Source organism: Pseudomonas sp. YQ_6, assembly GCF_043103245.1.
Lineage (GTDB): Bacteria > Pseudomonadota > Gammaproteobacteria > Pseudomonadales > Pseudomonadaceae > Aquipseudomonas > Aquipseudomonas alloputida.
On sequence record NZ_JBICJR010000066.1, the window covers coordinates 1 to 45336 of the forward strand.

General features: G+C 62.5%; 38 protein-coding genes, 4 tRNA genes and 1 pseudogene. 25 read left to right on the top strand and 18 right to left on the bottom strand.

Going from position 1 to position 45336, the window contains the following annotated elements:
• The first annotated feature begins 478 nt into the window (after positions 1-478).
• From ACF8FG_RS22700 to ACF8FG_RS22775, 16 genes are all read left to right on the top strand, one after another.
• On the top strand, positions 479-1483 hold the full coding sequence (locus ACF8FG_RS22700) for an aspartate-semialdehyde dehydrogenase (RefSeq protein ID WP_014591908.1): 1005 nt from the start codon (positions 479-481) through the stop codon (positions 1481-1483).
• A 71-nt stretch (positions 1484-1554) separates the two neighbouring features.
• Positions 1555-4290, top strand: coding sequence for a FimV/HubP family polar landmark protein (locus tag ACF8FG_RS22705; RefSeq protein ID WP_318080003.1), 2736 nt, complete (start codon positions 1555-1557; stop codon positions 4288-4290).
• Between the two features lie 194 nt (positions 4291-4484).
• Entirely contained in the window at positions 4485-5345 is an 861-nt protein-coding gene (gene truA, locus ACF8FG_RS22710) for a tRNA pseudouridine(38-40) synthase TruA (RefSeq protein WP_019437491.1), read from the top strand.
• 61 nt (positions 5346-5406) lie between these two features.
• A complete protein-coding gene (locus ACF8FG_RS22715) occupies positions 5407-6027 on the top strand; it encodes a phosphoribosylanthranilate isomerase (protein WP_010953008.1) in 621 nt (206 codons plus the stop codon).
• A 221-nt stretch (positions 6028-6248) separates the two neighbouring features.
• A complete protein-coding gene (gene accD / locus ACF8FG_RS22720; protein WP_004574892.1) occupies positions 6249-7142 on the top strand; it encodes an acetyl-CoA carboxylase, carboxyltransferase subunit beta in 894 nt (297 codons plus the stop codon).
• Complete coding sequence (gene folC / locus ACF8FG_RS22725; RefSeq protein ID WP_318080005.1) at positions 7142-8449, top strand: bifunctional tetrahydrofolate synthase/dihydrofolate synthase; 1308 nt, start codon at positions 7142-7144, stop codon at positions 8447-8449. Before accD ends, folC begins: the two co-directional genes overlap by 1 nt.
• Complete coding sequence (locus ACF8FG_RS22730; RefSeq protein WP_014591903.1) at positions 8433-9077, top strand: SPOR domain-containing protein; 645 nt, start codon at positions 8433-8435, stop codon at positions 9075-9077. Before folC ends, ACF8FG_RS22730 begins: the two co-directional genes overlap by 17 nt.
• 196 nt (positions 9078-9273) lie before the next feature.
• Complete coding sequence (locus ACF8FG_RS22735; protein WP_010953011.1) at positions 9274-9831, top strand: CvpA family protein; 558 nt, start codon at positions 9274-9276, stop codon at positions 9829-9831.
• A 42-nt stretch (positions 9832-9873) separates the two neighbouring features.
• Positions 9874-11379, top strand: a complete 1506-nt coding sequence (purF, locus tag ACF8FG_RS22740; protein WP_003247207.1) for an amidophosphoribosyltransferase — start codon at positions 9874-9876, stop codon at positions 11377-11379.
• A 16-nt stretch (positions 11380-11395) separates the two neighbouring features.
• Positions 11396-12607 (top strand): O-succinylhomoserine sulfhydrylase, encoded by a 1212-nt coding sequence (locus ACF8FG_RS22745; RefSeq protein ID WP_012053270.1) that lies wholly within the window; start codon positions 11396-11398, stop codon positions 12605-12607.
• Positions 12604-13377: an SDR family oxidoreductase gene (locus ACF8FG_RS22750; protein WP_010953013.1), complete on the top strand. Its 774-nt coding sequence runs from the start codon at positions 12604-12606 to the stop codon at positions 13375-13377. Before ACF8FG_RS22745 ends, ACF8FG_RS22750 begins: the two co-directional genes overlap by 4 nt.
• A gap of 148 nt (positions 13378-13525) precedes the next feature.
• Positions 13526-13601: transfer RNA gene (locus ACF8FG_RS22755), tRNA-Val, on the top strand.
• A 65-nt stretch (positions 13602-13666) separates the two neighbouring features.
• Positions 13667-13743: transfer RNA gene (locus tag ACF8FG_RS22760), tRNA-Asp, on the top strand.
• Positions 13744-13842: 99 nt separating this feature from the next.
• A tRNA-Asp gene (locus ACF8FG_RS22765) sits at positions 13843-13919 on the top strand.
• 141 nt (positions 13920-14060) lie between these two features.
• Positions 14061-14137, top strand: a tRNA-Asp gene (locus tag ACF8FG_RS22770).
• A 200-nt stretch (positions 14138-14337) separates the two neighbouring features.
• A complete protein-coding gene (locus tag ACF8FG_RS22775; protein ID WP_081384739.1) occupies positions 14338-15222 on the top strand; it encodes a DUF2242 domain-containing protein in 885 nt (294 codons plus the stop codon).
• 308 nt (positions 15223-15530) lie between these two features.
• Here ACF8FG_RS22775 and ACF8FG_RS22780 read toward each other — a convergent pair whose 3' ends face one another.
• The 11 genes from ACF8FG_RS22780 to ACF8FG_RS22830 all read right to left on the bottom strand — a co-directional run bounded on the left by ACF8FG_RS22780 (position 15531) and on the right by ACF8FG_RS22830 (position 31842).
• Positions 15531-16571: an AraC family transcriptional regulator gene (locus ACF8FG_RS22780; protein WP_135199047.1), complete on the bottom strand. Its 1041-nt coding sequence runs from the start codon at positions 16569-16571 to the stop codon at positions 15531-15533.
• Positions 16572-16575: 4 nt separating this feature from the next.
• Complete coding sequence (locus ACF8FG_RS22785; RefSeq protein ID WP_318080021.1) at positions 16576-17694, bottom strand: nitrilase-related carbon-nitrogen hydrolase; 1119 nt, start codon at positions 17692-17694, stop codon at positions 16576-16578.
• A gap of 172 nt (positions 17695-17866) precedes the next feature.
• Positions 17867-20422: a fimbria/pilus outer membrane usher protein gene (locus ACF8FG_RS22790; protein ID WP_318080012.1), complete on the bottom strand. Its 2556-nt coding sequence runs from the start codon at positions 20420-20422 to the stop codon at positions 17867-17869.
• An 83-nt stretch (positions 20423-20505) separates the two neighbouring features.
• Entirely contained in the window at positions 20506-21252 is a 747-nt protein-coding gene (locus ACF8FG_RS22795) for a molecular chaperone (protein WP_014591898.1), read from the bottom strand.
• A 72-nt stretch (positions 21253-21324) separates the two neighbouring features.
• On the bottom strand, positions 21325-21924 hold the full coding sequence (locus tag ACF8FG_RS22800; RefSeq protein WP_012053263.1) for a fimbrial protein: 600 nt from the start codon (positions 21922-21924) through the stop codon (positions 21325-21327).
• Between the two features lie 117 nt (positions 21925-22041).
• Entirely contained in the window at positions 22042-22689 is a 648-nt protein-coding gene (locus tag ACF8FG_RS22805; RefSeq protein WP_012053262.1) for a response regulator, read from the bottom strand.
• A gap of 69 nt (positions 22690-22758) precedes the next feature.
• The gene (locus ACF8FG_RS22810; protein ID WP_318078525.1) at positions 22759-25971 is read right to left on the bottom strand and encodes a response regulator; all 3213 of its coding nucleotides are present in this window, start codon (positions 25969-25971) and stop codon (positions 22759-22761) included.
• 84 nt (positions 25972-26055) lie between these two features.
• Positions 26056-27249 carry an EAL domain-containing protein gene (locus ACF8FG_RS22815; protein ID WP_014591896.1) on the bottom strand — a complete coding sequence of 398 codons (1194 nt, stop codon included), beginning with the start codon at positions 27247-27249 and terminating at the stop codon, positions 26056-26058.
• Positions 27246-30053, bottom strand: a complete 2808-nt coding sequence (locus ACF8FG_RS22820) for an ATP-binding protein (protein ID WP_318078522.1) — start codon at positions 30051-30053, stop codon at positions 27246-27248. The genes ACF8FG_RS22815 and ACF8FG_RS22820 overlap by 4 nt, the downstream gene beginning before the upstream one ends.
• A 69-nt stretch (positions 30054-30122) precedes the next feature.
• Positions 30123-31112: a fimbrial protein gene (locus tag ACF8FG_RS22825; protein WP_014591894.1), complete on the bottom strand. Its 990-nt coding sequence runs from the start codon at positions 31110-31112 to the stop codon at positions 30123-30125.
• A gap of 25 nt (positions 31113-31137) precedes the next feature.
• Positions 31138-31842, bottom strand: a complete 705-nt coding sequence (locus ACF8FG_RS22830) for a molecular chaperone (protein ID WP_014859530.1) — start codon at positions 31840-31842, stop codon at positions 31138-31140.
• A 197-nt stretch (positions 31843-32039) separates the two neighbouring features.
• On the opposite strand from ACF8FG_RS22830, the gene ACF8FG_RS22835 reads away from it, so the two are divergent.
• The gene (locus tag ACF8FG_RS22835; RefSeq protein ID WP_119713417.1) at positions 32040-32384 is read left to right on the top strand and encodes a hypothetical protein; all 345 of its coding nucleotides are present in this window, start codon (positions 32040-32042) and stop codon (positions 32382-32384) included.
• A 129-nt stretch (positions 32385-32513) separates the two neighbouring features.
• On the opposite strand, the gene ACF8FG_RS22840 is transcribed toward ACF8FG_RS22835, so the two are convergent.
• The 3 genes from ACF8FG_RS22840 to ACF8FG_RS22850 are packed head-to-tail and all read right to left on the bottom strand — an operon-like array spanning position 32514 to position 34480.
• Positions 32514-33353, bottom strand: a complete 840-nt coding sequence (locus ACF8FG_RS22840) for an oxidoreductase (RefSeq protein ID WP_070384179.1) — start codon at positions 33351-33353, stop codon at positions 32514-32516.
• Between the two features lie 43 nt (positions 33354-33396).
• Positions 33397-33684 (bottom strand): putative quinol monooxygenase, encoded by a 288-nt coding sequence (locus ACF8FG_RS22845; RefSeq protein ID WP_318078517.1) that lies wholly within the window; start codon positions 33682-33684, stop codon positions 33397-33399.
• A 31-nt stretch (positions 33685-33715) separates the two neighbouring features.
• Positions 33716-34480 (bottom strand): SDR family NAD(P)-dependent oxidoreductase, encoded by a 765-nt coding sequence (locus ACF8FG_RS22850; RefSeq protein WP_014591889.1) that lies wholly within the window; start codon positions 34478-34480, stop codon positions 33716-33718.
• A 297-nt stretch (positions 34481-34777) separates the two neighbouring features.
• Between ACF8FG_RS22850 and ACF8FG_RS22855 the strand changes: the two genes are divergently transcribed.
• Both ACF8FG_RS22855 and ACF8FG_RS22860 read left to right on the top strand, forming a co-directional pair.
• Complete coding sequence (locus ACF8FG_RS22855; RefSeq protein ID WP_014591888.1) at positions 34778-35683, top strand: LysR family transcriptional regulator; 906 nt, start codon at positions 34778-34780, stop codon at positions 35681-35683.
• Between the two features lie 53 nt (positions 35684-35736).
• Positions 35737-36003, top strand: coding sequence for a nuclear transport factor 2 family protein (locus ACF8FG_RS22860; protein ID WP_014591887.1), 267 nt, complete (start codon positions 35737-35739; stop codon positions 36001-36003).
• A 149-nt stretch (positions 36004-36152) separates the two neighbouring features.
• On the opposite strand, the gene ACF8FG_RS22865 is transcribed toward ACF8FG_RS22860, so the two are convergent.
• The 3 genes from ACF8FG_RS22865 to ACF8FG_RS22875 all read right to left on the bottom strand — a co-directional run bounded on the left by ACF8FG_RS22865 (position 36153) and on the right by ACF8FG_RS22875 (position 38293).
• Positions 36153-37058 (bottom strand): AraC family transcriptional regulator, encoded by a 906-nt coding sequence (locus ACF8FG_RS22865; protein ID WP_019437478.1) that lies wholly within the window; start codon positions 37056-37058, stop codon positions 36153-36155.
• A 213-nt stretch (positions 37059-37271) separates the two neighbouring features.
• Positions 37272-37526, bottom strand: a complete 255-nt coding sequence (locus ACF8FG_RS22870; RefSeq protein ID WP_014591885.1) for an Atu4866 domain-containing protein — start codon at positions 37524-37526, stop codon at positions 37272-37274.
• Positions 37527-37555: 29 nt separating this feature from the next.
• Positions 37556-38293 carry an SDR family oxidoreductase gene (locus tag ACF8FG_RS22875; protein ID WP_014591884.1) on the bottom strand — a complete coding sequence of 246 codons (738 nt, stop codon included), beginning with the start codon at positions 38291-38293 and terminating at the stop codon, positions 37556-37558.
• Between the two features lie 268 nt (positions 38294-38561).
• On the opposite strand from ACF8FG_RS22875, the pseudogene ACF8FG_RS22880 reads away from it, so the two are divergent.
• The 6 genes and pseudogenes from ACF8FG_RS22880 to ACF8FG_RS22905 form a co-directional block, all read left to right on the top strand.
• Positions 38562-38744, top strand: a pseudogene (locus ACF8FG_RS22880) (LysR family transcriptional regulator); the annotation flags it as partial.
• A gap of 58 nt (positions 38745-38802) precedes the next feature.
• A complete protein-coding gene (locus tag ACF8FG_RS22885) occupies positions 38803-39726 on the top strand; it encodes an NADP-dependent oxidoreductase (RefSeq protein ID WP_014591882.1) in 924 nt (307 codons plus the stop codon).
• Positions 39727-40012: 286 nt separating this feature from the next.
• Positions 40013-40258, top strand: coding sequence for a hypothetical protein (locus ACF8FG_RS22890; protein WP_039612260.1), 246 nt, complete (start codon positions 40013-40015; stop codon positions 40256-40258).
• A 136-nt stretch (positions 40259-40394) separates the two neighbouring features.
• Entirely contained in the window at positions 40395-41303 is a 909-nt protein-coding gene (locus tag ACF8FG_RS22895; protein WP_019437475.1) for an AraC family transcriptional regulator, read from the top strand.
• Positions 41304-41567: 264 nt separating this feature from the next.
• A complete protein-coding gene (locus ACF8FG_RS22900; protein ID WP_318078507.1) occupies positions 41568-43604 on the top strand; it encodes an NADPH-dependent 2,4-dienoyl-CoA reductase in 2037 nt (678 codons plus the stop codon).
• A gap of 161 nt (positions 43605-43765) precedes the next feature.
• The gene (locus tag ACF8FG_RS22905; protein WP_014591879.1) at positions 43766-44659 is read left to right on the top strand and encodes a 1-aminocyclopropane-1-carboxylate deaminase/D-cysteine desulfhydrase; all 894 of its coding nucleotides are present in this window, start codon (positions 43766-43768) and stop codon (positions 44657-44659) included.
• On the opposite strand, the gene ACF8FG_RS22910 is transcribed toward ACF8FG_RS22905, so the two are convergent.
• Positions 44650-45195, bottom strand: coding sequence for a cytochrome b (locus ACF8FG_RS22910; protein ID WP_014591878.1), 546 nt, complete (start codon positions 45193-45195; stop codon positions 44650-44652). The genes ACF8FG_RS22905 and ACF8FG_RS22910 overlap by 10 nt on opposite strands.
• Positions 45196-45336: the final 141 nt, after the last annotated feature.

The following is a 45336-nucleotide window of genomic DNA, read 5'->3' on the forward strand; positions in this document are numbered from 1 at the left end:
GGTTCCTTTTTGCCACGACAAAAAGTGACTCGCCGTAAGGGCGGAAAGGTGACTATGCTCCACCTGCGTGAATGAATACCTACTCGGTGTGAATGCCCACATCCAAGATAGCGATGTAAGTATCGCTTCTTGGCGTCCGCTGTCACGGGGCAGGCCCACCAAAAAACGCTGCGCTCCCATCATCCGGCCCCTGCGCTGCGCTCCGGGGTCCCCTCACTCCGGCCTTGCTCCCGGCAGGACCGCGCCGAAGGCCCCATCCTGGGGCCCAGCGCTTGACGGGCATCCATGCCCGTCACCTGCCTCCGCAAGGCCTGCGTTCGGCCTCCTGAAGTCGCGAAGATCAAGATCAAGAGCAACAGCAACAGCAACAGCAACAGCAACAGCAACAGCAATAGGCAACGCTGGGGGAGGCACAGACAAAACCCTTCAATCCGAGTAAAGTGCCGCCCCCGCCGTTTACAGCAAAAGGATCCCTTCCATGACACACCCTTTGGATATCGCCGTCGTCGGCGCCACCGGCAGCGTCGGTGAAGCCTTGGTGCAGATCCTCGAGGAACTGGCATTCCCGGTTGCCACCCTGCACCTGCTGGCCAGCATGGAATCGGCGGGCAGCAGCGTGATGTTCGCTGGCAAGAAACTGAAGGTGCGCGAAGTCGACAGCTTCGACTTCGCCCAGGTCAAGCTGGCCTTCTTCGCCACCGGCGCCGCCGTCAGCCGCAGCTTTGCCGGCAAGGCGCTGCAGGCGGGCTGCACGGTGATCGACCTGTCCGGGGGCCTGGACGACGCCCTGGCCCTGGTGCCGGAAGCCAACGCCGAACGCCTGGCCAGCCTGTCGTTGCCAGCGCGTATCGTCAGCCCATGCTCGGCCGCAGTAGCCCTGGCCGTCGCGCTGGCGCCGCTCAAAGGCCTACTGGACATCGAGCGGGTGCAAGTGATGGCCGCGCTGGCGGTTTCGGCGCAAGGCCGTGAAGCGGTCAGCGAGCTCGCCCGGCAAACCGCCGAACTGCTCAATGCCCGCCCGCTGGAGCCGCGCTTCTTCGACCGCCAGGTGGCATTCAACCTGCTGGCCCAGGTTGGTGCCGCCGACGAGCAGGGCCATACCGCGCTGGAGCGCCGCCTGGTCAGCGAACTGCGCGTGCTGCTCGGCCTGCCTGAACTGAAGATTTCCGTGAGCTGTGTTCAAGTACCGGTGTTTTTCGGCGATAGCTTCAGTGTGGCTGTGCAAAGCCGTCGCCCGGTAGACCTGGCAGCGGTCAACCAGGCCCTGGAGGCAGCCGACAGCATCGAGCGGGTGGAAAACGATGATTATCCGACCCCGGTAGGTGACGCAGTGGGCCAAGACGTGGTCTATGTTGGACGTGTACGTCACGGTGTTGATGAAGACCGGCAACTCAACCTCTGGCTAACCACCGACAACGTGCGCAAAGGCGCCGCGCTCAATGCCGTGCAAGTGGCGCAATTGTTGATTAAACACATGCCGTAAAAGATACTGGCGAGCACTTTTGTCCTGCTCCGCATGCAGGTTCCGGGACGATTCATATAAGGGAAGAGGTCATGCTTCGAATTCGCAAACTGGTTCTGGCCATGGCTGCAGCATCCGCGCTGTCGTCTGGCATGGCGAATGCGCTGGGCCTGGGGGAGCTGACCCTGAAGTCGGCACAGAATCAGCCGCTGGACGCCGAGATCGAATTGCTCGACGTGCGCGACCTCAAAGCCGCCGAAGTGGCGCCGAGCCTGGCGCCACCGGAAGAGTTCAGCAAGGCCGGGGTGGCGTTTCCGACCTACCTTGAAGACCTGACCTTCACACCGGTGATCAACCCCAACGGCAAAAGTGTGCTGCGCGTGACCTCCAGTCAGCCGCTGCCAGGTCCGGTGGTCAAGTTCCTGGTTCAGGTGATGTGGCCGCAGGGCCGCCTGCTGCGTGACTATAGCGTGCTGCTCGACCAGGCCAAGGCGCAGGGCGACAAGCCGGCGGCAGGCAATGTCACACCGGCCATCACCGGTGCCAGCAGCTACACCACCCAGCGTCGCGACACCTTGTGGCAGATTGCCGCGCGTAACACCCAGGGTGGATCGATCCAGCAGACCATGATCGCGATCCAGGCTTTGAACCCAGACGCCTTCATCGGCAACAACATCAACCAGCTGAAGGTTGGCCAGGTACTGCGCCTGCCCGACCAGCAGCAGATCCAGAGCATCACCCAGGGCGAGGCGAACCGTGAGGTGGCCGAGCAGTATGCGGCCTGGCGTGAAGGCCGTCGCCTGGGGCCGCGTGCCCGCCAGCTGGATGCCACCCGCCGTGGCGCCGCCGAGGCTGCACCGTCGCGTATCGCCCAGGGCGACAACCTGCGCCTGGTCAGCCCGGGCAAGCAGGCCGGTGCAGGCCAGGCCAAGGCGTTGAATGACGAGCTGGCCATGGCCCAGGAAAGCCTGGACACCAGCCGTCGCGACAACGAAGAACTGAAAAGCCGCATGGCCGACCTGCAGAGCCAGCTGGACAAGCTGCAGCGTCTGATCGAACTGAAGAACAACCAGTTGGCACGCCTGGAAGGCCAGGGCGCAGCCGGGTCGGCAGCGGCTGCCGCTACCCCGGAGCAGCCCGTGGTCAATCCGGCGCCTGCTGCTGCAGATACCGCACCCAAGCCTGTGCCGGACGTCCAGCCAGCACCCGCCAGCCAGCCGAAGGGTTCACTCGACTCGGTCCTGGGCAACCCGTGGCTTCTGGGGGTGATTGCCGGTTCCAGCATTCTGGTGCTGGCACTGCTGCTGTGGCTTCTGGCGCGTAAGCGCAAAGCCCAGCAAGAAGCCGAGAAGCACCTGCGCATGGCGCGGGCGCTGGAAGAAGAGCAGGGCGCAGGTTTCGACAGCGATACCGAGAGCTTCGACGGCGTAGAAACCCGGGAGCCTGGCGTAACCCTGTCGCCGGCTGTGGTTGCCGCTTCGGCTGCAGCTGCCGTCGCTGCGGAAAAAGTGGCAGAACCGGTCGCTGATGCAGAACCCGAGCCTGAACCGCAAGCAGACCCGCACGCCGCGCTGCTGGCGCAAGTCGACCAATGCCTGGCCGAAGGCCGCCTTAATCGTGCCACCGAGCTGCTGGAGCCCGCCGTGGCCGCCGCGCCGGAGCGTGACGACCTGCGCCTGAAACTGATGGACGTGTACGCCCGTCAGGGTGACCAGAGCGCGTTCGCCGAACAGGAGCGTCAGCTGCCGGCCAGCGAGCAGAATGTTGCCCAAGTCGCCGGCCTGAAAGAGCGTTACCCCGCCATGCTCGGCCTGGCCGCTGCCGGCCTGGGTGCGGCGGCGCTGGCTGCCGAAATGGATGAGCAGTACGTGCAAGAGTTGCTGCACGATGAGCCCGAAGCGCCGTTGGTTGCCGACGTGGTTCCTGGCGAGTTGTCCGGGTTCGAGCCGCAGGAGCAGGCTGAGCAAGAGGCTGTGGCGCAAGCAGGGCCGGACGCTGAGCTGGACGCCTTCGATGAAGTGCCAACGCTCGATGCAACGGACCTGGCCGAGCAGGATCTGGACAGCGCCTTCGACCTGAGCCTGGGTGAAGACCTGGCCGATCAAGACCCGCTGGCCGCGTCCGTGCTGGACGAGCCGATGGCACAGGTGGACGTACCCGACGAGCTGGTAATCGCTGAGCCTGTGCTGGATGAGCCCGTACAGGAAGAAGCTCAGCCAGAAGAACAGCCCTTTGCCGTGGATGCCGAGCTGCAAGCCGACGCCGACGCTGATTTCGAGGCCATGCTGGCTCAGGCCGAGCCTCAGCCTGCCGTGGACCTGTCTGATTTCGACCTCGACGTCAGCGAGCCGGTTGCCCCGGCTGCCCCGCAGGCGCTGGAGCAAGATCCGCTGGATGTCGCGTCCGAACTGGCTGCCTTCGACAGCGAGCCGGAGTTCGACCCGGTCTCCGAGTTCGACCTGCCATCGGACTTCGACTTGTCCCTGTCGCTGGAAGACGATTCGCCGGCCGCCAAGAGCTTTGCCTCCGAGCTCAATGACGTCAATGCCGAGCTGGACAAGCTGTCGCAGAGCCTCGAAACGCCATCGCTGGAGCCGCATTTCACCAGTGAAGACGCGGTTGCGCAGCCAGAGCTCGAGCCTTTGGATGACTTGGACTTCGACTTCTTCTCCGGCAGTGACGAAGTCGCCACCAAGCTCGACCTGGCCCGTGCCTATATCGACATGGGTGACAGCCAAGGCGCGCGCGACATCCTCGATGAAGTGGTCAAGGATGGCGACGACAGCCAGCGCCAGGAAGCCGAGGACATGCTCTCCCGGTTGGTCTGATGCAAGCAGGGCAGGCCTCTTCGCGGGCTTGCCCGCGCCCACGGGATCCCCACAGGTTGTCGACCTTGTGAGTGACCTGTGGGGGCGAGCCCGCCCACGAAGAGGCCCGCACATGCAGTGCGCATCCACCGGCAGCCCTACGAGGCTGCCGTTGTCGTTATAATCCCCGCCATTCCGTACACCCCACAGGTTTCATGCTCTTGGACATCATCGATACCGCTACCGCCGAATCCGCGGCCGAAGGCTACTCCCGCATCGCCCTGGGCGTGGAATACAAAGGCGCGCGCTACCGCGGCTGGCAACGTCAGGCCAGCGGCGTGCCGAGTGTCCAGCAAGCCTTGGAACAAGCGCTGTCCAAGGTCGCCAACGAGCCAATTTCGGTGATCTGCGCCGGGCGCACCGACGCCGGCGTTCACGGCTGCGGGCAGGTCGTGCACTTCGATACCCGTGCCGTGCGTGACGAGCGCGCCTGGACCATGGGTACCAACTTCAACCTGCCGCACGACATCAGTGTGGTCTGGTCGCGGCCAATGCCGGCCGACTTTCATGCCCGCTTCAAGGCCTGCGCCCGGCGCTACCGCTACGTCATCTACAACGACCCGATTCGCCCGGCGCACCTGGCCGAAGAAGTGACCTGGAACCACCGTCCGCTGGACGTCGATCGCATGGCCGAGGCGGCGCAGTTCCTGCTGGGTACCCACGACTTCAGCGCCTTCCGTGCCAGCCAGTGTCAGGCCAAGTCACCGATCAAGCACATCTACCACCTGCGTGTTACCCGCCATGGTCAGATGATCGTGCTGGACGTGCGTGCCACCGCCTTCCTGCACCACATGGTGCGTAACATTGCCGGTGTGCTGATGGCCATCGGCGCCGGCGAGCGTCCGGTTGCCTGGGCACGCGAGGTGCTGGAAGGGCGCAACCGCCGTGAAGGTGGGGTAACGGCCCACCCATACGGGCTTTACCTGGTGCAGGTGGAGTACCCCGAAGCGTTTGCGTTGCCCAAGCGTTACATCGGCCCACACTTTTTGAGTGGTTACGAGGCGTTGGCAGACTGACGAGCGAAAAGCCATTTGCTAACATCCGCCCTTTCGCCGCAACAATCAGGGTTCTTGTTCCATGAGCAATGTTCGCAGCAAGATCTGCGGGATTACCCGCATCGAAGACGCACTGGCCGCTGCCGAAGCGGGGGCCGATGCCATCGGCTTCGTCTTCTATGCCAAGAGCCCGCGGGCGGTGGACGTGCGCCAGGCGCGGGCGATCATTGCCGAGCTGCCGCCGTTCGTGACCACGGTCGGGCTGTTCGTCAATGCCTCGCGCTGTGAGCTGAACGAGATCCTCGAAGTGGTTCCGCTGGACCTGCTACAGTTTCACGGCGATGAAACCCCGCAGGACTGTGAAGGCTACCACCGCCCCTGGATCAAGGCCCTGCGTGTGCGCCCTGGCGATGACCTGGAGGCGGCCTGTCGGCTTTACGCGGGTGCCCGCGGCATTTTGCTCGACACCTATGTGCCGGGCGTGCCAGGGGGAACCGGCGAGGCGTTCGACTGGTCATTGGTACCGGCGCGTCTTGGCAAGCCGATCATCCTCGCGGGCGGGCTGTCGGCCGATAACGTTGGCCAGGCCATTGCCCAGGTAAAGCCTTATGCGGTGGATGTCAGCGGTGGCGTCGAACAGGCCAAGGGCATCAAGGATGCGGCGAAGATCGAGGCCTTCATGCGTGCGGTGAAACAGGCGTGATGGCAGATGTGACGGCTGGCTGCGCGCCATCGTCCATAGCTTTCGCAGCCCTGCGGGCCGCATGCCAGCACCTGTGGCGGCAAAAAACACATTAGCGGTGGAGTGGCGCGCTGGAAGCCCCGGCGGCCGGTCCACCATCGTTTCATAAAAGATTTTGAGCTCAAGGGCAGGGCAGGGCCGGTGACACCGTCCCCCGCCTGCCAATACTGGAGAAAGAAAGCATGAGCAACTGGTTAGTCGACAAACTGATCCCTTCGATCATGCGTTCCGAGGTGAAAAAGAGCTCGGTGCCTGAGGGCCTGTGGCACAAGTGCCCGTCCTGCGAGGCCGTGCTGTATCGTCCGGAGCTGGAAAAGACCCTGGATGTCTGCCCCAAGTGCAACCACCACATGCGCATCGGCGCACGTGCGCGTATCGACATCTTCCTTGACGCCGAAGGCCGTGCCGAACTGGGCGCTGACCTGGAACCGGTCGACCGCCTGAAGTTCCGTGATGGCAAGAAGTACAAGGACCGCCTGACCGCTGCGCAGAAGCAGACTGGCGAAAAGGACGCGCTGATCTCCATGAGCGGCACCCTGATGGGCATGCCGATCGTGGTTAGCGCCTTCGAGTTCTCGTTCATGGGCGGTTCCATGGGTGCCATCGTCGGCGAGCGCTTCGTCCGCGCGGCCAACTATGCCCTGGAAAACCGCTGCCCAATGGTTTGCTTCTCCGCTTCGGGCGGTGCGCGCATGCAGGAAGCGCTGATCTCGCTGATGCAGATGGCCAAGACCTCTGCCGTGCTGGCGCGCCTGCGCGAAGAAGGCATTCCGTTCATCTCGGTCCTGACCGACCCGGTGTATGGCGGTGTTTCCGCCAGCCTGGCGATGCTCGGCGACGTCATCGTCGGTGAGCCGAAGGCCCTGATCGGTTTCGCCGGCCCACGCGTGATCGAGCAGACCGTACGCGAGAAGCTGCCTGAAGGCTTCCAGCGCAGCGAGTTCCTGCTGGAGCACGGTGCCATCGACCTGATCATCTCCCGTGGCGAATTGCGCCCGCGTCTGGCCCGCCTGCTGGCGCAGATGACCGGTCAGCAAACGCCGGAAGAAGCGCGTGAGGCGGCTGCCGTCGCGTGATGAAACAACGATCCCTGGGCGAATGGCTCGCCTACCTCGAGCAGTTGCACCCCTCGGCCATCGACATGGGCCTGGAGCGGTCGCAGAAGGTGCTTGCCCGCTTGGCGCTGGGCAAGCTGGCGCCGCGCGTGGTGACAGTAACCGGCACCAACGGCAAGGGTTCGACCTGCGCCTTCGTGGCGTCGTTGCTGCGTGCTCAGGGGCTCAAGGTCGGTGTGTACAGTTCGCCGCACCTGCTACGTTACAACGAGCGGGTGGTGATCAATGGTCAAGAGGCCAGCGATGAGCGCCTGTGCGAAGCCTTCGCCGCCGTCGAGGCTGCGCGAGGCGATATTTCCCTGACCTACTTCGAGATGGGGACGTTGGCCGCGTTCTGGTTGTTCTACCAGTCGCAGCTGGATGCGGTGGTGCTGGAGGTGGGCCTGGGTGGCCGCCTGGATACCGTCAACGTAGTGGATGCCGACTTCGCCCTGGTGACCAGCATCGGTGTCGACCATGTTGATTACCTGGGTGATACCCGCGAGCTGGTGGCCTTCGAGAAGGCGGGTATCTTCCGCCCGGGCAAGCCGGCCCTGTGCGGTGATCTGGATCCGCCCGGGCCGTTGCTGGACAAGGCCGCTGAACTGGCCGCGCCACTGTTCCTGCGCGGTCGGGAATTCGACCTGGCCAGCGCCGATGGCTGCTGGAGCTGGCGTGGTACTGCCGCCGATGGCGCGCAGGTCGAGCTGCGTGACCTGCCTTTGCTTGACCTGCCCATGGAAAACGCCACGCTGGCCTTGCAGGCTTACCTGCTGATGGGGCTGCCGTGGGACGCGGAGCAAGTTCGCCAGGCGCTGCTGGATACCCGTATCACTGGGCGTCTCGACCTCCGTAACTTGAACTGGCAGGGCAAACCGGTAGCGTTGCTGCTGGATGTCGGGCACAACCCGCATGCGGCGCAGTACCTGGCCATGCGCCTGGCGGCCCGACCGCTGAAGGGGCGCCGCCTCGCGGTCTTTGGCCTGCTCGCCGACAAGGATCTGGAGGGCGTTATCGCGCCGCTGCAGGGCCTCATCGACGACTGGGCGGTGGCGCCGCTGGATACCCCGCGCAGTCGCCCGGCCGCAGAACTGGCCTCGTCCTTGGCGAACCTCGGTGCCACGGTGAAGTCTTATGCCAGCGTCGACGCCGCCCTTGAAGGGCAATGTGCGCAGGCGACGGGGGATGATCAGATCCTGCTGTTCGGTTCGTTTTTCTGTGTCGCCCAGGCGCTGGAATGGCTGGAGCGGCACGCCCAGGAGGGTGGAATAGATGGCTGTGCTGGATAAAGGGATGAAACAGCGCATGGTGGGTGCGCTGGTGCTGGTGGCGCTGGCGGTTATCTTCCTGCCGATGCTGTTTACCCGCCAGGACGAGATGCGCCAGGTGCACGTCGAAGCTCCGCAGGCACCGGCCATGCCCAGCCTGCCGGAAGTGAAGGTGGAGCCGGTTGCCGTGCCGGAGCCACAGGTTATTGCGCAGGAGGCGCAGCAGGCGCCGGTGGTGATCGACGAGGCCACTGCGCCGGCGAGTACACCCAGCCAGCCAATCACCCCGTCGCCACAGACCCAGGCGCAGGTTCAGCCACCCAAGCCGCAGGCGCCCGCGCCCAAGGTGGAGGCCAAAGCTGCTGCAACACCAGCGCCTCCCGCGCCATCGAAGATCGACGCCAATGGCCTGCCCGTCAGTTGGTCGATCCAGCTGGCCAGTCTGTCCAACCGCGCCGGAGCCGAAAAGCTGCAGCAAACCCTGCGTAGCCAGGGTTACAACGCCTATATTCGTACGGCGGGCGGCATGAACCGCGTGTACGTGGGGCCGTTGATCGAGCGCGCCGAGGCCGAGCGCGTGCGTGACGCCATCAATCGTCAGAACAGCCTCAAGGGCTTTGTGGTGCGTTTCCAGCCTGAGCGCAGCTGATTCCCCGGGGCGGCTAGGCCGCCCATTCGCGGGTGGGCCCGCGCCGGCAGGTACTGTGCCGCTGCAAGGCTTACCCAGAACCTGTCGGGGCGGGTTTGCCTGCCAATGGCCCAACACCAATCCAGCTGACATTCCGCTTACTCCCGGCCCGCCGCTCTGGTAAAATGCGCCGCCTCAAACGTCTGCAGGCAACACCGTGGCATTTACCTTGGTTGATTGGGCGATCATCGCGATCATCGCCGTCTCCACACTGATCAGTCTCAAGCGCGGCTTCGTCAAGGAGGCCTTGTCCTTGCTCATCTGGATCATTGCCGGTGCGGTTGCCTGGATGTTCGGCGGTTCGCTCTCGGTGTATCTTGAGAGCTATATCCAGACGCCATCGATGCGCATCATCGCTGGCTGCGCCATTCTTTTCGTCGCCACCTTGCTGGTGGGGGCCATGGTCAACTTCCTTGTCGGTGAGCTGATCCGCGTGACCGGGCTGTCCGGCACCGATCGTTTCCTGGGCATGGCCTTCGGTGCTGCGCGCGGGGCCTTGCTGGTAGTGGTGGCCATTGGCCTGATCAGCCTGGGGCCGGTTCAACAAGACACCTGGTGGCAGGAATCACGCCTGATACCACAATTTCTCTTGGTCGCCGACTGGTCGAAAAACCTGATTCTGGGTTTCACCGACCAATGGACGCCCAGTGGGCTGATCAGCACTCCGGCTGATCTTCCGTTCAAGGAACAGTTGCTCGGGCCGTCCAAGCCCTGAGCACTATTCACTCAAGTTTCATCAAAGTAGGGGTTGCGTCGCATGTGTGGCATCGTCGGTATCGTCGGTAAGTCGAACGTCAATCAGGCGCTGTATGACGCGCTTACGGTCCTCCAGCACCGCGGCCAGGACGCTGCCGGTATCGTGACCAGCCATGACGGCCGGTTGTTCCTGCGCAAGGATAATGGCCTGGTGCGCGACGTGTTCCAGCAGCGCCACATGCAGCGCCTGGTTGGCAACATCGGTATCGGCCACGTGCGCTACCCGACTGCGGGCAGCTCGACCTCGGCCGAGGCCCAGCCGTTCTACGTCAACTCGCCTTACGGCATCACCCTGGCTCACAACGGCAACCTGACCAACGTCGAGCAGTTGGCCAAGGAGATCTACGAGTCCGATCTGCGCCACGTCAACACCAACTCCGACTCGGAAGTGCTGCTGAACGTGTTCGCCCATGAACTGGCGGTGCGCGGCAAGTTGCAGCCGACCGAAGAAGACGTGTTCGCTGCGGTCTCCCATGTGCACAGCCGCTGCGTTGGCGGTTACGCCGTGGTGGCCATGATCACCGGCTACGGCATCGTCGGTTTCCGCGACCCCCATGGCATTCGCCCGGTGGTGTTCGGTCAGCGTCACACCGACGAAGGCGTGGAATACATGATCGCGTCGGAAAGCGTCGCCCTGGACGTGCTCGGCTTCACCCTGATCCGCGACCTGGCACCGGGCGAAGCGGTTTACATCACCGAAGAAGGCCAGTTGTTCACCAAGCAGTGCGCCGAATCGCCAAAGTTGCAGCCGTGCATCTTCGAGCACGTCTACCTGGCGCGCCCGGACTCGATCATCGATGGGGTCTCGGTGTACAAGGCGCGTCTGCGCATGGGTGAAAAGCTGGCCGACAAGATCATGCGCGAGCGCCCCGATCATGATATCGACGTGGTCATCCCGATCCCGGATACCAGTCGCACTGCCGCGCTGGAACTGGCCAACCGGCTGGGCGTCAAGTTCCGCGAAGGTTTCGTCAAGAACCGTTACATCGGCCGTACCTTCATCATGCCCGGTCAGGCCGCGCGCAAGAAGTCGGTGCGTCAGAAGCTCAACGCCATCGAGCTGGAGTTCCGCGGCAAGAATGTGATGCTGGTGGACGATTCGATCGTGCGCGGCACCACCTGCAAGCAGATCATCCAGATGGCCCGCGAAGCCGGCGCCAAGAATGTCTACTTCTGCTCCGCGGCCCCTGCAGTACGCTACCCCAACGTCTACGGCATCGACATGCCGAGTGTTCACGAACTGATCGCCCACAACCGCACCACCGAACAGGTGGGTGAGTTGATTGGCGCCGATTGGCTGGTCTATCAGGACCTGCCAGACCTGATCGACTCGGTCGGCGGCGGCAAGATCAAGATCGAGCAGTTCGATTGCGCGGTGTTCAACGGTGAGTACGTCACTGGCGATATCGACGAAGCCTACCTCGACCGCATCGAGCAGGCCCGTAATGACCTGGCCAAGGTCAAGAACCAGGCCGTCAGCGCGATCATCGACCTTTACAACAACTGATTTTGGGAGCGACGGCATGACGGATCAATGGGATGCCGGGCGACTGGACAGTGACCTCGAGGGTGTCGGTTTCGACACCCTGGCGGTTCGCGCTGGTCAAAACCGTACCCCGGAAGGCGAGCACAGCGAAGCGCTGTTCCTGACCTCCAGCTATGTGTTCCGCACGGCAGCCGATGCTGCTGCGCGCTTTGCCGGCGAAACGCCGGGCAACGTCTATTCGCGCTACACCAACCCATCGGTGCGTGCCTTCGAGGAGCGCCTGGCGGCCATGGAAGGTGCCGAACAGGCCGTGGGTACGTCCACCGGCATGGCGGCGATCCTGGCCGTGGTCATGTCGCTGTGCAGCGCCGGTGACCATGTGCTGGTGTCGCAGAGCGTATTCGGCTCTACCATCAGCCTGTTCGAGAAGTACTTCAAGCGCTTTGGCGTACAAGTGGACTACGTGCCACTGGTCGACCTCACCGGTTGGGAAAAGGCCATCAAGGCCAACACCAAGCTGCTGATCGTCGAATCGCCCTCCAACCCACTGGCCGAGTTGGTCGATATCACTGCGCTCAGCGAAATCGCCCATGCTCAGGGTGCCATGCTGGTGGTGGACAACTGTTTCAGTACCCCGGCGTTGCAGCAGCCGCTGAAGCTGGGTGCCGACATTGTGTTCCACTCGGCCACCAAGTTCATCGACGGCCAGGGCCGCTGCATGGGCGGTGTGGTTGCCGGCCGTACCGAGCAAATGAAAGAAGTGGTGGGTTTCCTGCGAACCGCAGGTCCAACCCTCAGTCCGTTCAACGCCTGGATCTTCACCAAGGGCCTGGAAACGCTGCGCCTGCGTATGCGTGCACACTGCGAAAGCGCTCAGGCCCTGGCCGAATGGCTTGAGCAGCAGGACGGCGTGGAAAAGGTGCATTACGCCGGCCTGCCCAGTCACCCGCAGCACGAACTGGCCAAGCGCCAGATGAGCGGTTTTGGTGCAGTGGTCAGCTTCGAGGTCAAGGGTGGCAAAGAGGGCGCGTGGCGTTTCATCGACGCTACCCGTGTGATTTCCATCACTACCAACCTGGGTGACAGCAAAACCACCATCGCTCATCCGGCGACCACCTCACACGGTCGCCTGTCGCCGCAGGAGCGTGAAGCGGCTGGTATCCGCGACAGCCTGATCCGCGTTGCCGTGGGCCTGGAAGACGTGGCCGACCTGCAGGCTGACCTGGCGCGCGGGCTGGCGGCGTTGTGATCGAAATCAGCGGCAGCACCCCGGGCCACAATGGCCGGGTAGCCTTGGTCACGGGCGCGGCCCGCGGCATTGGTCTGGGCATTGCCGCATGGCTGATCTGCGAAGGCTGGCAAGTGGTGCTGAGTGATCTGGACCGCCAGCGTGGTACCAAAGTGGCCAAGGCGTTGGGCGACAACGCCTGGTTCATCACCATGGACGTTGCCGACGAGGCCCAGGTCAGTGCCGGAGTGTCCGAAGTGCTCGGGCAGTTCGGCCGGCTGGACGCGCTGGTGTGCAATGCGGCCATTGCCAACCCGCACAACCAGACGCTGGAAAGCCTGAGCCTGGCCCAATGGAACCGGGTGCTGGGGGTAAACCTCAGCGGCCCCATGCTGCTGGCCAAGCATTGTGCGCCGTACCTGCGCGCGCACAATGGGGCGATCGTCAACCTGACCTCTACCCGTGCTCGGCAGTCCGAACCCGACACCGAGGCTTACGCGGCAAGCAAGGGCGGCCTGGTGGCTTTGACACATGCCCTGGCCATGAGCCTGGGCCCGGAGATTCGCGTCAATGCGGTGAGCCCGGGCTGGATCGATGCCCGTGATCCGTCACAGCGCCGTGCCGAGCCGTTGAGCGAAGCTGACCATGCCCAGCATCCAACGGGCAGGGTAGGGACTGTGGAAGATGTCGCGGCCATGGTTGCCTGGTTGCTGTCACGCCAGGCGGCATTTGTCACCGGCCAGGAGTTTGTGGTCGATGGCGGCATGACCCGCAAGATGATCTATACCTGAGCACCTTGTTTAAACTGCGCCGGCTCTTCGCGGGCTATAACCTCACATTGCCTTTTTGAAAAAAATTCAATGGGGCTATTGACTTAGCTTCGCCACCTGCGTAAATTTCGCGGCCTCAGCGAAGCAAACGCAACAAGCAACATCGCGAGGGTGATTAGCTCAGCCGGGAGAGCATCTGCCTTACAAGCAGAGGGTCGGCGGTTCGATCCCGTCATCACCCACCACTTCCTGAGATGTTCCTGGAGCATCGGGTTCGCAAGAAGCCGATAGCCAGAGAGGAACGCACTGCGCAGCGGTAGTTCAGTCGGTTAGAATACCGGCCTGTCACGCCGGGGGTCGCGGGTTCGAGTCCCGTCCGCTGCGCCATTTTTCAGTAACAGACGGGTGCCTGGCACCGGTCTGAAGCCACAAGGCACACGCCTTGGGCTGATCCCAGTTTCAATCGGGCGCAAGCCTGAACGATACGCAGCGGTAGTTCAGTCGGTTAGAATACCGGCCTGTCACGCCGGGGGTCGCGGGTTCGAGTCCCGTCCGCTGCGCCATCTTCGCTTCAAGGTCCCTAGAACACCTTGAAGCAAACACAAGAGAAGCGATCGTGTTATCGCTTTTTTTGTGCCTGCCCTGAGGCCATCGCGCCGGAAGGGTAGACCCAGGTTTCAATCGGGCGCAAGCCTGAATGATACGCAGCGGTAGTTCAGTCGGTTAGAATACCGGCCTGTCACGCCGGGGGTCGCGGGTTCGAGTCCCGTCCGCTGCGCCATCTTCGCTTCAAGGCCCCATGAACGCCTTGAAGCAACGTTAAAGCGACCTTCGGGTCGCTTTTTTCGTTGGTGCGCCTGGCAAGTGCCTGCCTTTACCCAGATTTACACCAGCCTGACAGATTCTTCACCGACCAGCGGTTCCTGTGCCTGCCTGCTGTGTTGCACAATAGGCACTTTCCCGACATACCCGGAATTCGCAATGACCAGATCTTCCGTCTTTGGTGCGCTCGGGCTGGCCCTGGTGCTGGCGGGCGTGACCGGTTGTTCCTCGAAAAAAGCGGCCGTCTACGAGCATGAGAATTTCGATGACTCGGGTACCTTCTCGCGCAGCTTTCCGGTGAGCGATGCCGGCTCTTGCGAGGCCGCCCGGCGTGCTTTGCTTAGCCAGGGGTACATCATCACCAGCAGCGGCGCCAACCAGGTGGCGGGTAACAAGAGCTTTCAGCAAAACAGCGAGAACCACCTGCAGATCAGCTTCAATGTCACCTGTGCACCAGACGTGAGCGACGACCAGCACTCGACCATGTTCGCCAACGCCCTGCAGGACCGCTATGCACTGAAAAAGTCCAACACCTCCGCCAGCCTGGGCGTGGGGGTGCTGGGTTCGGTGTCGATGCCTATCGGCTCCAGTGACGACTCGCTGGTCAAGGTCGCCAGCGAGACGGTGACCGCGGCGCAGTTCTATGACCGCTATTTCGCCCTGGTGGAGAGCTACCTGCCCAAGCCGAAAAAAGTGGCCAAGGCCAAGGTGGAAGAGCCAGTGCCGAAGGTTGAAAAACCGGCGGTTGATCTTGGGCTTCCGGAGCAGGCTGCGGCGAACCCGGTGGCGCCGGCCCCGGCAGCTGCACCTTTGGTTGAAGCGACGCCTGCACCTGCACCGTTGGTTGAAGCGACACCTGCACCTGCACCTTTGGTTGAAGCAACGCCTGCACCTGCAGGGGTGGCCCCGGCCAGCGAGGCGGCAGCGGCGCCGGTGGTGGATGACAGCCAGGGTTCGCAGCCGGTGGCTCCACCGGTGGAGGCTGCGCCGATTCAAGTGCAGCAGGATGCGCAGCCGGCCGAGCCTGCGTCTCCCGCCCTTTGATTGCTAGCCTGTAACGCGAACCCTGTGGCGATCGCCTGAGCAGCCTTGTGCTTGCCTTGCGGTCGTCGCCCGCCGTCCACACCCCTTGTTACAGACGCCCCGCGATAACTTTCTGAACACCTGCTACGTTTACCACTCATAAGCTTGTCATTATCCCTTCATCCCACCTGCTTAGGCTGAAGGCGATATCTACAAAGGCAAAATGAGCAAAGAGGACGCAGGGCAATGGATGAATACCAGGAAGAACTTCTCGAAACCCAGGCTTACGAACTGGACACCCCGGAACCGGCCGACGACGCCACCGAACTCTAGCTCGGCTGCCGCTGGCTGCGGCGGAACTCCCCCGGCGTGAGGCCCGTCCAGCGCTTGAATGCGCGCTGGAAGGCCTCGGCCGAAGCAAACCCCAACAAATAGGCAATCTCGCCAAAGGCCAGCGCCGTGTCACGGATGTAGGTTTCGGCCAGGTCGCGTCGGGTTTCGTTGAGCAGGTCGCGAAAGCGCGTGCCTTCCTCGGCGAGCTTGCGGCGCAAGGTCCAGCTTGGTAGTTGCAAGTGCAGCGCCACTTCTTCCAGGTCCGGTTCACGGCCGCCATTGAGCAGCGGGCCCAGCAGGTGGGTGATGCGCTCACCCAGGCTGCGCACCCGCGTGCGCTGCAGCAGCTCTGCTTCGCACAACTGCAACAGGTGCTGCCAGGTACTCGGGCAATGCCCGGGGTTGGCCAGTTGCAAGGTAGCGCGGCTCAGACGCAGCTGATTGCCGTCGGCGGCGAACTGCACAGGCGTGCTGCAGAGCGTTTGGTAGCGGGCGGCATAGGAGGGGGCGGCAAACTCGATCTCCAGGCGTTCGGCTTGCACCGGGGTGCCGGCAAGGTCGGCCAACTGGGCCAGCCAGCCGGCCAGCAGTGAGTCGACCACAAAGCGGTTGTAGTCGTTATACGGGCTGATGGAGTAGAAGCGCAGCCAGGCGCCTTGGGCATCTTCCTCAAAGCTGGAATGGCCGCGGTAGTTGGCCGCATAAAGCGGCTCGAAACGCAGCAGGGTACGCGCGGCCTCACCCAGGGTGGGGGCCTGGGCCGCAGTGACCCCGGCCAGGCCCGTATGCGCCAGCCGGCTCAGGCGCCCCATACGCAGACCTAAAGCGGCCTCACCGCTCATTTCGATGGCTGCGTGGCCCAGGTGCATGTAGCGGGGTATGGACAGGCGTGCGCCGGCTTCGCCCAGGCGTGTCGCGTCCAGGCCGTAGCGGCGCAGCAATGGCTCAGGGTCGTGGCCCAGCTCGCGTAGAGCTTCGCTCAAAGGCTGGACAAAACCAACCGACAGTTCGCCCAGGCGCACGCGGGGGCGGGCCACGTGCTTACAACCACACATTCAACAGGCGGGCGCCTGGGCTGGGGGGGCCGGCGAGCAAAGCTCCCGACTGGCGGGCAAAGCCCTGGCCATCGCTGCCCTGTTCCCAGAACTGCCCGCGCATGAACACGCTCATGCTGCTGATGCCGGTTCCGGCCACTTCGGTCAGGCGTTGCCAAGCCATCTGTTCACTGACTTCGCCGCGCTGCAAGGCAAGCCCGGCGCTGGCATCCTGATGGCGATTTCCCCGCCAGGGTGCTTGCCAGCTGCCCTTGCCACTGAGAAACGCCGGGTTGGCGACCAGTTGTACGGCTTGTTCAGTCAGTTGCTGGTGGTTTTCCGGGTACCAGCTGTCACTGCCCACCAGTATCCCCAGGCGCCCGGCCGGGGTCTGCACGACCTGCAGCGGGTGCTGGCGGCCGTGATGGACGAAGCGGCGCATTTCACTGTCGGGATATTGCTGGCGCTGGGGCTGCCCCAGTAGCGAGCCGTCTCCGGCAAACACCACACTGCTGTTGAACAGCGGGCCACGGCCGGTATGCAGTACGCCTTGTTTCACATAAGGTTCGGGCAGCACGATCGAACCGGCCACCAAGGTGACGCCAAATTCCTTGGCCAGGCCGCCGAACAGCTGCTGGTAATCTGCGGCCATCTGCTCGGCCTTCATGCGCAAGTGCGCATCGGCGCGCCAGTCGTCGCCGTCAGCGCCAAGAACCGCGAGGCCATAACGCAGCGGGTTGCTCAGTTCCAGCCATTGTTGGGCTTCGTGGCTCTGGGTGACTTGATACAGCTCGTTCTTCTCTCCGCGCGCCCACAGCCAGGTACCGATGTGTTCCGGCAGCACCACCACCGTGCGCGGGTTCACCAGGCCTTGGGCGCGGGCTTGCTCCAGATAGGCTGCGAGCTTGCGGTGCAGGCGTTGCAGGTTCTGATAGTCGCCCGGGTACAGCAGTGGTTCGACACCGAGCAGGTTGCCGTGCTCGCCCGGCACGCCATGGTTAAGCGCCAGCTCGATGCGCAGGTCGGACAGGTAGTGGCCTTCCGGGCGCTGTTGGGTCCAGAAGCCATAGCCGCAGAGGGCGGCGATCATCACCAGCGCCAGGGCGCTTGCCAGGAGTTTTCGCATCAAGCGTGGGTATTCGCTAAAAATGGAGTGGCCATGCAGGAAATCAAGGACATGGTGCGGCCTTATTCATCAGCATCGGAATCCTTGTTGCGCTGCCTTCTTGCAGAGTCGCGTTTGATCATACCAAAGCTACCGGGCGCTTATGAGCATTCTCTGCAGACAAGAGCGGGTGTCACGGCCGGCAAGCCAGGCGCTGACGTTCATAGTTAACTGCCTTGTCCCGTTCCGGAAGGTTGTAAGGTGCCGCACACTGGCGCTCACCCCACTTGATGGTCAGGCTGCCCTGGTCCTGTTCCAGGAGTAACAATGCCTTGCCGCTGGGGTCGGAAATTGCCAGTTGCTGGCCCGCGGCGTCCTCGACCGAGGCCCCGAACGGTATAAGTTGACCGCGCTCGTCGAACAGCTCGAACTGCACCCGACGCCCGCTCTTGCCGGTATAGCGGGCAAGCACAACGGCGCCGCGGCGAGGCACCAGTTGCTGGGTGGCGTTGTCGATCTCGATGTCGCCCCCCAGGTCACTGGTGTCCAGGCTGATCCAGTTGACCCGATAGGGCTGGGCGTTGGGGATCACCGCATAGCCATTGCGCCCGGTCTCCACACCGCTATAGCTGCTGATCTTTGCGCCCTTCACACCCGGTACTTCGGCCAGGGCGAAGGTCTCGCTGAGCGACTGGCCGAGGTTGATGCCGCCCTGGTGGGCGACCACGGCGCCGGCAATGTTCAGGTTCTGCGAGTCGTAGCCGCGCCCCTGGCTATAGCCCAGGCTGATGTCGGCGACCGAAGTGCGGGTGTTCAGGTTGGCCGATGCCGAGCTGCCGCTGGTGCGGCTGTGGCCGCCCTGGATCGAGTAGAAGGTGTCGCTGGTTTCCGACAGGTAGCCGTTGATGCCGGCCTGGGTGGTGTCGTTGCCTTTCTGTGTGCTGGTGGTGACGAACGCCCGCGGTGCGCGGGCCCGGCTGCCGAGTGGGAACGATACCGACAGGTTGAGCTGGGTATCTTGCCCCGAAGGGCCTGAGTTCCCCAGCTCCTTGGTGCGGCTGACGTCCAGGTTGTAGGAGATCTCGCCCCAGTTGTTGCTGTATCCGGCGGTCAGGCTCTGCGAACCGCCGCGGTTCCAGTAGCGCTGGTCGGTGGCCGTCAGGTACAGGCTGCCGAACGCGCGGTTGCGGCCCAGGCTCTGGTTGATGGTCAGGTCGGTGCGGGTCTTGGAGTTGCCACTGCGCTTGATCGCGTTGGCGCTCAGGTCCTCGACATGCTGGGTGAGGGTACGGAAGCCCTCGGTGGAATAGCGGTAGGCCGCGAGGGTAAAGTTGGTGTCGGTGCCGGTGAACGTCTTGGCGTATAGCGCCCGCAAGCTGTTGCCGTGGGTGGTCTGGCCCTGGGCCTTGCTCGAGGAGTGGGTGACATCGAGCGAGAAGGCGCCCAGCAGTGTGTTCAGGCCGCTGCCCACGGCCATTGCCTTATAGTCTTGCGTGGCTTGCAGGCCAACGACGCCGGTCACGTTGTTGGTCAGACCGTAAGCCAGCGTCGTACTGAGCATCTGCGGCGTGGCCAGGCCCTCCGTGTTGCTGTTGTAGCGTCCAGCGGACAGGCTGTACTTGACCTGACCGCCACGGACCATGAGCGGCAGGCTGGAGAAGGCCTGCACGGTGACCCGCCGACGGCCGTCGGCCTCGATGATGGTGACTTCCAGGTCGCCATTGGAGCCGCTGGGGTAGATGTCGCTGATCTCGAACGGGCCGGGCGGCACGTTGGCGGTGTAGAGCACGTAGTTGTTCTGGCGAATCTCGACCCTGGCGCTGGTCTGCGCCACGCCACGCACCACAGGTGCGTAGCCGCGCTCGCTGTCGGCGCGCATGCCTTCGTCCGAAGCCAGCTTCAGGCCCCGGTAGCGCACGCTGTCGAACAGGTCGGTGTCGCTGAAAATGTCACCGGCGCTGAACTGGCCTTTGAGCGCGGTCACGTCGTGCTGCATATAGCTGCGGTTGCTTTTGAAAGTGTCCGGCTGCCCGGTGCCGCTGCTGAAGTTCGACTCGTTGCGCAAGCGCCAGCTGCCCAGGTTGATGCCGTTGCGCAGGCTCAGGTTGTTGGCGATGCGGGTCTCGGCATCGCCGGCGCTGCGGCTGGTGTTGAACTGATAGTTCACGAACGCAGCAGACACCCCGGCGTCCCACAGTTGCGGGTCGACGTAGCCGCGCAGGCCGCGTTTCATGGCGACCTGCGGGATGCTGGCGGACAGGCGCAGGTGACCCGAGTCGTAGCTCAGGCTGGCCTGGTCGATCAGTGCGGCCAGGTCGTGGCAGGCCAGGGCGGTATCCAGGCGCCCCTGTGCCTTGAGCTTGTCCATGTCGATACCCAGTTGCTCGAGCAGTTGCAGGGTCAGGCAGGGTTCCACCCGCCCAGTCTGTGGGTGGCGGTTGAATTCGATGTCACGCCGGCCTACCAGCACGTCGTTGCTGTACAGGTCTACCCGGTAGTTGCCCGGCAGCACGCTGTTGGCCGACAGCAGCAGTTGCAGGTCGACCGCCGATTGCGCGCCCTGCAGAAAGGTGGTGTTGAAGCCCTGCAGGTGGGCGGCGTCCTGCGCCGTTGCAAGGCCGGGCAGTGCGGTGCAGATGACCAATGACAGGGCGTTGAGCTTCCAGGCCGGACGAAGCGTGCCGCCACTGAACGCGTGCGCGCCTGCATCGGCTCCCTCGACAGGGTGGGGGGCGATGGACAGAGACATACCAGAAACCTATTTCATATCGCGGCACGGGCGGGGCACGGGGAGGCCGCACGCGACCTGGGCACAAGGTGGGGGCTACGATTTCACAAGGTGATGGCGGGTTCGGCAGGCTTGGCGCTACCCGGCTGGGCAGTGTTCAAACGCAAGAAATATCCATGTTGGGCGCCATAGTCGTTGATGCTCTTGAACGTCAGCGTCAACGGTCCGTCTACCTGGGAAAATACCGAGGTGAATGTTTTTTGTTCGCCAGGGGCGATCATGGTCGAATCGGCGCTGAGCACGGTTTGTTTCCCGCTCTTAAGTTCGATATCGGCCATCGACACGTGATACAGGCTGGGATTGTTCACGGTCAGTTGTGGATTCCCGGCGCGCCGGGTCAATTGCCAGACCAGTTGTTCGGGCGCCAGCAGGGCGTTGCCGGGCAAGTTGGCCGGGCGGAAGAAAATCTTGATACGTTGGCGCACCGCCAACTGCAAGGTATTGGCCTTGGTACTGGCTTGCGGAATTTCCTGGACATTGAGCCAGACCACCGACTCGCGATCGGTCGGCAGGCCCTGGCCTTCATAGAGAATGCGCAGCAGTTGTTCCTGCTTGGGCAATACCCTGGCCAACGGTGGAGTAATGGCGAACGGCGCCTGCGCGCTGTCGCCGGCATCCACCCAGGACTGCACCAGGACTTCCTGGTTGCCATTGCGCACGATGACATTGGCTTCTTTGTGCGCACCGTCGAACACGACGCGCGTAGCGCTCAGGGAGATGCTGGCAGTTGCCTGGGCGGCGACGAGCATGCCCAGCAACCCGAGAACGGGATACAGAGAACGACGCAACATGGTTGGGTACCTTGCGGGGGCGAAGAAGTGGCGAGGCTGTTCAGCCTCGCGCAGGGAGCAGCGCCGAAGTGATTACTCGTACTGCAGGATGAACGGCAGGGTGGCGTCACCACGACCGGCGGTGGCAGTGCCGGCGGCGCCAGTGGTCACGTACGCCGCAGAGAAGCTCAGGGTAGCGTCGCCGCCCTCGGCGCCAGTGCCGTGTACATCGCTCTGGATCTTGGCGGTGGCGGCCGAGCTCAGGTCGATCAGGTTGCCATTAGGGTCGAGCAGGGCAATGCCAACGTTGGCAGCAGTGCCGGTGCCTTTGGTCAGGGCCAGGACCTTCTTGCCGGTCACCAGGCCCGAGCCGCCGCTGTTGGCATCGAAGATCATCGCCACCTTGGTGCCGAGGTTGCAGTTGACGTTGAGGTTGAAGTCCTTGCCGGTCACGCGGCCAGCCGTCGGGTTTTCGGCGGTGCCCATGTCCTTGATCGAGACGCTGCCCATGTCCACGGCGATCACGCGGTCGGCGTTGGCGCCATCGACCGAGCAGGCGTCATTGTTGATCACGCCAGTGAAGGAAATCTTGCCGCTGCCGCCGTTGACTGGCCCGGTGGCCTCGACGGCCAGTGCGCCTGCCGAAGCGGTCAGGAGCGAGAGGGTCAGGGCGGCCAGGGAGAATTTATTCATATTGATGTCCACATGAGAGTGAGTAAGTGCTGCAACTTAATGCACGCTCACAATAAGTCAGGTGGTTTCTCTGGCCCATCAGACGAATCTTAATGGTGGAACAATGACGCTCGCTAGTTAATTAAAGATATGACTCGCCAGGCAATAGGCCAACAATTCCTGATCGCTGTTCACTTCAAGTTTGCGCATCGCGGAAACTTTCTGTGCACTAATGGTCTTGGTACTTCGATGTTGGCTGCGGGCGATCTCACTGACACTTTGTCCGGCAACAAACAGGCGCAGTATTTCGAATTCCTTGGGTGACAGGTTTTCCACCCTTTGATCGATGGCGGTGTTACAGGCGATCACCGATTGCCTTGCCGGTGCCGGCGCCCGGTAGGTGCTGTTGCGGGCGACGGCATTGAGGGCCTTTTCGATTTCGCCATGCAACTGGCTCTTCTGGATCACGCCGTCCACGCCCAGTTCCTGCAGCCGTGTCAGGATCAGCGGGTTGGAAATCATCGTCAGCACGAGGATGCGGACGGCGGGATAGTGACGTTTGAGGTAGTCGATCAGTTTCAGGCCGTCACCGTAGGGTGAGTCTGCCGGCATGTTGTAGTCGGAGATGACCATGTCCACGGGTTGGCGTTCGAGCAGTTCGATCAGCCCTTGCGAACAGACGGCTTCGCCGACCACGCTAAAGCGTGGGTCGCGTTCGACCAGTTCCCGGACGCCGAGCAGCACGATGGGGTGATCGTCGGCGATGATGACCTTGAGTTTTTCCATAAAAGACGACCCGTTAGCCGGTGCGGATGGGAGGGTTGTTTCCATGCGCTATCAGCGCTGAAGTTGATTCTATGCGAGGGCATCGAGTATTGCTGACAGCCTGTCCAGCACCCCCCCCAGCTTATCGGCCAGGGCCGCGTCGAGCGGCGACTCGGCCAGCGCGGACTCCAGTGCACAGCACTGCTCGGCCAGGGACCGGGCCTGTACCGCGCCCAGGGCGCCGGCGATGCTGTGCAGGCGCTCGCCAAGGCGCCGCTGGTCGCCTTGCTCAAGGGCCAGGCGCAACTGCTGCATATCCTCGCGCAGGGTGGTGATGAACAGCGCGCGCATGGCGTCGGACACTTGCACGGTATCGGTGGCTGCAGGGGAGGGGGAGGCGTTGAGGCTGTCCGCTTGCGCACGGCTGGGCGCTTCGGCCAGTGCTGGCCGACACAGACGGACCAAATGGCTGCGCAACGCCTGCAGGCTCAACGGTTTTACCATCCAGGCATTCATGCCCACCTCGAGGCAGCGCTGGCCTTCTTCTCGCAGTGCATTGGCGGTGACGCCGATGATCGGCAACCGGGCGTCGTGCTGGCGCAGGGTCCTGGCCAGTTCGTAGCCATTCATCAACGGCATGTTTACGTCGGTCAGGACCAGGTCGAACAGGCCTGGCTGCCAGCGTTGCATGGCCTGTTCGCCGTTGGCCGCGACCACCGTGGTACAGCCCAGCGCCTCGAGTTGCTCCTGCAGGATCGCCTGGTTGATCGGATTGTCCTCGGCCACCAGGATATGCAGGCGCAGAGCGGCGCGTTGCTGTTGCGCGGTGTTTTGGTCATCGGGCGACCCGCCCTGGCGCACGACCGCGATGAGCTGGGCGATGGCCCGCACGTCATGCAGATCCACCCGCCAGCAGCCGTCGATGAACGCGCCGGGGGCAGGGCCGTCGCTGCTGGCGCAGATCCGCTGGCCATGCCAGGTGGCAGCGTCCGGGCAGTCGAGCAGGTCTACCAGCAGGGCCTGGTGGTTGTCCTTCTCCAGGGGGGGAATCGTCAGGGTCGCGGCGATACCCAGACGCTGCAGCCAGTCAACGCCATGCTGGGCAAGCTCCGGTATCGGCGCACGCACATACACCGGGGTCGGGTCGGGCACTACGCTTGGGCAGTCGCTCAGCTCCCCCTGGGCCAGTGGCAGGCTGATGTTGAGGGAAAAGCTGCTGCCCAGGCCCGGCTCACTGACCACCTTGATCTGGCCACCCATCATGTCGGCCAGCCAGCCGCAGATCGGCAGGCCGAGGCCCGCACCGCCCTCGCTGGAGGCGTCGGCGACCTGGTAGAACAGCTCGAAGAGCCTGGCCTGCTGCGCCTGGGAAATGCCAATGCCGCTATCGGCAACCTGCCATTGCAGGCGCACGTGGGTGTCGTCGAGCGCCAGCACGCGGGTGCGCAGTACCACCCGGCCGGTGTCCGTGAACTTGATGGCGTTGCTCAGCAGGTTGTTGAGGATCTGGCGGATGCGTATCGGATCGCCCACCACCTGCGCCGGCAGGCGGGCGTCATGGCAAGCATAGAGCAACAGGCCCTTGCGCTCGGCGAAGGCGCGATAGGTGCGCACGGTGTCTTCGAGCATGTCCAGCGGGCAGAACGGCACGGGTTCGAGCGCCATCTGCCCGGATTCGATCTTGGTCACGTCGAGCACGTCACTGATCAGCTGGAACAGGGTTGCCGAGGAGCGCTGGATAGTGTGCAGGTAGCCTTGCTGGCGTGCATCCAGGTGCGTCAGGCCGAGCAGCTCGAGGGTGCCCAGCACGCCGTACAGTGGGGTGCGGATCTCGTGGCTCATGGTGGCCAGGAACAGGGTCTTGGCGGTGTTGGCGGCGTCGGCGGCGCGCCGGGCTTCGTCGAGCGCCTGGGCGTCCTCGACATGGCGGGTGACGTCGTTGAATGCGTAAAGGCGCACGTCTTCGCCGTGGTAGCGGGTGGATACGAAACCGACCTGCAGGTGGCGGCCTTCGACCTGCAGATAGTGCTCGCCACTGCGGGTGCTGCCCACTGCCGAGGCGAGGGTGCTGACCAGCTCGCGGGTGCCCTGCCATTGCTGCGCCCGCTGGTTCTCCAGCAGCACCTCGTTGTCGGCGCTGCGGACCACGCACAGGCCGGTCGGGGCGGTGTCGATGACCACCCGGCTGAAGGCCTCGCTCTCGGTGATGATCTCGTGAGCCGCGCGCGCAGGCAGGATGACCTGGCGCTGATACCAACGGATGACCACCCGGCCCAGCCCGATGAGGACCAGGAACGTGGCGGCGATGCCGGCCAGCGACCAGAACGCGTAACGGAAGAAGTGCCGGTAGGTCACGGTGTAGATCGCACTCCAGCCACCGTTGGCCTGTTCGTGGAGTCGGAACACCAGGCCTTCGGGCTTGATGTTGAGACCTTCATGCACCCCCTTCAGGGACGCGGGCGCGCCGATCAGCACCTCGCCGGATGGGGTGATGAGGTTAAAGTGGTCATACACGGTCCAGTCCATGATGCGTTCGAAATCATCGATCTGGGCCAGGTCCACCAGCGATGCAACTTGCGTGGCTTGGCCCTCTGCCTTGCCCGAGCGCAGGGGGACGTTGGCGTAGGCCAGCACGCGTGGCGGGGAGGCCTGGTCCGGCTGCTCGACATAGCTGCGCCAGACGATCCTGCTGCCTGGGCCCCAGTCCTTGTCCTGAGGCTGGCGCGCAATGACCTGCCTGATCACATCGATGAACGGTTCATTCTCCAGCTTGCCCCGCCCGCGTCCTGCGGCGGGAACCGTGATGTCGTAACGGGCATCCGGCGAGAACAGGAACACCTGTGGCGAACGGTACGGAGAGGCCGACCAGAACATGCTGTAGAAGCTGGCCAGGTTCGCCCCCAGGGTGAAGATGTCCGATACTTCGCGGTCAGCCAGGTTGCGTGGGTCGAATTTGAGGCTGAACGGCATGGAAAATGGAAAGATCTGGCCCTTGTAGATGTCCGGCCCTTCCTCGGGCATGGGTGCCAGCGCCGGCTCGAGCGCACGTGGGTAGTCGAGCAGCTCCCCCTTGGCGCTGCGTTGCACGAGGGCCTCGAGGAAGGTTTCCTGCTCTTGGACATTCTCCATCAGCCGGGCGAAATGGATGCTGACCGTGTCGCTGTGTTCGTCGATCAGGCGCTCGAGCGACCAGAGACTGAAGCCGGCCAGCAGCAGCGCCAGGCCCAGCAGGACGGTCATGCCTTTGTTCAGGCGCAGAGAGCTGCGGGCCAGGTTTTCCAGCAGGGCGTTGTACTGTTTCATGCAAGGGTCCGCAAGGGCGTGGGGGCATCGATACCCAACGAATATTACCTTTGATGCCCGGCCGGCGCTGTGAGTTACAGCCGGTCAGTAGGCTGACGGGGGACCGTCGTTGTGCAGCAGGCGCTGGAACTGTTCCGCCGACACGGCATGGGAGATCAAAAAGCCCTGCACCTGGTTGCAGTCGACCTTGCGCAGCATTTCGAGCTCCTGAGGCGTCTCGACCCCTTCGGCGACCACGGTGAGCCCGAGCTTGCGACCCAGGGCAACGATGCTGGCCAAGGCCGAGGCCAGGCTCTCGCTTTCATCGCAACGCTGCACCAGCGCCCGGTCTATCTTCAGTTCGGTGAAGGGCGTCGAGACCAGGCTCATGTACGAGCTGTAGCCTTTGCCGAAGTCGTCCTGGGACAGGCCGAAACCTTTCATGCGCAAGCGGCAGGCGCCTGCATAGAAGTTGCTCAGCTCTTCGGGAATGGAGCATTCCATCAGCTCGAAGCACAGCTTGCCGGGCACGCCTTGGTGGTGCAGGACGAATTCCAGCAGCCGGTCGGCCAGGTCATGGCTATTCAGCAGGTGAGTCGGCAGGTTGATCGAGACCGGGATGTCATAGCCCCGTTCGCGCCAGCGCGCCTGGGCATCCATGGCTTGCTTGAGCATCACCCACAGCAGCCTTTCCTCCAGGCCGAAGGCATTGATCGTTGGCAGGAAGGTGCCTGGCAGCAACACCCCTTGCTCCGGGTGCATCCAGCGCACCAAGGCCTCTGCCGCGACGATGCGACCATTGTGCAAGGACTTCTTGGGTTGGAACCAGGCCTGAAAAGCTCGGTTGTTCAAGGCATCGACCAAGGTCTGGCGATCGAACTCGGGCGTGGACGGTACCGCCTGGGCCGGTGCCTGATGGTGCAACTGCAATTGGTCGATCAGGCTGCGCAGCGCGGCGGGTTCGACCGGCTTGGAGATCAGCCCGAGCACGTCCACGCCGAGGTTCTTGGCCACCAGGCTCGCCGCCATGAGCATGCGCCGCGAGGCCACGCTCATGATCGCCAGGCCTGGCTTGTGGCGCAGGCCGGCAAGGTGCTGGATGAATTGCACACCGTCCATGCCGGGCATCAGCAGGTCGGTCAGCACCAGGTCGAAGTCACGCTGGCGCAGGCGCTCCAGCGCTTCCTGGCCATCCCGGGCTGCTTCCAGGTTGAAGCTGCCAAGCTCGCTGAACAAGTGTTGCAGGTACATATGCTGGAAGGGGTGGTCTTCGACGATCAGGATGTTAAAGGTCTTCAAGGGCTACCTCGATACGGGGCCAGGCAGTTGAACAGGACTTGCAGGTTGAAGGGCTTGATCAGGCAGCGATCCATGCCGGCGGCCAGGCACAGTTCTTCCTCGCCGCGCAGAGCATTGGCAGTGGCGCCGACGATGGGGCGGGTGCAGCCCAACCGGCGCAGGGCCCGGGTCAGTTCGTAGCCATTCGTGCCGGGCATGTTGACGTCGGTCAGCAGCAGGTCGAAATGCTCGCGCTGCCAGGTTTGCAAGGCCTGCTCGCCATCGCTGACCAAGGTCACGCTGCAGCCGAGCTCCTCGAGCTGGTCGCGCAGGATCAACTGGTTGATGACGTTGTCCTCGGCAACCAGCACGTGCAGCCCGAGCGGCTCGGTCAAGGGGGCCGGCGCGGCGGGGTCCCTGGGACGGCGCAGGCCCTGGGCCTGGCCGACAGCATGGTGCAGGGCGCCCAGGTCGTTGAGGTTGACCTGCCAGTGACCGGCCTCGTGCCGCGCCTCCCAGCAGTCCTGGGCGCTGGCCAGGATTCGCGGGCCGGGCCATTCGGCGACCAGCCAGCGTTCGACATTGCCGGGATGCAGCTCGACCAGCAGTTCGCCGGGCAGGGCGCTGCCTGGCGCCGGCGCGCCGACCTGCGCGCGCGCACCCCAGCGACAAAGCCAACCACTGATGGCTTCAGCCAGTTCGTGTACGGGCGATACCACGTGAATGCGTTCGCCTAGCAGGTTGAACGGGGCGCTGGCGCGGCCTGACGCCACTTCCAGGGGTAGGGTCAGGCTGAAGCTGCTGCCCAGGCCCAGCTCGCTGACCAGGCGCAGCTGGCCGTTCATCAATTGCGTCAGGCGCTGGCAGATCGGCAGGCCGAGCCCGGTGCCGGGAATGACCTGGCTATGGCCTTCGGTCTGGTAGAACGGGTCGAAGATGAACGGCTGGTCCTGTTCAGCGATGCCCTTCCCCGTGTCCGAGACCTGCCACAACAGGCAGGAGCGTTCGCCGTCGCGGTTGAGCAGCCTGGCCCGCAGCACCACGCGGCCGCAATCGGTGAACTTGACCGCATTGCTCAGCAGGTTGTTGAGGATCTGGCGGATCCGGTTGACGTCGCCGATCAGGTGTTCCGGCAGGCGTGGGTCCAGGCAGCTGTAGAGCTGCAGCCCCTTGCTCCTGGCTGCCGCGCTGTAGCCCTGGACCACCTCGCGGACCAGGTCCGGGGCACTGAACTCGCTGAGTTCGAGGGCCAGCTGACCGGCCTCGATCTTGGACACGTCCAGCACGTCGCAGATCAACTGCAGCAAGGTTGACGAGGAGCCTTCGATTGCCCGCAGGTAATCGCGCTGCTGGGCGTCGAGCACGGTGCGCGACAGCAGCTCCAGGGTACCCAACACGCCGTACAACGGTGTGCGGATTTCGTGGCTCATGGTCGCCAGGAACTGGGTCTTTGCTTCGTTGGCGGTGTCGGCCGCGCGCCGGGCGTCCTCCAGCGCGGCCTCGATCTGCTTGCGTGCGCTGATGTCGCTGAACGCGCAAAGCAGCACCGGCTCGCCCTTGTAGCGGGTTGGCGAGCAGCTCAGGTACAGGTGGCGCCCTTCGGCGCTCTCGAAATAGTCGCTGCACTGGCCTTCGTGTCGCTCGAAAGCCTGCTCGATCCATTGCGCGCTGCGCGCGCCGCGTGCCGGGTCCTGGCCCAGCCACTGCTGGGCCAGGTGGTTCTCCAGCACCACCTGGCCATCGCTACGGCGCAACACGCACAGGGCGACGGGGGCGGTTTCGATGACGTCACGGCTGAATATCTCGCTTTCCACCAGTGCACGGATGCGTTCGACCGTGGGGGTGAACAAGCGTTGGTCGAACCGCTGGATCAACACCCGTATCAAGGTGATGCTGAGCACGCAGAACAGCAGGGCACCGAGCAGTTGCTGCCACAGACCGGCAAGGATCGCGGACAGGTCGATCGCGTAGACCAGTTGCCAGTCCGAAGACATCAAAGGTTTGCTGATGACCAGGTACTCTGGCAAGAGCCCCTGGCCGGCGAAGCCGAAGAAGTTGTTACCCACGGGATGGTGCAGCGAACGGTCCAGCGTCGGGCCTGGGGTGTTGGTGAACACCAGCATGCCGTCGGCATTGAACATCATGAATTTACCCGCGCTGGCATCCTCGAGCGACGGCGACACTGCCTGGCTGTCGATTTCCAGGCCTAGCCAGCCAGAGCCCGGGTCGCGTGCGTCCAGGCGCAGGAAGATGAACAGGCGCGAACCTTGGGCGCCCTGGTCGGCCAGCCATAGTTCCCGAGGGGCCGTGGCCCGCAGTTCCGAAGCGCGCAACTGCTCAAGCAGGGCGGGCGAAGGCAGCGAGGCCTGGGCGTCAGCGTTGTACAACCAGCGCATGGGGGCCTGAGCCGCTGTGTCGACATACAGCAGGTTGACCCGCCGGGCCTCTAGGTAGGCACACATGCGCTGGGTCAGCCACAGGCTCCAGCGTTTGCCCGGCTGGCTGCCCAGTTGCAGGTGCACTTCCTCGCCCGGTGCCAGGGGCAGCCAGTCGACACCCGGCGCCGTTTGACGCACGGCTGCGAGGCTCAGGCTCTCCAGCAGCGCCTCGCGGTTGGTGAAGAAGGTATGGGCCTCGGCGATCGCGCTGCTCATGGCGCCATGGCGCCGAGCGATATCGGTGTTGAAGGTAAAGGACAGGAAATTGTAGGCCGCGCCGAGAATGCCGGCCGATAGCACGATCGCCAGCAACCGAAGCAGGCGGCGTGCTGCCTCGGGGTTGGAGAGCAGGGGGTTGATCTGTTGCAGGTAGGCTTTGAGTCGCATCCCGCAAATCTAGGCAGGCCGCTGGCAACTGGACATCAGACGATCCTTAAAGGCCGCCTGGCCGAGGGTTTACTGGTAGTACAGGTCCACCAGCGCCGTGGCTTCGAACGGACCGGGGATGGGCGCCGAACGCCAGATCAGGTCGGCGCGGAACGGGTTGTGGCTCACGCCCGGCGCGGCCAGGTCGGCCAGCTTGAACCAGGTGGCGAAAGGTACCGATTGGTTACTGTCCTGCTGGGTAAGGGCGATGCCGACAGAGGTGTTGTTGGTGGGCACCAGCAGCTTGTCGATGATGCTGGCGCTGCCAGCGACCGGGGTGAAGCGGGCGCTGACGGTGTAGGGCGTGTCGCAGGATCTGGTCAGGTCGAGGCTGAAACTGGCCGAGCTGGCGACCTGGCCGACCTGTGCCGAGCTGGCCAGGGCACGGCGGAAATTGACCACCGAAGGCAAGATGGTCAACTCGGGAGAGCAAGGCACGAAGCGGATGTTGTTCATGCCGGTGACGACATAGTTGAGGTTGCTGTCGGGTTTGGGGTTGAGCATGTACCCGCCGTCCAGCTGGAATACCCGGTATTCGCTGAGCGTGCTGGCTTGTCCGTCGGTTGGCGTTGCGCCGTACTTTTCGATGAACACCGTAAAGTTCAGGGTGAAGCGGGCCTTGTACCAGCCTGTACAGTTCGCCCAGTCGCAACCATGAAACGAGTTGTAGCCAGTGGTGACGGCGCCCGAAGTCTGAGTGATTTTCTGCGAGCCGTAGCGAATCCCGACCCGTATGCCCTTGCCTATACTGGCTTTGGCCGGGTTGACATAGAAATAGACATCTTCCTTGATGCCGGTTTCATAGTCGTCGGCGCAGATGACCGGAAGCGAGTGTGGTGCCGACTCCCAGATGATCGTGCCGTCGGGCGCGTCGGCCGGTACCGCCAGTGCAGTGCCCAGTGCCTCCTTGAATACCGTCGCCATGGACGGGTCCAGCTTGCAGGACAGCGCGTAGCTGGTGGCGGGGCAACTGGCGGCGACGAAAAGCAGGCCAAGCAAGTGTTTCCGGATCAGGTTCATGAGTGGGTATCCTGTGGCGGTGTGTTCACGGCAGCGCGATGTGGTGGCGCTTCTGCAGGCCGATATCGGTGAGTTCGCTGAACGCCACGCGACTTTGCGCGGGCAGGGGCGAGGGCGCCTCGAGGGTGAGCGATGCCCCAGGGCGCAGGAGGACGTAGTCCGCAAGCTGGCGCGACTGCCCAGGGCTGTCGAGCTGGAGGTTGACCAGCGAAACATGAAAGGCACTCGGGTTGCTGACTTCGATCAGGCCAGGCTGACGTGCGCGCCATGCCAGGCCCTCGACCGCCTCGCTGGCCGAGCCTGGCAGGCCGGCAGGGCGGTAGAACAGCTTCAGGCGCTGGCGAACGGCGAATTGCAGGGTATTGGCCTGTTCGGGTTTGCGCGGGATCTCGAGGATGTTCAGCCAGAACAGTGACTCCCTGTCCTCGGGCAGGCCCTTGCCGGCGTACAGCACACGCAGCATGTGCCGGCCGTTGGGTGGTATCAATGCCAACGGTTGGACGATGGCGAAGGGCGCATCGGCGCGTTCGTCGGTACTGCTGACCCAGCTTTGCATGACCGTGTCGAGGTCGCTGCGATTGACCACGCTGATGCTTGCTTCCTTGTTCGAGCCTGGGTAAATGAGGCGTGTGCCCTCGACTTTGAGCTGGCCCCAGGCACCGGACGCCAGGCCCATCAGGACCAGCGCCGCCATGGCTGGGCGCGAGAGGGTATGAAGCAAGCGCGACATGGTCAGGGCAGGGCTCCGGTGAGGGTGACTGGGAAGGACCTGGGCATCCTAGACAGCTGGGCCGCCCCCGGCTTTGAGACGTTTCTTAAATTGCCGCGTGGTTTAAATGCCTGCTTTGTGAACTGCCTCACGCGCGCAGACGGCCCGGTCACTGCTCATCCGATAGGCTCAAACGTGGGTATCGGGGAGTGGAAACCATGAGCGGCAAGCGATTCGCATTGAGTGTTGCAATTAGTCTAGCCCTGGTCGGTCAGGCCCAGGCAGGCGCCGTCGTCGCCTCGGGCATGCTGCAGTTCACTGGCAGCATCGTCGAGCCGTCCTGCACGACCACCGTGGGCAGTGCCGGTTGGCGCATGGATGACTGTCCGGCGCTGGCGCGTGACAGCGTCATCGGCATTGAGGGCGTGGACGGCCAGGCACTGCCGGTGCAGGCGGTACGCGTCGATCAGGGGGCCACGGTCGACCAGGCCTACAGGCTGGTCGACGGGCGCGGCGAGCCGCTGACCCAAGGCCATTACGTGGTGATCCTGACCTCACCTTGAGGGGCGGGCAGCCGCTCGCTCACGCCTTGGAGAACATCTTCAGCTTCAGCTTTCAACACAACATGAATTGCCGTACAGGCAATCCGCCAGTTCGTTTGGATGGCGGCTCGGGAAGCGAGCCGCTGGTTCTCAAACCTGTGACGCTGGAAAATCGACGCCGCGAGCGGTGGCTTCCCAGACGCTGAACTCCGTACGCATGGCGGACAGCTTGGCCATCGCCACATCGAATGCTCTGTTGCCCAGCAGCAGGCGGTGTGGTGGCTGAGGCGAAGTAACCGCAGTATGAATCGCCGCAGCTGCACGGGCCGGGTCCCCCTCCTGCTTGCCGACCGAAGCGTGGTAGGCACGGCGCGCCTCACCTGCGGTAACCTCGTAATCCGCTATCGGTTCCGGCACTTCACCCGATGAGCCTGCCCATTGGGTGCGAAATGCGCTGGGCTCGACCGTCATGACACCGATCCCCAGGGGCTCAAGCTCAGCACGCAAGGTTTCCGATAACCCCTCGACAGCGAACTTGCTCGCGCAGTAGTAGCCCACTGCGGGGAAGCCCGCGAGCCCACCTATGGAGGTCAGGTTCACGATCATGCCCTGACGCCGCTGGCGCATGCCGGGCAGCACTGCTTGGATCATATGGGAGGTGCCGAAGAAGTTAACGTCGAACAGGCGGCGCGCCGCCTGCGGGTCTGTTTCCTCGACAGCGGCGAAGTAACCGATACCGGCGTTGTTGACCAGTACATCCACCCTGCCGAATACGCGTTCAGCTTCAGCCACCACGGCCTTGGCCTGTTCGGCATCGGTTACATCCAGTGGCAGTACCAGCGATTGGCCGAGGCTGGCGAGATCCTGCACCTGTTCGGTCTTGCGTGCGGTGACAACCACGCGCTCGCCTTGCTTGAGCAAATGGGTTGCAATGTGGCGGCCAAAACCGGTGGAACAGCCGGTTACCAGCCAGGTGTTCTGTGTACTCATGGGAGGGTCCTCCTGCAAGTGGTCGGGTTCAGTGCTTGATCGTCTAGGCGCGCCGCTCGAACGTATGGATCTTGGGGACCTCGCTGCAGAACGTGTCGAGTTCTGTCATGAAGGCCTGCACATAAGGTGTCTGCAGATGTCCGTCAAAGGCCTCGGAGGAGTGCCAGTCCTCGTAAACAAGCCACCCCTCGACCGAGTCGCCCGATTGGTAGATGTCGTAACGGATGCAGCCAGACTCCTGCCGTGTGGGGCCGACCAGCGCCAACAGGCGCTGGCCGAGGGCACCGCTTTGCCCGGGGCGTGCGGTGAAGAACGCGAGCTTTGTGAGCATGCTATGGGCTCCTTTATGGGTGATAGACCGATCAACCGGCGGTCACGGTCATGCCGCCGTCGGCCATGACAACCGAACCGACCATGAAGCTCGCCCGTTCGGACGCGAGAAACGCGACGAGCTCGGCAATTTCTTCCGGCTGTGCGGCACGGCCGATGGGGGCCGCTTCGCCGTGCTTGGCAAGAAAGCCAGGACCGTCTTCGACCACGTCATTGAGGATGTTGGTGACTACGTCGCCGACGCCGATGGCATTGACGCGGATACCGTACTCGATGGCTTCGAGTGCCAGCGTACGGGTCAGCTGTGCCAGCGCACCCTTGGAGGCGGTGTACGCCGCGATGGTTGGAAAGGCGAAGTAGGCTGCATAGGAGGCGATATTGACGATTGCGCCGGACTTGTTAGGCATCATTGCCTTGACTGCCTCGCGGCAATGCAGAAAGGCCGCGGTGGTATTAACCGCCTGGATGCGCTCCCAGTCTTCGCGGGTCATGTCGATGACCAGTTTGTTGATGATGATCCCGGCGTTGTTCACCAGGATGTCCAGCCGGCCGAACCGCTCGACGGCAAGGCCGACGGCACGCTCTGCAGCGCCATCTTCGCTGATGTCCGCCACCAGTGGGACCAGCCCTGGACGTGCGAGGTCTTCTACGGCAGGGTTGATATCTTCGGCAACGACCTTGGCGCCACGTGCATGCAGCAAAAGCGCAATTGCCTTGCCGATGCCACTGGCGGCGCCGGTGACCAGCGCGACTTTGCCTTCGACTTCATGGGGAATGTTGGGCGTGATAGTAGTCATGATGCTCTCCTGCGTTGTGAGCCGAGGAGACATTCGCCGGCTCTAGCCTGTAAGGGACGGCTTTACTGTCGCGCAACGCGCAGAGAGAGGCTTTCGTAAGCTTGCCGAGGCTGTCGGGATTTTGCGCCGATATGCAGTCCCTCGGTCCGTAAGCGCAAATCATGCTTTGAATCGCCAGCCAACCCCGCCATCGAGGAGCGGAGTAAACACAGGGGCACCTGGCTCATCGGGGCTTTGACCCGCTGGCTTACCTGCAAACCTCAGATAATATGAGTCGGAACGTTCGAGAGAAGAGCAATGATTTCAGACCCGGGTACCCCAACGCTCGATCAACTGCGGGTATTTCTTGCAGTAGTCGATGTCGGCAGTTTTGCTGGAGCAGCGCGCAAGTTGCATCGCGCCACTTCAGTGGTGAGCTACTCCATTGCCAACCTGGAACTGCAGCTGGGCGTCAGCCTTTTTGATCGCAAAACCACCCGTAAGCCGCAATTGACCGACGCCGGCCGGACAGTGCTGGCCGAGGCGCGCACCATCTACAGCAGTATTGACGGGCTGCGCGCCAAGGTTCGCGGTTTGCTGCATGGCCTTGAAGCCGAAGTGCATCTCGTGCTTGACGTAATGTTGCCTCGCGAGCGTATGGTCGATGCACTGAAAGCCTTCCGAGAAACGTTTCCAACCGTATCCCTACACCTGCATATAGAGGCTCTTGGCGCAGTGACCCAACGGGTGCTCGACCGCGGCGCCACGTTGGGTGTGAGTGGCCCTCTGACCACAAGCATTGATGGCATTGAACGTATCGGCGTAGGTAAGGTGGCGCTGGTTCCGGTGGCTGCGCCTGACCACCCGTTGGCGCAACCGGGTCCACACCCGCCGGGTTCAGGTCGCGCACATGTTCAACTGGTCCTGACAGATCGTTCACGGCTCACTGCAGATCAGGAATTCGCGGTGGTCGGCACACGCACGTGGCGCCTGGCGGATTTGGGCGCCAAGCACATGCTGCTTCGCGAAGGCATCGGCTGGGGCAACATGCCGATAGACATGGTTCGCGATGACCTGGCCACCGGACGCCTCGTGCAAGTCGAACTACCCGACTGCTTTGGCGGCGATTATGCGTTCGATGTTATTTACCGCACCGACACGCCTCCCGGCCCGGCCTCGAAATGGCTGATCGAACGGTTTAAGGCTCAGGCCCGATCCTCCTGAACATTCGAAAAAGTCGAACCTGACGCCCGGCGCATCTCCAAGGGCGTGAACAGGTGCTTGGGCATGTCGGCTGGTTCGTCGGGACGGTGGAAAATTTTCGTTTCTTTGATTTGCACATTCACCCCGGCTCAACCCCGATGGAAGCCAGCGCCGAGGTCAAGGCTGAGGGGCTGATCAAGCCGACCCGGCGCATCTATGAACAGGAGTATGTGCTCTTCGTGCGTGTCAAGGACGGCAAGCTTGCCTTTATCCGTGAGTACTTCGACCCGGTCCGGGCTGCCCTTGCCCTGAATGCGCCGATTCCTGCGTTGGCCAGTTAAGGTGTCGCTCGCGCTTGCGCAACGCCGCAGCACGGTTGCCGGCTCGCTGAGCCCCTGGTAGTTCGGCTGGAGGGATCCTGAAGGCACACTGGGCGGTCGGTAACAAGAACCGCTGCGTTCGCCGAGCTTCTATACGGCATCGTGTTCCCCTATTGGCGGTATTGCGTGGGCGTTACGCCTACCTCGCGTTTGAACACCTGTGAGAAATGGCTGTGACTGCTATACCCAACCTCCAGGCCTATATCGATGATGCTCTGATCGGTCTCGAGGAGAAGCTGCCGGGCACGAGCCATCCTCAACCTGATGAAGAACTGCAAGGGTGAATATCCGGCGGCTTTCTTGAACATTCGGCTGAAGTGGCATTCACTCATCCCGGCAACCTCGGCCAACTGCCTTAAATTGAAGTCCCTTGCCAGATCGGCTTCCATGGCCGCCAGCACGCGCCGAAACTTGTACGCAGGGAGAGCGTTGCGGCGTGGGCGATCGTCCGCTGAGCTATCCAGATAATTGCGGGCAAGGTAGACGGCGATGCATTGGGCCAGACCTTGCAAATAGAGCGGGCTCGCGCCACGTCCCATGAGTTCCAGCCGAACATGCTCCAGCAGTACCGACAGTCCTTCGTCACGCCCGCCTGACACTTCCCGCAGGCGAACGGCCTCGGCAGGCCCGCCCAGTACTTCATGGATGGCTTTTTCCAGGAGCGGGACACCGAGATAGATGTGCATGACTTCAAAGTCGTCTGCGCTGGAGACGTTCCAGCGCATCTCATACGGTTGCGCCGAAGTGGTCAAAAAGAAATCGCCTTTAGCAACTTCGCTGGTTTCCCATTGGCCCCCAAGCTCACGTTCCTGTACGGCAGCGTTTCCCGAAATGATCCAGACCAGCAAGGGTTCGGCCACCGCTGGGACGATGAAGTTACCTTCCTCACGTTCCCGGTTGAAAATCTGCACCAAGATGTCCCGGTCGGCCAGCACGTCCGAAGCGGCAATTCGCTTGCCCCGGATGTGTGCCTCCAAACCATGGGCAGAAGTCCGCTCTGTCACATCCATGGTCATATTGTCCTCCCCTCTTTTTTGGCGAGTACGCAGGATAAAAGCTGCCTCGCTTCCTGGGTGCCGTACTGACAGGTACAGGTTCAAGGCGGACAGAGTGCGGTGTATTTCACCTGATCTGGTCACGGCAGTGAGAACACACTCTGGACGCAACGGCAGGGCTTTCAGGGTTCAGAGTCACGACAAAGCCGGAATGTCTCCATTCCGGCTTGCGCTTTAACGTTCGGGGTATAAAACCATCCCGGCGTGGTACAACACATTGTTGCGAAACTCACCATCAGCGGTAAATCCAGTGTCATCGACATACTCGATGTGATCACCCTCCAACCAATAGCGGCCCTGGTAAGCACTTGCTTGCCGACCGCGTGCTTCGTCGTAGCGGCCCCCGGGCAAGAGTTCATGGCGGATCCGACCGTCAGCCGTCACCCACATGCCAACGTATTTGTTCTGGCTTCCATATGGCTTGGCCATCTCTGTTCCTCGCTATCGTCAATAGAGAATCAGAATGGACTCGCGGTTGGACGCACGATCAGCTCGCTGACGTCGACATCCGCTGGCTGCTCGACCGCGTAGGCAATCGCACGGGCAATGGCCGCAGCGGGAATCGCGATCTTGCGGAACTCCCTCATCTCCGCGCGTCCGCCTTCATCCGAAATGCTGTCGGCCAGCTCCGATTCGGTAACGCCTGGTGCAATCACCGTGACTCGAATATCACCCCCGACCTCTTGACGCAGACCTTCGGAAATTGCCCGGACGGCATATTTGGTGGCGCAGTACACTGCAGCGGTAGGGCTCACGGCGTAGGCACCAATTGAGGCGATATTGATGATCTGGCCAGCACGCTGCTGTTGCATGAGCGGCAACGTTGCAGCAATACCGTGTAGTACGCCGCGAATGTTCACGTCGATCATCCGGTTCCACTCATCGACCTTCAACGCTTCCAGTTTCGAGAGTGGCATTACGCCGGCATTGTTGATGAGTACGTCGACGCGACCATGCAATTCGACAGCGAAATCGATGAAGGACTGCATGTCGTCCAGGCTGGTGACGTCCAGCGCCAGCACATCAGCGGTACCGCCTGCTGAACGAATGTCATCGGCCAGGGCTTCAAGGCGGTCGGTACGGCGGGCCCCCAGAACGACGCGAGCGCCTTTGCTGGCGAGCAGGCGGGCCGTGGCTTCGCCGATACCACTGCTGGCGCCTGTAATCACGATGACTTTGTGTTCGATGCCGTGCATTTTTCTCACTCCTGTTACTGGTTTCAGAGGCACCTGCTGACCGGCAGGTGTTGAAGCAAGAGTAAAAATCCTGGGGGGAACAGCGTTATGTGATTCCTGCGGCGGTCATGCACGATCCTGCATGATTGATCTGCGACTCCTTTCAGCCCTTTGCCCGATCCTGGCCTGTCTGAGGGCTGCATGAACCGGATACGACATTTCTATTTATTCGAACATAAATGCCGAAACTAACCGGCTATTAAGCAAAGGCGTATGGAGCCACACTCTCACCCGGACTGCTGCAGTCGTACTGGCGTTGTTCAGTGTTCTCACCGCAGCGATTTTCCACAGCGCGCTGGCCGACCAGGCCCAGTTCATCCATTTCTTCAAGAACATCGCGATGGCCGGTGGCTTGCTGCAGATCGTGGCTTTTGGTGCAGGCCGCTTCAGCTTTGACGCCCGTCGTCAGTAGTCGAAGTGCAGCGCCACAGAGCATCTGGGGCATCATCACCTTACCAATGGGAAAACTTATGAAAGCTATCCAAGTGGCACAGTACGGTCAGGTTCAGGGGTTGGAACTCAAAGATGTCCCAGATTTGATGCCCAATGACGACCAGGTTTTAATCAATGTCGCGGGGAGTGGAGTCAACCCGATTGACTGGAAGATCCTCTCAGGGGCAATGAAGCAATTCATCCCATTGTCCTTGCCCTATACACCGGGTGTCGAGGTTGCCGGTACCGTTGCAGCGGTTGGCAAAAATGTCCAAGGGTTTGTTGTGGGTGATGAGGTATTCGGTTTCATAGGCATAGTCGGTGGCTACGCGACTCAGGTCGTGGCAGCCGCCGACAGGCTTGCGCATAAGCCCGCCGGCCTGCCGCTCCTCCACGCCAGTGGCATTCCTGCTGCAGCGCTTACCGCCTGGCAAGCACTGCATGAACACGCCAACCTACAGTCGGGTCAAACAGTCTTGATTCACGGGGCTGCGGGAGGTGTAGGAAGTTTCGCCGTACAGCTGGCTCGCCTGGCCGGTGCCTATGTATTGACAACGGCATCGGCCGGCAACCGAGACTACCTGTATTCACTCGGGGCACAGCAGGTCATTGACTATACCGCGCAACGGTTCGAAGACGTGGCTGAAGAGATCGATGTTGTTCTCGACCTGGTAGGAGGAGAAACGCAAGACCGTTCCTGGACGATTGTCAAACGAGGAGGTGTACTTGTATCTACCGTCAGCCCACCCGACCCGCAGAAGGCGCGTGAACACGACGCTGTCGGCAAACATTTCGCTACCCGTTCGGACGGGCGCCAGTTAGCACAGATCGCGCAATTGATTGCTGAGGAGAAGTTGCGCGTCGAGGTTGAGGTGATGCCACTTTCCAAGGTGAACGACGCTATCACGCTGAGCTCAGGGGGGCATACCCGCGGCAAGCGTGTCCTGGATGTCAATCGTTGAACAGCGGTTAACTGTATTAGGCTTTTTATGCAAAGCCTGGGAAAGGGACGCCTGCTCCTGGCTGAAGCCTGAGCCCCGAGATGCCTCGCCGCAGGAATGTGCAAAATCATCGCAGGAAACCAATAACGGGTTCATTACCGCCGCCTTAATCTGAGCCCAAGCAGCAAGCGAACCACTGCTGCTGCCGGCCATCAGAGCGACCTGGCCTGGAAGCATACAGGCATCAACGTCACGCTTTGCACTGACAACCGGCAACGAATCCATCGCTAATTTCGGAGTCGCTGTCATGAAAAATGTTAACAAAATGATGATTGGAGTCGCCTTAACTGTTCTGAGCGCAAGTTCGATGGCGCTTCCAGCCAAGGAGCAAGGCAACTGGACCCATAAGCCTTGCAAATACCTGTGTGCACCAATCCTGGTCGAGGACGGTGCAGACCGACTCAATGGCCGTCGGGTTGCCGAGGACGGTGCAGACCGACTCAACGACCGGCGTGTAGCCGAGGACGGTTCGGACCGAGTCATCAATGCTTGATGTGCCTGGGCTGCGCCAAAAGCCCGGAAAAACCGGGCTTTTTGGCAGATCAAATGATCCATTCGGCATCTACCCAAATGGATGCGAACCCACCTATCCTCTGCATTCGGGACAGCCGAACGGGGAGGTAACGGTAGTGAGTGATCTGGACGATGAGCTGACACGCCTCAGGGCCGAACTGGCATCAGCGATGCAACGTTTTGCTCCGACATACGGCGTCTATCAAACGGCGATTGATCCGTTGCATTTTATACGCAGCGACACGCCAACAGACGTCATCCATACGGTTCATAAACCCGGATTGTGCATAATTGTACAGGGCCGGAAACAGATCCAGTTGTGGGATGAAAGCTATACCTACGATCAACTGAACTATCTGGTTGTCTCTGTGACACTGCCTCTGGCTGGGCAAGTGATCGAGGCCTCTCCACAGAGGCCCTACTTCTGCATTCGCCTGGATATCGACCCGGCAGAAATCGCTCAGCTGATTGCCGACGTCAGCCCGATCGGCGTACCCAGCCAGCCATCTCGCCGCGGCCTCTATCTGGACAGGATTGATACCCCATTGCTTGATGCCATGTTGCGACTGGTACGTCTGTTGGATGTGCCCTCCGATATCCCGGCATTGGCTCCGCTAGCCCTCAGGGAAATATTCTACCGGTTGCTCAAAGGCCAGCAGGGCCAGCGATTACATGAGATAGCCATCAACGACAGTCAGACCCATCGAGTGACAAGAGCTATCGAATGGTTGAACAACAACTATGCGCAGCCGTTGCACATCGATGAGTTGGCGAGCTATGTCAATTTGAGTAATTCCACGCTTCACCACCGATTCAAGGCAATCACCGCGATGAGCCCGTTGCAGTACCAGAAACAACTGCGCTTGCAGCACGCACGAAGGTTGATGATTTCAGAAGGGCTGGATGTTTCCACGGCCGGGTTCACGGTGGGCTATGAGAGCCCGTCACAGTTCAGCAGAGAATACAGCCGGATGTTCGGAGCCCCTCCAAGCAAGGACATCGCAAAGATTCGATCGATGGGATGAGTTGTAAGGTGGAAAGGGAATGCAAAGAGGCTCCCCCTATGCCCCGCAAGCAAGTAAAGGGGTGCAGCGTAGGGGTATTGATACCGGTCGGGCTGATGCGTCAGCCCTCAGGCAGTCTCGCTGTGCGCCAGGATCAATAACTTGTCAGTTTTGATCATTGAGCCCTTTCAAACGGCTGTTTAATGTCGCTGACAGACAAACGACGGGGCCCGCCATTCAGTGAGGTGCCCGCAATCCGTGATCACGCCATCAGGGGACCTTTCCATGGCCGCCGACCGCTACCCGCACCTGCTTGCCCCGCTGGACCTGGGCTTTACCACCTTGCGCAACCGCACCCTGATGGGCTCGATGCACACCGGCCTCGAAGAGCGCCCCGGCGGCTTCGAGCGCATGGCTGCATACTTTGCCGAGCGGGCCCGCGGTGGCGTTGGCCTGATGGTCACTGGCGGCATTGCGCCCAATGATGAAGGCGGGGTGTACTCCGGTGCGGCAAAGCTCAGCACCGAGGAAGAGGCCGACAAGCACCGCATCGTCACCGAGGCGGTGCACGCTGCCGGTGGCAAGATCTGCCTGCAGATCCTGCATGCCGGGCGCTACGCCTACAGCCCACGCCAGGTGGCACCTAGCGCGATCCAGGCGCCGATCAACCCGTTCAAGCCCAAGGCGTTGGACGAGGAGGGTATCGAGAAGCAGATTGCCGACTTCGTCAATTGTGCCGTGCTGGCCCAGCGTGCCGGTTACGACGGTGTCGAAATCATGGGTTCGGAAGGTTACTTCATCAACCAGTTCCTCGCCGCGCACACCAACCACCGCACCGACCGCTGGGGCGGCAGTTATGAAAACCGCATGCGCCTGGCAGTGGAAATCGTCAGCCGGGTGCGTGGCGCGGTAGGGCCGAACTTCATCATCATCTTCCGCCTGTCGATGCTCGACCTGGTCGAGGGTGGCAGCACCTGGGACGAGATCGAGCTGCTGGCCAAGGCCATCGAGCAGGCCGGCGCTACCTTGATCAACACCGGAATCGGTTGGCACGAGGCGCGCATCCCGACCATCGCCACCAAAGTGCCGCGTGCGGCCTTCAGCAAAGTCACCGCCAAGTTGCGGGGCGTGGTGAGCATTCCGCTGATCACCACCAACCGCATCAACACCCCGGAGGTGGCCGAGGCGGTGCTGGCCGAGGGCGATGCGGACATGGTCTCGATGGCCCGACCGTTTCTCGCCGACCCGGACTTCGTCAACAAGGCCGCTGCCGGTCGCGCGGATGAGATCAACACCTGCATCGGCTGCAACCAGGCCTGCCTGGACCACACCTTCGGCGGCAAGCTGACCAGTTGCCTGGTCAACCCGCGTGCCTGCCACGAGACCGAACTCAACTACCTGCCTGTACGTACGGTGAAGCGCATTGCCGTGGTAGGCGCCGGCCCGGCTGGCCTGGCGGCGGCCACCGTGGCGGCCGAGCGGGGTCACGCGGTGACCCTGTTTGACGCCGCCAGCGAAATCGGTGGCCAGTTCAACGTTGCCAAGCGGGTGCCGGGCAAGGAAGAATTCTTTGAAACGCTGCGTTACTTCCGCAAGAAGGTAAAAAGTACGGGCGTCGACCTGCGCCTCAATACCCGCGTGGACGTGCAGGCACTGGTGGGCGGCGGCTTTGATGAAATCATCCTTGCGACTGGCATCGCCCCGCGGACACCGGCCATTGCGGGCGTGGAGCATGCCAAGGTGCTCAGCTACCTGGACGTGCTGCTCGAGCGCAAGCCGGTGGGCAAGGCTGTAGCGGTAATCGGTGCCGGTGGTATCGGCTTCGATGTGTCCGAGTACCTGGTGCATCAGGGCGTGGCCACCAGCCAGGACCGAGCGGCATTCTGGAAAGAGTGGGGCATCGATACCCATCTTCAGGCGCGAGGTGGTGTGGCCGGGATCAAGGCCGAGCCGCATGCTCCGGCGCGGCAGGTGTACCTGTTGCAGCGCAAGAAATCCAAGGTGGGTGACGGTCTCGGCAAGACGACCGGCTGGATTCACCGCACCGGGTTGAAGAACAAGGGGGTGCAGATGCTTAACAGTGTCGAGTATCTGGGTATCGACGATGCCGGCCTGCACATTCGTGTGGACGGCGGCGAACCGCAAGTGCTGGCGGTGGATAACGTGGTGATCTGTGCCGGGCAAGATCCGCTGCGCGAGCTGCAGGAAGGGCTGGTGGCGGCAGGGCAGTCGGTGCACCTGATTGGTGGCGCGGATGTGGCGGCCGAGCTGGATGCCAAGCGGGCGATCAACCAAGGCTCGCGGTTGGCGGCTGAGCTCTGAGATCCTCGGGGCTGCGTGAACCCGACACCTGCACGTGTGGGCGCGGGCAAGCCCGCGAATACGGTGGCGGCGGTGAACACCACCCTGGCACTGTGATGCCTCGGCGGGGGCGAGTTCATCGATTACAAGCGCTTGCGGGATTACCCTGTAAACTGCGATCCATGCATGTATTCGACCTCCCCCAAGCACCGTTGCAATTTCTGAACTTGCCCTGGCTGGAACAAGCCCAGGTCCAGGCCGCCATTCTGCGCCTGGACCTGATTGACCCGCTGATCAGTGGCAACAAGTGGTTCAAACTACGCCACCACCTGCAACAGGCCGGCGCCAGCAATGCTCCAGGCCTGATCAGCCTGGGCGGTAACCATTCCAACCATCTGCACGCCTTGGCTGCTGCCGGCAAGCGTTTCGGCTTCGCCACCGCCGGCCTGTTACGCGGCCATGCCCAGGACACGCCAACCGTGCGTGACCTGCAGGCGCTGGGCATGGAACTGCATTGGCTAGGCTACGGCGGCTACCGTGCGCGCAACCAACCAGGCTTCTGGGCCCCTTGGCAGGCGCGCTACCCAGGCTGGCACTGCATCCCTGAAGGGGGCGGCGGGCTGGCCGGTGCGCAGGGCTGCGCGCTGATGATGCAGCAGGCGCGCGCGCAAATCTCGTCCTTGGGTTGGTCAGACTACGACGCCTGGTGGTTGGCTGCCGGAACGGGGACTACCTTGGCCGGCCTGGTGATGGCCGAGGCAGGGGCGCATGCCGTGCATGGCGCCTTGGCCGTACCCAGGGATCATGGGGTGGCGCAAGTGGTGGCAGCACTGGCCGGCACGCACGGCTACCAGCTACACGACGCCTGCCGGGGCGGTTTCGGAAAATTCGACGATGCGCTACTGACGTTCATCGCCGACTGCGAGCAGCACACTGACGTGCCGCTCGAAGCCCTCTATACCGGCAAGGCTCTGCTGGCCTTGCGTGATCAGGTCGCTGCCGGGCTGTTCGAGCCCGGCAGCCGCCTGATCTTCGTACACACAGGTGGCCTGCAGGGGCGACGCGGTTACTTGTAAGGGAGCATGCGCAACAGCGTGTTGTCGCGCTGTACATAGTGGTGGTAAAGCCCGGCCAGTGCATGCAGGCCGATCAGCCAGTAGCCCCAGCTGCCAATACGCTCATGCCAACCTTTGATGAACTTGGCCTGGTCCGGGTTCGGGCCGATCAGATGGGGCAGCTCCAGGCCAAAGAACGGCACCGGTTTGTCGGCGGCGCTGAGGATCAGCCAGCCGGCCAGCGGCAGGCCGATCATCATCAGGTACAGTGCCAGGTGCATCAGGTGCGCCAGGCCAGTCTGCCAGGCCGGTGGTTTTGGCACGATGGGCGGAGTCGGGCGGCTCAGGCGCATGGCCAGGCGCAGCCAGACCAGCACGAACACGCTGAGCCCGAGCATGAAGTGCAGGTCTTTCATCAGGTTGCGTTCGACGCTGTCCTTGGGGAACAGGCCACGCAATTCGATGAGGGCATAGACAGCGGCCAGCAACACCAGCATCAGCCAATGCAGGGCGATGGACAGGCGCGCGTAATGGGGCGCGGGGTTGGATGAAACCATGATCGGTCCTCGTCATCAGGTCGGAAAGGCGCTCTTGCTGGCGCTCAGGTACCATTCTAATGGTTACCAGAAACGAATCTTTGCGCTGGGTCTGTGAAAATTGTGTTGCCAGCCACCGGCCTCTTCGCGGGCACGCCCGCT

What these genes read in the sequence shown, in the direction of transcription:
- ACF8FG_RS22705 (WP_318080003.1), top strand. Translation starts at nt 1,555, where the DNA reads ATGCTTCGAATTCGCAAACTGGTTCTGGCCATGGCTGCAGCATCCGCG.
- ACF8FG_RS22820 (WP_318078522.1), bottom strand. Translation starts at nt 30,053, where the DNA reads ATGCGACTCAAAGCCTACCTGCAACAGATCAACCCCCTGCTCTCCAAC.
- accD (WP_004574892.1), top strand. Translation starts at nt 6,249, where the DNA reads ATGAGCAACTGGTTAGTCGACAAACTGATCCCTTCGATCATGCGTTCC.
- ACF8FG_RS22845 (WP_318078517.1), bottom strand. Translation starts at nt 33,684, where the DNA reads ATGCTCACAAAGCTCGCGTTCTTCACCGCACGCCCCGGGCAAAGCGGT.
- ACF8FG_RS22830 (WP_014859530.1), bottom strand. Translation starts at nt 31,842, where the DNA reads ATGTCGCGCTTGCTTCATACCCTCTCGCGCCCAGCCATGGCGGCGCTG.
- ACF8FG_RS22785 (WP_318080021.1), bottom strand. Translation starts at nt 17,694, where the DNA reads ATGCGAAAACTCCTGGCAAGCGCCCTGGCGCTGGTGATGATCGCCGCC.
- ACF8FG_RS22875 (WP_014591884.1), bottom strand. Translation starts at nt 38,293, where the DNA reads ATGCACGGCATCGAACACAAAGTCATCGTGATTACAGGCGCCAGCAGT.
- ACF8FG_RS22835 (WP_119713417.1), top strand. Translation starts at nt 32,040, where the DNA reads ATGAGCGGCAAGCGATTCGCATTGAGTGTTGCAATTAGTCTAGCCCTG.
- ACF8FG_RS22715 (WP_010953008.1), top strand. Translation starts at nt 5,407, where the DNA reads ATGAGCAATGTTCGCAGCAAGATCTGCGGGATTACCCGCATCGAAGAC.
- purF (WP_003247207.1), top strand. Translation starts at nt 9,874, where the DNA reads ATGTGTGGCATCGTCGGTATCGTCGGTAAGTCGAACGTCAATCAGGCG.
- ACF8FG_RS22900 (WP_318078507.1), top strand. Translation starts at nt 41,568, where the DNA reads ATGGCCGCCGACCGCTACCCGCACCTGCTTGCCCCGCTGGACCTGGGC.
- ACF8FG_RS22700 (WP_014591908.1), top strand. Translation starts at nt 479, where the DNA reads ATGACACACCCTTTGGATATCGCCGTCGTCGGCGCCACCGGCAGCGTC.
- ACF8FG_RS22825 (WP_014591894.1), bottom strand. Translation starts at nt 31,112, where the DNA reads ATGAACCTGATCCGGAAACACTTGCTTGGCCTGCTTTTCGTCGCCGCC.
- ACF8FG_RS22795 (WP_014591898.1), bottom strand. Translation starts at nt 21,252, where the DNA reads ATGTTGCGTCGTTCTCTGTATCCCGTTCTCGGGTTGCTGGGCATGCTC.
- folC (WP_318080005.1), top strand. Translation starts at nt 7,142, where the DNA reads ATGAAACAACGATCCCTGGGCGAATGGCTCGCCTACCTCGAGCAGTTG.
- ACF8FG_RS22800 (WP_012053263.1), bottom strand. Translation starts at nt 21,924, where the DNA reads ATGAATAAATTCTCCCTGGCCGCCCTGACCCTCTCGCTCCTGACCGCT.
- ACF8FG_RS22840 (WP_070384179.1), bottom strand. Translation starts at nt 33,353, where the DNA reads ATGAGTACACAGAACACCTGGCTGGTAACCGGCTGTTCCACCGGTTTT.
- ACF8FG_RS22910 (WP_014591878.1), bottom strand. Translation starts at nt 45,195, where the DNA reads ATGGTTTCATCCAACCCCGCGCCCCATTACGCGCGCCTGTCCATCGCC.
- ACF8FG_RS22745 (WP_012053270.1), top strand. Translation starts at nt 11,396, where the DNA reads ATGACGGATCAATGGGATGCCGGGCGACTGGACAGTGACCTCGAGGGT.
- ACF8FG_RS22885 (WP_014591882.1), top strand. Translation starts at nt 38,803, where the DNA reads ATGAAAGCTATCCAAGTGGCACAGTACGGTCAGGTTCAGGGGTTGGAA.
- ACF8FG_RS22730 (WP_014591903.1), top strand. Translation starts at nt 8,433, where the DNA reads ATGGCTGTGCTGGATAAAGGGATGAAACAGCGCATGGTGGGTGCGCTG.
- ACF8FG_RS22805 (WP_012053262.1), bottom strand. Translation starts at nt 22,689, where the DNA reads ATGGAAAAACTCAAGGTCATCATCGCCGACGATCACCCCATCGTGCTG.
- ACF8FG_RS22890 (WP_039612260.1), top strand. Translation starts at nt 40,013, where the DNA reads ATGAAAAATGTTAACAAAATGATGATTGGAGTCGCCTTAACTGTTCTG.
- ACF8FG_RS22855 (WP_014591888.1), top strand. Translation starts at nt 34,778, where the DNA reads ATGATTTCAGACCCGGGTACCCCAACGCTCGATCAACTGCGGGTATTT.
- truA (WP_019437491.1), top strand. Translation starts at nt 4,485, where the DNA reads ATGCTCTTGGACATCATCGATACCGCTACCGCCGAATCCGCGGCCGAA.
- ACF8FG_RS22810 (WP_318078525.1), bottom strand. Translation starts at nt 25,971, where the DNA reads ATGAAACAGTACAACGCCCTGCTGGAAAACCTGGCCCGCAGCTCTCTG.
- ACF8FG_RS22790 (WP_318080012.1), bottom strand. Translation starts at nt 20,422, where the DNA reads ATGTCTCTGTCCATCGCCCCCCACCCTGTCGAGGGAGCCGATGCAGGC.
- ACF8FG_RS22865 (WP_019437478.1), bottom strand. Translation starts at nt 37,058, where the DNA reads ATGACCATGGATGTGACAGAGCGGACTTCTGCCCATGGTTTGGAGGCA.
- ACF8FG_RS22870 (WP_014591885.1), bottom strand. Translation starts at nt 37,526, where the DNA reads ATGGCCAAGCCATATGGAAGCCAGAACAAATACGTTGGCATGTGGGTG.
- ACF8FG_RS22850 (WP_014591889.1), bottom strand. Translation starts at nt 34,480, where the DNA reads ATGACTACTATCACGCCCAACATTCCCCATGAAGTCGAAGGCAAAGTC.
- ACF8FG_RS22775 (WP_081384739.1), top strand. Translation starts at nt 14,338, where the DNA reads ATGACCAGATCTTCCGTCTTTGGTGCGCTCGGGCTGGCCCTGGTGCTG.
- ACF8FG_RS22905 (WP_014591879.1), top strand. Translation starts at nt 43,766, where the DNA reads ATGCATGTATTCGACCTCCCCCAAGCACCGTTGCAATTTCTGAACTTG.